The 40,892-nt window shown below is 65.9% G+C and carries 36 protein-coding genes, 1 pseudogene and 1 riboswitch; of the genes and pseudogenes, 17 read left to right on the forward strand and 20 right to left on the reverse strand.

Annotation, left to right across the window (positions count from 1 at the left end; genetic code table 11):
* The 7 genes from E4L98_RS18110 to E4L98_RS18140 all read left to right on the forward strand — a co-directional run.
* A partial coding sequence (locus E4L98_RS18110) for an efflux RND transporter permease subunit (RefSeq protein WP_205746769.1) occupies nucleotides 1–924 on the forward strand: 924 nt, incomplete at its 5' end.
* Entirely contained in the window at nucleotides 921–2,351 is a 1,431-nt protein-coding gene (locus E4L98_RS18115) for an efflux transporter outer membrane subunit (RefSeq protein WP_135202950.1), read from the forward strand. The genes E4L98_RS18110 and E4L98_RS18115, both read left to right, overlap by 4 nt.
* Before the next feature lie 61 nt (nucleotides 2,352–2,412).
* Nucleotides 2,413–4,977, forward strand: a complete 2,565-nt coding sequence (locus tag E4L98_RS18120; protein ID WP_135202951.1) for a chemotaxis protein CheB — start codon at nucleotides 2,413–2,415, stop codon at nucleotides 4,975–4,977.
* Entirely contained in the window at nucleotides 4,974–6,638 is a 1,665-nt protein-coding gene (locus E4L98_RS18125; protein WP_135202952.1) for a PAS domain-containing sensor histidine kinase, read from the forward strand. Before E4L98_RS18120 ends, E4L98_RS18125 begins: the two co-directional genes overlap by 4 nt.
* 33 nt (nucleotides 6,639–6,671) lie before the next feature.
* Nucleotides 6,672–8,807: a S46 family peptidase gene (locus tag E4L98_RS18130; protein WP_135202953.1), complete on the forward strand. Its 2,136-nt coding sequence runs from the start codon at nucleotides 6,672–6,674 to the stop codon at nucleotides 8,805–8,807.
* Between the two features lie 20 nt (nucleotides 8,808–8,827).
* A complete protein-coding gene (gene pnuC, locus E4L98_RS18135) occupies nucleotides 8,828–9,451 on the forward strand; it encodes a nicotinamide riboside transporter PnuC (protein WP_229257445.1) in 624 nt (207 codons plus the stop codon).
* Nucleotides 9,448–9,972, forward strand: a complete 525-nt coding sequence (locus tag E4L98_RS18140) for an AAA family ATPase (protein ID WP_135202954.1) — start codon at nucleotides 9,448–9,450, stop codon at nucleotides 9,970–9,972. The genes pnuC and E4L98_RS18140 overlap by 4 nt, the downstream gene beginning before the upstream one ends.
* Here E4L98_RS18140 and E4L98_RS18145 read toward each other — a convergent pair.
* Together E4L98_RS18145 and E4L98_RS18150 are read right to left on the reverse strand one after the other, a co-directional pair.
* A complete protein-coding gene (locus E4L98_RS18145; RefSeq protein WP_135202955.1) occupies nucleotides 9,969–12,104 on the reverse strand; it encodes a TonB-dependent siderophore receptor in 2,136 nt (711 codons plus the stop codon). The genes E4L98_RS18140 and E4L98_RS18145 overlap by 4 nt on opposite strands.
* 56 nt (nucleotides 12,105–12,160) lie before the next feature.
* A riboswitch (TPP riboswitch) is annotated at nucleotides 12,161–12,260 on the reverse strand.
* Nucleotides 12,261–12,287: 27 nt separating this feature from the next.
* Entirely contained in the window at nucleotides 12,288–13,448 is a 1,161-nt protein-coding gene (locus E4L98_RS18150) for an iron-containing alcohol dehydrogenase (protein WP_135202956.1), read from the reverse strand.
* 136 nt (nucleotides 13,449–13,584) lie between these two features.
* On the opposite strand from E4L98_RS18150, the gene E4L98_RS18155 reads away from it, so the two are divergent.
* Nucleotides 13,585–14,073 carry an Imm26 family immunity protein gene (locus E4L98_RS18155; protein ID WP_135202957.1) on the forward strand — a complete coding sequence of 163 codons (489 nt, stop codon included), beginning with the start codon at nucleotides 13,585–13,587 and terminating at the stop codon, nucleotides 14,071–14,073.
* Here E4L98_RS18155 and E4L98_RS18160 read toward each other — a convergent pair.
* Genes E4L98_RS18160 through ompR form a run of 3 tightly spaced genes read right to left on the reverse strand, consistent with a single transcriptional unit; the run spans nucleotide 14,057 to nucleotide 16,887 of the window.
* Complete coding sequence (locus tag E4L98_RS18160; RefSeq protein WP_229257446.1) at nucleotides 14,057–14,752, reverse strand: hypothetical protein; 696 nt, start codon at nucleotides 14,750–14,752, stop codon at nucleotides 14,057–14,059. The genes E4L98_RS18155 and E4L98_RS18160 overlap by 17 nt on opposite strands.
* Nucleotides 14,752–16,113, reverse strand: a complete 1,362-nt coding sequence (locus E4L98_RS18165; RefSeq protein ID WP_135202958.1) for an ATP-binding protein — start codon at nucleotides 16,111–16,113, stop codon at nucleotides 14,752–14,754. Before E4L98_RS18165 ends, E4L98_RS18160 begins: the two co-directional genes overlap by 1 nt.
* Nucleotides 16,114–16,122: 9 nt before the next feature.
* The gene (ompR, locus tag E4L98_RS18170) at nucleotides 16,123–16,887 is read right to left on the reverse strand and encodes an osmolarity response regulator transcription factor OmpR (RefSeq protein ID WP_135202959.1); all 765 of its coding nucleotides are present in this window, start codon (nucleotides 16,885–16,887) and stop codon (nucleotides 16,123–16,125) included.
* A gap of 231 nt (nucleotides 16,888–17,118) precedes the next feature.
* On the opposite strand from ompR, the gene E4L98_RS18175 reads away from it, so the two are divergent.
* From E4L98_RS18175 to E4L98_RS18185, 3 genes are all read left to right on the forward strand, one after another.
* Nucleotides 17,119–17,457, forward strand: coding sequence for a hypothetical protein (locus tag E4L98_RS18175; RefSeq protein WP_229257447.1), 339 nt, complete (start codon nucleotides 17,119–17,121; stop codon nucleotides 17,455–17,457).
* Between the two features lie 164 nt (nucleotides 17,458–17,621).
* Nucleotides 17,622–19,499: a flagellar assembly protein A gene (locus E4L98_RS18180; RefSeq protein WP_229257448.1), complete on the forward strand. Its 1,878-nt coding sequence runs from the start codon at nucleotides 17,622–17,624 to the stop codon at nucleotides 19,497–19,499.
* 97 nt (nucleotides 19,500–19,596) lie between these two features.
* Nucleotides 19,597–21,465 (forward strand): flagellar assembly protein A, encoded by a 1,869-nt coding sequence (locus E4L98_RS18185; RefSeq protein ID WP_135202961.1) that lies wholly within the window; start codon nucleotides 19,597–19,599, stop codon nucleotides 21,463–21,465.
* Here E4L98_RS18185 and E4L98_RS18190 read toward each other — a convergent pair.
* Nucleotides 21,434–22,342, reverse strand: coding sequence for a LysR family transcriptional regulator (locus tag E4L98_RS18190; protein WP_135202962.1), 909 nt, complete (start codon nucleotides 22,340–22,342; stop codon nucleotides 21,434–21,436). The two genes, E4L98_RS18185 and E4L98_RS18190, sit on opposite strands and share 32 nt — an antisense overlap.
* A gap of 84 nt (nucleotides 22,343–22,426) precedes the next feature.
* Between E4L98_RS18190 and E4L98_RS18195 the strand changes: the two genes are divergently transcribed.
* Nucleotides 22,427–23,140 (forward strand): sulfite exporter TauE/SafE family protein, encoded by a 714-nt coding sequence (locus E4L98_RS18195; RefSeq protein ID WP_135202963.1) that lies wholly within the window; start codon nucleotides 22,427–22,429, stop codon nucleotides 23,138–23,140.
* Between the two features lie 39 nt (nucleotides 23,141–23,179).
* On the opposite strand, the gene arfB is transcribed toward E4L98_RS18195, so the two are convergent.
* Complete coding sequence (gene arfB / locus E4L98_RS18200; RefSeq protein WP_135202964.1) at nucleotides 23,180–23,572, reverse strand: alternative ribosome rescue aminoacyl-tRNA hydrolase ArfB; 393 nt, start codon at nucleotides 23,570–23,572, stop codon at nucleotides 23,180–23,182.
* 113 nt (nucleotides 23,573–23,685) lie between these two features.
* On the opposite strand from arfB, the gene E4L98_RS18205 reads away from it, so the two are divergent.
* The gene (locus E4L98_RS18205) at nucleotides 23,686–24,156 is read left to right on the forward strand and encodes a chemotaxis protein CheW (protein WP_135202965.1); all 471 of its coding nucleotides are present in this window, start codon (nucleotides 23,686–23,688) and stop codon (nucleotides 24,154–24,156) included.
* On the opposite strand, the gene E4L98_RS18210 is transcribed toward E4L98_RS18205, so the two are convergent.
* From E4L98_RS18210 to dapC, 7 genes are all read right to left on the reverse strand, one after another.
* Nucleotides 24,153–26,159, reverse strand: a complete 2,007-nt coding sequence (locus E4L98_RS18210; protein WP_135202966.1) for an ATP-binding cassette domain-containing protein — start codon at nucleotides 26,157–26,159, stop codon at nucleotides 24,153–24,155. The genes E4L98_RS18205 and E4L98_RS18210 overlap by 4 nt on opposite strands.
* Before the next feature lies 1 nt (nucleotide 26,160).
* Nucleotides 26,161–27,048, reverse strand: a complete 888-nt coding sequence (prmB, locus tag E4L98_RS18215) for a 50S ribosomal protein L3 N(5)-glutamine methyltransferase (protein WP_135202967.1) — start codon at nucleotides 27,046–27,048, stop codon at nucleotides 26,161–26,163.
* Nucleotides 27,049–27,054: 6 nt separating this feature from the next.
* A complete protein-coding gene (gene dapE, locus E4L98_RS18220) occupies nucleotides 27,055–28,188 on the reverse strand; it encodes a succinyl-diaminopimelate desuccinylase (RefSeq protein WP_135202968.1) in 1,134 nt (377 codons plus the stop codon).
* 3 nt (nucleotides 28,189–28,191) lie between these two features.
* Nucleotides 28,192–28,545: an ArsC family reductase gene (locus tag E4L98_RS18225; RefSeq protein ID WP_135202969.1), complete on the reverse strand. Its 354-nt coding sequence runs from the start codon at nucleotides 28,543–28,545 to the stop codon at nucleotides 28,192–28,194.
* 122 nt (nucleotides 28,546–28,667) lie between these two features.
* Nucleotides 28,668–29,810, reverse strand: coding sequence for a PilT/PilU family type 4a pilus ATPase (locus tag E4L98_RS18230; RefSeq protein ID WP_135202970.1), 1,143 nt, complete (start codon nucleotides 29,808–29,810; stop codon nucleotides 28,668–28,670).
* Between the two features lie 26 nt (nucleotides 29,811–29,836).
* Entirely contained in the window at nucleotides 29,837–30,664 is an 828-nt protein-coding gene (gene dapD, locus E4L98_RS18235; protein ID WP_135202971.1) for a 2,3,4,5-tetrahydropyridine-2,6-dicarboxylate N-succinyltransferase, read from the reverse strand.
* A 12-nt stretch (nucleotides 30,665–30,676) separates the two neighbouring features.
* Entirely contained in the window at nucleotides 30,677–31,891 is a 1,215-nt protein-coding gene (dapC, locus tag E4L98_RS18240; RefSeq protein ID WP_135202972.1) for a succinyldiaminopimelate transaminase, read from the reverse strand.
* A 113-nt stretch (nucleotides 31,892–32,004) separates the two neighbouring features.
* Between dapC and E4L98_RS18245 the strand changes: the two genes are divergently transcribed.
* Nucleotides 32,005–33,825, forward strand: a complete 1,821-nt coding sequence (locus tag E4L98_RS18245; RefSeq protein WP_135202973.1) for a DUF4153 domain-containing protein — start codon at nucleotides 32,005–32,007, stop codon at nucleotides 33,823–33,825.
* Nucleotides 33,826–33,880: 55 nt separating this feature from the next.
* On the opposite strand, the gene E4L98_RS18250 is transcribed toward E4L98_RS18245, so the two are convergent.
* Nucleotides 33,881–34,438, reverse strand: coding sequence for an isochorismatase family protein (locus E4L98_RS18250; RefSeq protein ID WP_135202974.1), 558 nt, complete (start codon nucleotides 34,436–34,438; stop codon nucleotides 33,881–33,883).
* 54 nt (nucleotides 34,439–34,492) lie between these two features.
* On the opposite strand from E4L98_RS18250, the gene E4L98_RS18255 reads away from it, so the two are divergent.
* The gene (locus tag E4L98_RS18255; RefSeq protein WP_229257449.1) at nucleotides 34,493–35,104 is read left to right on the forward strand and encodes a TetR/AcrR family transcriptional regulator; all 612 of its coding nucleotides are present in this window, start codon (nucleotides 34,493–34,495) and stop codon (nucleotides 35,102–35,104) included.
* On the opposite strand, the gene E4L98_RS18260 is transcribed toward E4L98_RS18255, so the two are convergent.
* Nucleotides 35,105–36,094: a dipeptidase gene (locus E4L98_RS18260; RefSeq protein WP_135202975.1), complete on the reverse strand. Its 990-nt coding sequence runs from the start codon at nucleotides 36,092–36,094 to the stop codon at nucleotides 35,105–35,107. It lies immediately after the preceding gene.
* A 140-nt stretch (nucleotides 36,095–36,234) separates the two neighbouring features.
* Between E4L98_RS18260 and E4L98_RS18265 the strand changes: the two genes are divergently transcribed.
* Nucleotides 36,235–37,497: a DEAD/DEAH box helicase gene (locus E4L98_RS18265; protein WP_135202976.1), complete on the forward strand. Its 1,263-nt coding sequence runs from the start codon at nucleotides 36,235–36,237 to the stop codon at nucleotides 37,495–37,497.
* A 1-nt stretch (nucleotide 37,498) separates the two neighbouring features.
* Here E4L98_RS18265 and E4L98_RS18270 read toward each other — a convergent pair whose 3' ends face one another.
* Nucleotides 37,499–38,440, reverse strand: coding sequence for a GlxA family transcriptional regulator (locus E4L98_RS18270; protein WP_205746770.1), 942 nt, complete (start codon nucleotides 38,438–38,440; stop codon nucleotides 37,499–37,501).
* Nucleotides 38,441–38,538: 98 nt separating this feature from the next.
* Here E4L98_RS18270 and E4L98_RS18275 point away from each other — a divergent pair, with 98 nt between their 5' ends.
* Nucleotides 38,539–39,153, forward strand: coding sequence for an isochorismatase family protein (locus E4L98_RS18275; protein WP_229257450.1), 615 nt, complete (start codon nucleotides 38,539–38,541; stop codon nucleotides 39,151–39,153).
* A gap of 6 nt (nucleotides 39,154–39,159) precedes the next feature.
* On the opposite strand, the gene E4L98_RS18280 is transcribed toward E4L98_RS18275, so the two are convergent.
* The 3 genes and pseudogenes from E4L98_RS18280 to E4L98_RS18290 all read right to left on the reverse strand — a co-directional run.
* On the reverse strand, nucleotides 39,160–39,504 hold the full coding sequence (locus tag E4L98_RS18280) for a translation initiation factor Sui1 (RefSeq protein ID WP_135202979.1): 345 nt from the start codon (nucleotides 39,502–39,504) through the stop codon (nucleotides 39,160–39,162).
* A 3-nt stretch (nucleotides 39,505–39,507) separates the two neighbouring features.
* Complete coding sequence (locus E4L98_RS18285) at nucleotides 39,508–40,470, reverse strand: nucleoside hydrolase (protein WP_135202980.1); 963 nt, start codon at nucleotides 40,468–40,470, stop codon at nucleotides 39,508–39,510.
* Between the two features lie 137 nt (nucleotides 40,471–40,607).
* Nucleotides 40,608–40,892: pseudogene (locus E4L98_RS18290) on the reverse strand (hypothetical protein); the annotation flags it as partial.

Here is a 40,892-nt window from a genome sequence, read left to right on the forward strand (position 1 = left end):
GGCTCGGGCGGCGCGGCCACCAGCGCAACCAGCGGCGGTGCCAGCGGCACCAGCGGCACCGGCACGGCGCTGGCGGCCAACGTGGCCGCACCGGCGGTGAGGGATGCGTCGTCCGGTTCGGCGCTGAGCACCACGGCCACCACCATGGTGCCGCTGTCGACCATCGCCAGGTTTGCCGAATCGTCGGCCGCGACCTCGATCAATCACCAGGACGGCGAACTGGCCACCACCATCGCCTTCAACCTGGCCGAGGGCTACAGCCTGTCCGACGCGGCGGAGCAGATCAAGGCCGCGGAGGCGGACATCGCCATGCCGAACAACGTGCGCGGCAGCTTCCAGGGCTCGGCCAAGGCGGCGCAGGACAGCAACAAGTCGCTGCCGCTGCTGATCCTGGCCGCGATCGTGGTGATCTACATCGTGCTGGGCATCCTGTACGAAAGCCTGGTGCACCCGGTGACGGTGCTGACCACGCTGCCGTCGGCCGGCGTCGGCGCGGTCCTGGCGCTGCTGATCTTCAGGATGGAATTCTCGACCATTTCGCTGATCGGCATCTTCCTGCTGATCGGTATCGTCAAGAAGAACGCCATTCTGATCATCGACTTCGCGCTGGAAGCGGAGCGCTCGCGCGGGCTGTCGCCGATGGAGGCGGTGCGCGAAGCCTGCCTGCTGCGCTTCCGCCCGATCCTGATGACCACCCTGGCCGCCGCGCTGGGCGCGCTGCCGCTGGCCATCGGCTTCGGCGAAGGCTCGGAGCTGCGCCAGCCGCTGGGCGTGGCCATCATCGGTGGCCTGATCGCCAGCCAGTGTCTGACGCTGCTCACCACGCCCGTGGTCTACATCCTGATGGACAAGCTGCGCCGCCGCGGCCCGTCCGAACACCAATTAAGCCGCATTCATAGCGACGAATCGCCAATTACACCATGAGCAAACACGCACCAACCCTACGTTTCCCCCTGATCGCGCTGGCCGCGGCGCTGCTGGCCTCCGGCTGCTCGGTCTCGCCGACCTACAAGGTGCCGGAGACGGCGCAGCCGGCCGCGTTCAAGGAAACGCCGAGCGACGCCGACAAGGCCGCCGCCGGCTGGACCGCCGCCGCCCCGGCCGACACGCTGGAACGCGGCCCGTGGTGGGAGCTGTTCGGCGATCCCGTGCTGAACCAGATGGCGCAGAGCATAGAGGTCAGCAACCAGAACGTGGCCGCCGCCATCGCCGCGTATCAGCAGGCGCGCGCGCTGGTGGCCGAGCAGCGCGCCACGCTGTTCCCCACCGTGGACCTGAACGGCAGCGCCACCCGCTCCGGTGGCGGCGGCAATACGCCGACGGCCAACCAGTATCGCGTCAACATCGGCGGCAGCTGGGAGCCGGACATCTGGGGCAGGCTGCGCGCCGGCGTCACCGGCGCCAACGCCAGCCTGCAGGCCAGCGCCGCCGACCTGGCCGCCGCGCGCCTGTCGGCGCAGGGCGAACTGGCCTCCAACTACTTCTCGCTGCGTCAGACCGACGCCGAAAAGGCGCTGCTGGACGCCACCGTGCAAGGCTACGAGCGCGTGCTGCAGATCACCCAAAACCGCTTCGACGCCGGCATCGCCGCCAAGTCCGACGTGCTGCAGGCGCAGACGCAGCTGGCCAGCGCGCGCATCGACCAGATTTCGCTGGTGCGCCAGCGCGCCGCGCTGGAACATGCGATCGCGGTCTTGCTGGGCAAACCGGCCAGCGATTTTTCGCTGCCTGCCGCGCCGTGGCAGGTCAACGTGCCGGACGTGCCGGCCGGCGTGCCATCGACGCTGCTGCAGCGCCGTCCCGACATCGCCGCCGCCGAGCGCCGCGTGGCGGCCGCCAATGAGCAGATCGGCATCGCCCGCAGCGCGTATTTCCCGAGCCTGAATTTGTCCGGCTCCTACGGTTACGGCGCCACTTCCACCGGCGGCTTGTTCAACGCGTCCAACAACTTGTGGTCGCTGGGCCTGACGGCTGCGCAGACGCTGTTCGACGCCGGCGCCATCAAGGCGCGCGTGGCCAGCGCCGAGGCGGGACGCGATCAGGCCATCGCCAGCTATCGCCAGACGGTGCTGACCGCGTTCGCCGATGTCGAGAACCAGCTGGCCGCCACGCGCACCCTGGCGCAGCAGCAGGAGCTGCGCAAGACCGCGTCCGAGGCGGCCGACCAGGTCGAGGTGCAGATGGTAAACCGCTACCGTGCCGGCCAGGTCAGCTACAGCGACGTGGTGACCGCGCAGCAGACCGCGCTGACCGCGCGCCGTTCGCTGGTGCAGGCCCAGGCCGACCGCCAGACCACCGCCATCGCCCTGATCCAGTCGCTGGGCGGCGGCTGGCATACGTCGACCGACTAGCGGTTTCCCTCGGGCGTTGCGGTATAATCATCTGACAAGATGTATTTAATAACACGCCACGATGATCAGGACCAGCGCCATTGCCCAATCCACCGCCGACACGCCGTTGCCCATCGTTGGCATCGGCGCCTCGGCCGGCGGGCTGGATCCGATCTGTGAGTTCCTGGTCAGCGTGGCGCCGGACAGCGGCCTGGCCTACGTGGTGGTGCAGCACCTGGACCCGCTGCATAAATGCCTGCTCCCCGAGCTGTTGCAGCGCATGACCAGCATGAAGGTGGCGGAGATCGAGGACGGCATGATGGTGCTGGCCGACCATGTGTACGTGATTCCGCCGAATCAGGACCTGGACCTGGTGCAGCGCCGTTTCTGCCTGCGCGCGGTGACCGCGCGGCGTGGCCAGCACCGGCCGATCGACGCGTTTTTCAAGGCGCTGGCGGAGCACAACCGCGATACGGCGGTCGGCGTGCTGTTGTCCGGCATGGGGGCCGACGGCACCGCCGGCCTGAAGGCGATCCGCGAAGGCGGCGGATTGACGCTGGCGCAGCAACCGTCGACGGCGCGTTTCGACGCCATGCCGTCCAGCGCGATTCACGCGCGCGTGGTGGACCTGATCGAACAGCCGGCGCAGATGGCGGCGCGCATCCGCGACTGGTGGAGCACCCAGGAGTCCGGCCTGCCGGAGCACGCCGTGGCCCAGCGCGAGGGCCTGCAGCAGCTGTTTCACCTGCTGCTCAAGCAGACCGGCGCCAACTTCTCCGACTATAAACTGAGCACGGTGCTGCGCCGCATCGACCGCCGCATGAAGCTGCGCCAGTGCGGCGAGCTGGCCGCATACGTGGCCTTCATGCGTGACAACCCGGCCGAGGTGGAGCTGCTGTTCAAGGAACTGCTGATCGGCGTCACCAACTTCTTCCGCGACGCCCGGCTGTGGGAGTACCTGATGCAGACCGCGCTGCCGCAGCTGATGGCCGAGCATCCGGACGGCGCCGCGTTCAAGGCCTGGGTGGCCGCCTGCTCGACCGGCGAGGAAGCCTACACGCTGGCGATCGCTTTCAACGAAGTGCTGGAGCGGCTGCGGCCCGAGGCCCGCTACACGCTGCAGATCTTCGCCACCGACCTCGATGACGACGCGGTCGACCAGGCGCGCCAGGGCCTGTTCGGCGCCGACATCGCGTCCGACCTGCCGGCCGACCTGCTGCAGCGCTACTTCATGCCGGCCGAGAAGGGCTACCGGGTCCGCAAGGATGTGCGCAACATGATCATCTTCGCGCGCCAGAACGTGATCTCGGATCCGCCGTTCACCAAGCTGGATATCCTGTCGTGCCGCAATCTGCTGATCTACTTCACCGCCAAGCTGCAGGAGCAACTGATCCCGCTGTTCCATTATGCGCTGAAGACCGGCGGCCTGCTGATGCTGGGCAGCGCCGACACCCCGGGCCACTTCAATGAACTGTTCACGCCCATGCCCGGCGCGGGGCGTATCTACCGGCGGCTGGATGCCTCCATCCACCGCGTGGCCAATTACTTTCCGACCCGCGTCAGCGGGCTTTCGGCTCCCATCGTCAGCGAACCTAGCAACTCATCCATGAACGGCAACTTACAAACCCTGGTCGAGCAGCAGCTGCTCAAGAAGCATGTGCCGGCCGCCGTGCTGCTGAACGCGCACGGCGACATCCTGTACATCCACGGCCGCACCGGCGCTTACCTGGAGCCGGCGGCGGGCAAGGCCAACTGGAATATCCACGCCATGGCGCGCGAAAGCCTGCGTCACGAGATGGCCGAGCTGCTCAAGCGGGCGACCCAGGAGCACGGCATGATTTCCGCCAGCGGCCTGCTGCAGCGCGACGAATCGGGCAAGCCGGCGCGGGCGCTCGACCTGACGGCCGAGGCGATGCCCGACAACGGGCCACTGCACGGCACCGTGATGCTGACCTTCGCCAGTCAGCCGCTGCCGCCGGAGCGGCGCCGCACGCGCTCCAGCAACCCGTACGTGCTGGAACTGGAACAGCAGCTGGCGCAGGCGCGGCTGGAAATCCAGGCGGTGCGCGACGAGATGCAGGCCTCGCGCGAGGAACTGAAGTCGGCCAACGAGGAACTGCAGTCCACCAACGAGGAGCTGCAGTCCACCAACGAGGAACTGACCACATCCAAGGAGGAAATGCAGTCGCTGAACGAGGAACTGTACACCGTCAACGCCGAACTGCAGTCCAAGGTCGATGACCTGTCGCTGGTGAACGGCGACATGAAGAATCTGCTCAACAGCACCGACGTCGCCACCATCTTCCTCGACAGCGAGCTGCGCATCCGCCGCTTCACCGACCAGACCACGCAGATCTACAAGCTGATCCCCAGCGACGTCAACCGCCCGCTCAGCGACATCGTCAACGACCTGCTGTACCACGACCTGGAACAGGATGCGCAGAACGTGCTGCGCACGCTGGCGTTCTGCGAAAGGCAGATCGAGACGCGCGGCGGCGGCTGGTACACCATGCGCATCCGGCCCTACCGCACGGTGGACAATGTGATCGATGGCGTGGTGGTCACCTTCATCAACATCACTGAACTGAAGCAGATGGAGGCGCGGCTGCGCGCGCTGCTGAACGAGAAAGAGACTGGTCGCGCATGAAAAAGCCGCCGCGTTCCGACTTCGATGCAGATCAGCTGCGGGTGGTGGCGGAACAGACGGCGGCATCGCTGCAGCCGCCGGCGCATGCCGACAGCGACCAGCTGCGCCAGTGGCACGAGTTGCAGGTCAGCCAGATCGAGCTCGATATGCAGCAGCAGGCGCTGGCGCAGCTGCAGCGCGAGCGCGACGCCGCCGAGGAGATGCGCGAGCGTTACGCGCTGCTGTACGATCAGGCGCCGGCGGGCTACCTGTCGGTGAACGCGGACGGCGCGATCATCCGCGCCAACCTGGCGGCGTCCGAGCTGCTGCACTGCCGTCGCACGGCGCTGATCGGCAAACGTTTCGAGCAGTTCGTGGCGCCGCAGGCACAGGCCGGCCTGCGCCGCTTCCTGGAGCGGCTGTTCGCCGGCGGCGCGCGTGAAGTGATGGAGGCGCCGCTGTTCGATGCCGGCAGCGCCGACGGCACGTCGGCCTCGCGCCGGGTGCGCATCGAAGCCAATTTCGACGCCGGCGCCGGCAAGTGCCGCATGATCCTGACCGACATTGGCAGTCCGGGGCTGCGCGAGAGCGAGCGCCAGCGCGCGCTGCAGGTGCTGGACAGCCTGCGCGAGGGCGTGCTGGTGTGCGATGCCCGCCAGCAGATCGTGTCGGTCAATGCCGCCTTCACCGAGATCACCGGCTATCCGGTGGAGGAGGCGCTGGGCCGCAACCCGCGCTTCCTCGGCCGCCAGCAGGCGCACGCGCCCGGCTACCACGCGGAAGCCATGCACCAGCTGCGCGCCGCCGGCAAATGGCAAGGCGATGTCTATAACCGTCGTCGCGACGGTACGCCCTACACGGCGCACTTCTCGATGACCGTAATGCGCGGCGAGGATGGCGCGATCAGTCATTTCATCGGCGTGTTTTCCGACGTCACGGCGCAGCGCCAGGCCGAGGCCGAGCTGCGCCAGCTGTCGCGCGAGCTCGATGCGCGCGTGGCGCAGCGCACCGCCGAACTGACCACCTCGCGCGCGCAGCTGGAGCGGCTGGCCGCCCACCTGGAGCACGTCAAGGAACAGGAGCGCCAGCGCCTGGCGCGCGACCTGCACGATGAGCTGGGACAGAATCTGCTGGCGCTGCGCATCGACCTGTCGATGCTGAGCGGCCGCACGGGCGCGCGGCATCCGCGCCTGCACCAGCGCGTGAACGCGGCGCTGGAGAATGTCGACCTGAGCATCCGTAGCGTGCGCGGCATCATGAACGAGTTGCGGCCGGCGGTGCTGGACCTGGGCCTGCAGGCGGCGTTCGAATGGCAGGTGGACGAGTTCCGCAAGCGCAGCGGCCTGGATTGCGAGCTGACGCTGCCGGACGAAGCGGCGCTGGCGTCGGTGCCGGCCGCGATCTCGCTGGCGCTGTTCCGCAGCCTGCAGGAGGCACTCAGCAATGTGCGTCGCCACGCGCAGGCCAGCCGGGTCGAGGTGGGGTTGGCGCTGGAACCGGGCCGGCTGTGGCTCAGCGTCAGCGACGACGGCGTCGGCCTCGGACCGGCGCCGCGCGGCGCGTCCGATTCGTTTGGCCTGATCGGCATGGCGCAGCGGGTGGCGGCACTGGGCGGGCACCTCGACATCGGCAGCCCGGCCGGCCGCGGCGGCTGTAGGCTGACCCTGAGCTTCGATCTATAATACGGGCGCTGAATTCATCAGAGGCCCCTTATCTTGTTAAAATACCTAGTTCTTCCCGCCGCAGTGCTGTGCGCCACCAGCGCATCCGCCGACGAAGGCCAATGGCAGCCGTACCAGCTGCCGCAATTGAAATCCGAACTGAAACGCATCGGCATCGCCATCCCGGCGGAGAAGCTGGCCGATTTGTCGAAGCATCCGATGAGCGCCATCGTGTCGCTGGGCGGCTGCTCGGCGTCGTTCGTGTCGGACGCCGGTCTGGTGGTCACCAACCACCATTGCGCATATGGCGCCATCCAGCGCAACTCGACCACGGAGCACAATTACATCGCCAACGGCTTCCTGGCCAAGACCCGCGCCGAGGAGCTGCCTGGCGGTCCGAACACGCTGGTGTACGTGACCGACAAGGTGGAAAACGTCACCGGCCGCGTGCTGAAGGACATCACGCCGGCCATGAGCGGCAGGCAGCGCAGCGAGACGGTGGAAAAGAACATCAAGGCCCTGATCGCCGAATGCGAAAGCGACAAGTTCTACCGCTGTTCGGTGCCGGCCTTCCATCGCGGGCTGGAATACTACCGCATCCGCCAGATGATGATACGCGACGTGCGCCTGGTGTACGCGCCGGCCAATGCGATCGGCGACTTCGGCGGCGATATCGACAACTACGAATGGCCGCGCCATGTCGGCGATTACTCGTTCCTGCGCGCCTATGTCGGCAAGGATGGCCGTCCGGCCGAGCCGTCGCCGGACAACGTGCCTTACCATTCGAAAGACTTCCTGGTGGTGTCGGCCGAAGGCTTGAAGAACGGCGACCCGGTACTGCTGGCCGGCTACCCCGGCCGCACCAGCCGTTACAAGCTGCCGTCCGAAATCCGCTACGCGCGCGACGCGGCTTATCCGGCCAAGGCGGCTGAGATCCAGTCCGACCTGGACGTGATCGCCGCCGCCACCAAGGGCAGCGAAGCCGATGCGGTGCGCTACGCCAGCGTGGTCAAGGGCCTCAACAACGTGATGAAGAAAACGCGCGGCCTGATGGACGGCTTCGCGCGCAAGGATATCGCCGCCATCAAGGATGTGCAGGACGCCGAGTTCCGCGCCTGGTACGGCAAGCAGGCCGGCGCCGACAGCAATCTGCTGCCGGAACTGGACAAGCTGATCGCCGCCGACATCGGCCTCAGCGACGAGGAATTCGGCCACAGCGTGGCCACCACCAGCGATCTGCTGAAATCGGCCAGCACCCTTTACCGCCTGGCGCAGGAAAGCGCCAAGCCGGACGCCGAGCGCGAAACCGGCTACCAGCAGCGTGACCTGAGCTTCATCAAGGCGCGTCTGAACCGCCTCGAACAGTCGTATGTGGCCGGCGTCGATCAGGCCCGCTTCAGCGCGGCGCTGCAGCGTTATGCGCAGCTGCCCAGGTCCATGCACGTGACCGGCCTGGATGCGCTGCTGCCATCGGTGGACGCGGTGCCGGCGCTGTACACGCAATCGCAGCTGGGCGACACCGCCACCCGCCTGTCGTGGGTGGGCAAGGATGCCGGCGCCATCGCCACCTCGAACGATGCCTTCCTCAAACTGGCGGTGCGCATCGACGGCGTGACGCGGTCGCTGAAGGAGCGCCGCAAGGAACTGGACGGCAATCTGGAACGCGCGATTCCGCAATACATGGCGGCCGTGATCGCGTGGAAGAAGTCGCAGGGCAAGCCGGTCTATCCTGACGCGAATTCGACCCTGCGCGTGACCTACGGCACCGTGTCGCCGTACTCGCCGAAGGACGGCATCACCAAGGGACCGTTCACCACCATCGAGGGCATCGTCGAGAAAAACACCGGCAAGGAGCCGTTCAACGCGCCGGAGCGTCTGCTGAACGCCATCAAGGCCAAACAGTACGGCAAGTTCAAGGATCCGGTGCTGGGCACCGTGCCGGTCGATTTCCTGACCAGCGCCGATACCACCGGCGGCAACTCGGGGTCGGCGGTGATGAACAGGAACGGTGAGCTGATTGGCCTGAACTTCGATTCGACTTACGAGTCCATCACCAAGGACTGGTACTTCGACCGCGACATCACCCGCGCCATCCATCTGGATATCCGGTATATGCTGTGGGTGATGTCGGAGGTGGATCATGCCGACAACCTGCTCACAGAAATGACCGTCAAGTATCCGAAGAAGTGATGAACGCACTGCAGCTCTTTATGGGGTACGCCAACATGCCGTTGCAACTGGCAGGCTTCCCCACGACCCCGCTGGAGCTGCTGTCGTTCCTGCTGTCGGTGGCGACGGTGTGGCTGAACATTCGTCAGAGCCACTGGGGCTGGCTGTTCGCCATCATTTCCTCGGCCACCTACGGGCTGGTGTTCTATGGTTCGCGGCTGTATGGCGACATGGGGCTGCAGCTGGTGTTCATTACGGTGTCGTTCTTCGGCTGGTATCAGTGGCTGCGTGGCGACGACAGCCACCATCAGCTGCCGGTGACGACGCTGACGTCGCGCGGGCGCTGGCTGATGGCCGTGGCCTGGCTGATCGGTTTCGCGTTGCTGGCCTGGTTCCTGAAATCCTGTACCGATACCGATGTGCCCAACTCGGACGGCTTCCTGACGGCCGGCTCTCTGGTCGGCCAGCTGCTACTGTCGCGTAAGAAGATCGAGAACTGGCACGTGTGGATCATCGTCGATGTGCTGTATGTGGCCCTGTACCTGCACAAGCATCTGGTGCTGACGGCGGTGCTGTACGCGGTGTTCGTCGGCATGGCGGTGATCGGCCTGCGCGCCTGGAGCGGGGACGCTCACACGGGCGGCCGCCGGCTGGCACTGGAATGACGCCGCCGCTGCGCGTCGCCATCCTCGGCGCCGAATCGTCCGGCAAATCGACCCTGGCGCAGGCACTGGCCGAGCGCCACGGCACCTTGTGGGTGCCCGAGTATCTGCGCGAATTCGTCGACACGCGGCAGCGGGTGCCGGTGTCGGACGATCAGTTCTTCATCGCTTCCATGCAGGTGCGGCGCGAAGATGCCGCCGCCGCGCTGGCGCGCGGCTATCTGTTCTGCGACACCACGCCGTTGATGACGGCGGTCTACAGCAATCATTACTTCGGCGGCATGGACCGCGAACTGGCCGCGCTGACGGCCATGCGGCGCTACGACATGACCATCGTCACCGCGCCGGACAGCCCGTGGGTTGCGGATGGCCTGATGCGCGATTCGGACCAGGTACGCCAGTCCATTCACCGACAACTGCTGGACGAACTGCGTGCACGGCAGATAGCGTGGCTGGAGGTCGGCGGCAGCCTGGAACAGCGGCTGGCGCGCGTGGAAGCGCACCTGCCGCCGCTGCGCGCTTAAAGGTCGAACTGCGCCGACACGCGGAAGGTGCGCGGCGCGCCCGGCATCAGGTAGCCGCCCAGTTCCGGCGTCACGTCGCGCCAGTAGAACTTGTCGAACGCGTTGTCGATGCCGGCGCGGAAGGTGGTGCCGACATTGCCGATGCGCGTCGCATACGAACCGCTCAGGTTCACCACGTGATAGGACGGTACGAACACCGTGTTGGCCGCATCGAACGCCTTCTTGCCCGAATATTGCCAGTTGGCGCCGACCTTCAGGCCCGGCACTTGCGGCACCGCGTAATCCGCATACACCGATGACTTGAACGCCGCGACGTCGGTCACGCGCTTGCCGTCGAGGTCCGCCTGGCCGGTGCCGCTCTGTTTCGTATTCAGCGCGGTGGCCGAGACGCCCACCGTCAGGTCGCGCGTGGCGCGGCCGTTCAGCGAGACTTCCAGGCCGCGATTTTCCGCCTCACCGTTGCGCACGTAGTAGTTGCTGATGGTGTCGGTGTATTCCAGCCCTTTGCGGATCTGGAACAGCGACACGGCGGCGCTCAGGTCAGGGCGGATGTCGGCTTTGATGCCCAGCTCCACCTGCTTCGACTTGCCCGGCTCCAGCGCGCGGTGCTGATTTTCGGTGCCGATCGGCGCCACGCCGCCGTGCTCCAGCCCCTGCGCGTAGGACACGTAGGTCGCCACGTTCGGACGCACGTTGTACACCAGCGCCGCATTCGGCAGCCAGAAGCCGATGTCGGTGTGCGCGTAGGGCAGCAGGTTGCCGTCGTCGTCCGTGCCGACGTATTCGTCGCGCTTCAGCTTGACGTAGCGCGCGCCGGCGTGCAGTTTGAGTTGCGCGGTCAGGCTGACGATGTCCTGCGCGAACACGGCGCGCTCGTTGTCGCGGCGGCGTTCCGAGGTCGGGCCGCTGTCGCCGGGCGCCGGCGCCACCGCCACCGGATGGTAGATATTGCTGACGCCCGAGTAGTCGTACAGGTAATCGCCCCATTTTTCGCTGTTCTTGAACAGCGAGATGCCACCGCTGACCTCATGCCGGATCGCGCCGGTGGCGAATTTGCCCTGCACCAGCGCCTGCACCGTCAGCGGCGATTTCTTCTCGCCGCGGCTGATGTAGTTGTAGACGTCGTAGTCGCCATTGCCACAATAGCCGGGGTACAGTTCCTGCGCCGTGCATCCGTACGGGAAGGCGGTGTAGTCGTCGCGCTTGAACTGGTGCTGGTTGGCGCTGATGCTGGCCTGCCAGTCCGGCGTGAATTTGTACTCGAAGCGGGCGCCGATATTGGTGCTGGTGGTTTCCACCGGACGGCTCCACGGCTGGTCGTTCAGCAGCGTGTCCGGATCGACGCGCGGCAGGGTGACGCCGTTCAGCAACTGGTAACCGGGCGCGGTGACCTGCGCCTTGCGCTGGTAATCGCCATCGATCTGCAGCAGGGCCTGCGGCGAGATGCGCCAGTCGAAGGCGGCCGAGATGAAGCGGCGGTTGCCGTCGGCGCCGTCGATGTAGGAGCGCAGGCGCTCGGCGGCGGCGTTGATGCGGTAGCCGAAACGCGTGTCCTCGAAGCGGCCGCCCAGGTCGACCGCGCCGTACAGCGTGCCGCGCTCGCGCGTTTCCAGCACCACGGTGCGCAGCGGCGTGTCGGTCGGTCGCTTGGTGACGAAGTTGACGATGCCGCCCGGCGCCGACACGCCGGCCTGCAGGCCGGACAAGCCTTTCAGCACTTCCAGCCGTTCCTTGTTCTCCAGCGGGATCTGGGTGTCGCCGGTGATGCTCATGCCGTCCTTGCGGTAGCTCGATTCGTTATCGAGCTTGAAGCCGCGGATCGAGAACTGCTCGGCGTAGCCGACCGCGTTGTAGGCGTCGCTCAGGCTGGCGTCGAATTTGGCGGCGTCGGTGACGGAGCGGATTTGCAGGTCCAGCATCTGCTGGGCGCTCAGCACGCTGACCGAGGCCGGGGTTTCCAGCAGCGGCGTGTCGGCGAAGCCGGCGACCGAAGCGGTGGGGCGCGTCTTGACGCCGTTGACGACGACTTCGGGCAAGGATTGATCGGCGGCGGCTTCCGCGCGCGCGGCGCCGCTGACCAGCTGTAAAACCGCCAATGCGATGGCGGACACTGCAAAGTTTGGTGTGGACATATCTGCTCTCTACATGTTCGGCTGGATGCCGGCGAAGAGAGCCATCAAAGGAGGGAGTTCCGACTTTTGCGCTTTCCTTCGCTGGCATTATCCAGATCAGGTACGAAGGGTATCTCTCACCCGGAAGCAGCACTCCCAGGACCCCTAGCGAATCAGCAGTGTAACACAGATGTCATCGACGGCTTACAAAGCCTGCTCCAATATGGTGCGGCTGAGTTCCGCCGTGACGTCGCGGTGCTCGCCCAGCTGCACCAGCTGGTGCTTGATCAGCGCCTCGACCACGGCATCGACCGCGCCACGGTCCAGGCCATAGCCGGACAGGGTGGTCTTCACGCCCATCTGTTCGAAGAAAGCCTGCATGCGGGCGATGGCGGCTTCGATGCGGCTGTCCTCGTCGCCGTCGCGCAGGTTCCATACGCGCTCGGCGAACTGCAGCAGCTTGGCGCGCTTGCTGTCCTTGCGCACGCGCAGCATCGACGGCAACACCACCGCCAGCGTCTGCGCGTGATCGAGGTTGTACAGTGCGGTCAGTTCGTGGCCGACCATGTGGGTGGCCCAATCCTGTGGCACGCCGACGCCGATCAGGCCATTCAGCGCCAGGGTGGCGCTCCACATGACGTTGGCGCGCACGGCGTAATTGTCCGGTTGGGCCAGCGCTTTCGGGCCTTCTTCGATCAGCGTCAGCAGCAGCCCCTCGGCAAAGCGGTCCTGCAGCGGCGCGTCGGCCGGGTAGGTCATGTATTGCTCCATCACGTGGACGAAAGCGTCCACCACGCCATTGCCGACCTGGCGCGCCGGCAGTGTGTAGGTCACGGCGGGGTCGAGGATGGAGAATTTGGGATATACCAGGCGGCTGGCGAAGGCCAGCTTGTCCTGGGTGGCGCTGCGCGTGATGACCGAGGCGCTGTTCATTTCCGAGCCGGTGGCCGGCAGCGTCAGCACGCTGCCGAAGGGCAGGGCGGCTTTTACCAGCTTGCCGCCTTTTTCCAGGATTTGCCACGGATCGCCATCCTCGAACACGGCCGCCGCGGCGATGAATTTGGTGCCGTCGATGACCGAGCCGCCGCCCACCGCCAGCAGGAAATCGACGTTTTCCTGCTTGATCAGCGCGACCGCGCGCATCAGGGTCTCGTAGCTGGGATTCGGTTCGATGCCGCCGAATTCCCGCACGGTGTGGCCGCTCAGCGCCTGTTTGACCTGGTCGTACACGCCGTTCTGCTTGATGCTGCCGCCGCCGTACAGCATCAGCACGCGCGCCTGCGCCGGCACGACTTTCGCCAGCTGGGCGATCTGGCCCTGGCCAAACAGGATGTGGGTGGGATTGTAGAAATCGAAGTTGTGCACGCGTGGCTCCAGATGGCTGCGGATGAGAGACCGCCACTATAGCCGAACGGCGCCGATCGCGTTGGCGTGCGCCGCGTTTTGCCCGCCGCCGCTACACTCCCGAATTGCGCCGCCGGGCGCATATGAAAGGGTGTGCATGAAGCAGTCGTATCAAGAGGGCAGCTGGTTTGCCGTGCCGCTGCTGGATGGCGGTTATGGCTGGGGTCTGGTCGCGCGCCTGTCACCGGGCAGCAAGATCATGCTGACCTATCTGTTCGGTCCCAAGCTGAACCGGTTGCCGTCGCTGGAAGAGTTGAACACCTTGCGGCCGCAGGATGCGGTCAAGGTGCTGCGCTGCGGCGACATGGCGCTGGCCAGCGGCCACTGGCGCGTGCTGGGCGACATCGAAGACTGGCAGCCGGCGCAATGGCCGGTGCCGCAGTTCCTGCGCCGTGCCGATGCGCTCAAGCGCGCCTGGCGCGTGACGTATTCCGACGCTGATCCGAGCCGCTCCGAGCGCGAGGAGTCGGTCCCGTACGAAACCCAGGGCCTGGAGGCCGATTCGCTGTATGGCTATGGTTCGACCGAGCTATTGCTGACCAAGCTGCTGGAGCCGCCCGAGCACCCGATCAATCGCGGCAGCTGACGTTCCAGGCCGCGTACTCGCCGCGGCTCTTGCGCACCGCGACCTTGACGGTGGTATCGCGGTCGCTGTCGAACACCATGCCGACCATGGCCGGCGCGCCGTTGGCTGGCGGTGCCGGCTCGATGGCGCTGAGCCGGAAGTTGAGCGCGCGCTGGCGCGCACATTGCGAGTTCCCGGCAAACAGCAGGCGCGCGCGCCGCAGCAGCTCGTTCTGCTGGCGCAGCAGGGCGGTGACGTCGTCCGGATGCACGGCGGGGTCCATGCGCACGGTGCGCTGGGCGGCGGTGCAGATCACCCTGGGCGTGGCCAGCCAGACGTACCATCCCGGCGCGGCGGCCGAGGGCGTCCAGCGCTGCTCCCTGGCGTCGTAGATATAGCTGGTGCGGATCTGGCGGCACAGTTCCACCGTGTGGTGGCGCGGCGCCGAATCCACGCGCGCGATCACCTGCCACGGCTGGCCGGGACGGCGCTGGATGTCGAAGGCCGGGGCGAACAGCGAGGGACCGCCACTGAGCCTGGGCGGCACCTGCTGGCGATAATATTCCTCGAATGATGCGCGTTCCCCGGCGCTGGGCTCGCGCTGTTGCGGGGCGGTCGTCGTCGCCGCGATGGCGCCGCCCGCCGGCTGGACCGCGCACAGCGCCGCCAGCGCGGCGGCCCGAATCAAGCGCTGCGCCATCACAGCGCCTTCATGGTGATCTGGATCAGCAGGCCGCCGCCGTCGCGGTTGCGCACCTGCAGTTCGGCGCCGTGGCGCTGAACCACGCGTTCGACGATCGCCAGGCCCAGGCCCGCGCCATTGGCCTGGCTGCGCGCCACATCCAGTCGCGTGAAGGGCTTGAGCAGTTGTTCGATCTGGTCCGGCGGTACGCCGACGCCATGGTCCTGCACTTCGATCACCACCCGCTTGGCCGCGTGCATGCCCTTGACGCTGCACTTGATGTCGATCTCGGTGACGTCGCTGTCCGGCGTCTTGCCATAGCGGCGCGCGTTCTCGATCAGATTGTTGATGACGCGCTTGATGTCGGTGGCGTTGCCCATGGCCTGGGCGCCGTCGGCGATGTCGGTGTGGATGCGCACGTCCGGCAGGCGCGCCGCCTCGTGCGCGGTGTCGCGCAGCAGTTCACTGAGGTCGACGTTGATGAAGCTGGACGCCTCGGTCGGCTTGGCGTAATCGAGGAACTGGCCGATGATGGCGTCCATCTGGTGGATGTCCGAATGGATGCCTTCGCGCGCCTCGTCCGACAGGTTGGCCATTTCCACCTCCAGCTGCATGCGCGCCAGCGGCGTGCGCAGGTCGTGCGAGATGCCGGCCATGATCACGGCGCGGTCGGATTCGACCTGCTGCAGCTCGTCCACCATCTGGTTGAAGCTGCGGTTGGCCTCGATGATTTCGATCGGTCCTTTTTCCGGCAGCGGTTCCGGGCGTTTGCCCTGGGCGAAGTCGCGCGTGGCCTTGGTCAGCATGCGCAGCGGACGGTTGACCAGGCTGGAAATCACGGCCGCGCCCAGCAGCGAGAGGATCGACACCACGCTGGCCCAGCCCAGCCACTGGATGCCGGTCAGGCCGCGGATGCGTTCACGCTCCAGCATCAGCCAGTACTGGTCGTCGTCGATGTTGAAGCTGACCCAGAAGCCGGCCACGCCGTTGACCTTGGACGAGAAGCGCGTGTCGGCGCCCAGCTTGGCGCGCACCAGCTTTTCGATGTCGGGCATCAGCGCGTTGTCGGCCGGCGGCTCGACCTTGTCGTCTTCCTCCAGCGGGAACACGCGGATGCCCTCGTTGGACACCAGGTCGAACAACAACTCGCGCCGCAGCTCGGGCGCCGAGTGGGTGAGGGCGGCGTGGGTGATGGTGACCACCGAGATCACCTGGGCCGATAGCTGCTGCACCTGCGGCTCGTGCTGCACCACGCTGATCATGCCGACCCAGGCGGTCATGCTGGTGGTGGTCAGTGCGCCCAGCAGGAAGAAGGTGCGCCAGAATAAGCCGCTTTTCAGGCTGGCCAGGCTCAGGGAAAACGGCAACTTCATACGCATACGCGTCGATTAACGCGGCTGGCCCTCCGGGATGAACACATAGCCCAGGCCCCACACGGTCTGGATGTACAGCGGGCTGGAAGGATCCGGCTCGATCAGCTTGCGCAGGCGCGAGATCTGCACGTCCAGGCTGCGGTCGAACACCTCGTATTCGCGGCCGCGCGCCAGTTCCATCAGCTTTTCGCGCGAAAGCGGCTGGCGCGCGTGGCGCGCGAACACTTTCAGCACCGAGAATTCGCCGGTGGTCAGCGGCACCGTCTCGCCGTTTTTCTTCAGCGTGCGCGTGCCCAGGTCCAGCACGAACTGGCCGAACTCGAAGGTCTGCGGGGTTTCCGACGGCGCGCCGGGGATTTCGTCCGGGCCGCGGCGGCGCAGCACCGCGCCGATGCGGGCCACCAGCTCGCGCGGGTTGAAGGGCTTGGGCAGGTAGTCGTCGGCGCCCATTTCCAGGCCGACGATGCGGTCCACGTCCTCGCCCTTGGCGGTCAGCATGATGATCGGGGTCTGGTCGCCGGCGCCGCGCAGGCGGCGGCAGATCGACAGGCCGTCCTCGCCGGGCAGCATCAGGTCCAGCACCAGCAGGTCGTAGCGCTCGCGCAGCCACAGCTTGTTCATGGCGGTGGCGTTTTCCGCCGTGAAGACGTTGTAACCCTGTTCGGTCAGGTAACGGCGCAGCAGGTCGCGCAGGCGGACGTCGTCGTCCACCACCATAATCTTCGCGGCGTGGCCCTGGTTGCTGGAAGTGTTGTTGGATTCGGTCGTTGTGCTTGTCATATCGCTGCCAGAATTGTCATATTCATGTTGCTATGGTAACGTCATAATCGTCTCGCGAAAACGCACACGGGAGACCCATTACAAAGTGTTACAAACTTTACCCAAATCGCCTTACCCCCTCAGGCAAAGCATCATACACTGCGGGCATAGATTCAGCTTTTTAGGAACGCCATGTTCATCGACCACAAAAAAATATTCGCGGCTGCCAGCGCTTCTTTTTGCGTGCGATCGATGCTGGCTTGCGCGTTGCTGGCGGTGGGAGTGATGGGCGGCGCCGTGGCGCGCGCCGACGGCGGCGACGGGCCGCAGCGTCGCGATCCGCCGCAGCATCAGCAGGGCGGCCGCGGCGAGCCGCGTCAGCAGGGGCAGGGACAGGCCGACCCGCGCCAGTTCGATACCCGCAATTACGAGGCGCGTGCCGAGGAGCAGCGCCGCGCCATGCAGGAAGCCGCGCGCAACGCGGAGATGAACCGCCGCGCCGGCCGCATGACGCCCGATGAACGCCGCGATCTGCGCCGCCAGATCAACGAAGTCGGACAAGACCTGTACGCCAATCCGCCGCGCCGTTAATAAAACGCTACAATTATTATTTGAGTATTATTGATCTGTATCAATATCCTCACACCCGTGCGTTTTTCGGCATCAAAATCCCTGTTCTTTCCATGGTCTGCGTGTAAGATTAATTAATTACACGCAACGCCTTCCGGCTGGCGCGTGCCGTTTGGAGGAAGACCGTGGTTCAAGACCTTGCGTCCGCAGGGTTCGCCTTGCCTATCGGCTTGGGGCAGCAGGCGGACGGAATTTACATCGATCTGACGATGAGTCAGGCGGCGCTGACCGCCGCGATCACGCACGTGTTCCAGTCGGGCCGGTATTTGGCCGGGCTGAACTATGCGGCGCTGATCAAGGCGCTGTACGGCGTGGGGCCGGACACCGGCAGCGCCGAGGCGCTGCGGCTGGCCGACTCGGTACGGGTGTTCGACGGCAACCGCCTGCGTTTCTACAAGCATCCCAAGATGAGCCTGTCCTATGCCGAATACTACTTCGAGCAGCTGTACCTGGACGAGGAGACCCTGCCCGACGGCACCGTGATCCCCGAGCGGCCGGTGGCGCTCGACATCGACGAATTCATCGCCGACATGTGGAACAAGGGCATTCAATTCGGCATCGACGTGGCGGCGGTGCAGGCGGCCATGGCGTCGACGCGGCCGGAGCGCATCACCTTTGCCACCGACCTGGCGCCCGAACCGGGCCAGGACGCCACCGTGATCGAGGTCTCGCAGGACCTGCACCGCAGCGACGCGCCCAAGGCGCGGCCCGACGGCCGCATCGACCTGCAAAGCTTCCAGAACCGTTTCCCGCAGATCAAGGCCGAGGCGCGGCTGCTGAAAAAACTGCCGCCCGTGCCGGGACTGCCGGGCTTCGACCTGGCTGGGCGCAAGACGGAACCGCCGCCGCCCAAGGATCTGACGCTGCGCTTCCTGGCCGGCGAGGGCACCGAGGCGCGCATGTTCGAGGACGGCGAATACCTGGTCTCCACGCGCGAGGGCTTTCTCAGCGTCGACGCCAAGTCCAACCGCATCTCCATCACCGACAAGATCGTCAGCCTGGAGGGCGTGAGCGGCCGCACCACCGGCAATCTGCAACTGGCCGGCGCCTATGAGGAATATGGCGACGTGCAGGAACAGCGCGAAGTCACCGGCAGCGACATCACGGTGCACGGCAACGTCTACGGCAATATCACCTCGCGCGGCGGCACGGTGGTGCTGGACCAGAATCTGGTCAGCGGCAGCGTGCACAACGCGGCCGGCGACATCCGCATCGCCGGCGTGGCCTCCAACGCCGTGATCTGCGCGGCCGACGGTGCGATCAACATCCAGCGCGCCGAGAACTGCGTGATCTCGGCGCAGCGCGTGACGGTGGCCGAGGCGTCCAACTGCGAGATCATCGCCGACGAGGTGCGCATCGAAATGGCGGAAGGCTGCGCGGTCGCCGGCCGCAACGTCGAGATGGAGAGCGCCGGCCCGCGCCGCCGCACCGAGATGATCATCTACGTGCTGGTCAAGGACGTGGCATCGTTCGACCAGGAGATCGCCGCGCTGGGGGCGCGCATCGCCGCCTTCGAACAGGCCAACCAGGCCAGCGAGGCGGAGGCCGAGCGCCTGGCCGCGCTGCCGGACGTGCGACGCTATCTGGCGCTGTCGGCCAAGCTGCGCACCCAGGAGCTGATGCTGACGCCCGAGCAGGGCCAGATCCTGCGCAAGATCGCCGGCGCGGTGGCGGAAGAGATGACGGCGCTGCAGAAGGCGCGCCACGAGCTGCAGGTGGGCCAGACGCAGCACAAGCTGCTGCAGGACCGGCTGGCGCGCGTGATCGAACAAAAGATCGAGGCGGCCGGCATCGCCCGCTGCGGCCTGCATCTGGTCAGCGGCGAGACCATGGTGCGCACCATGCCGTTCGCGGGCGACACCGCGGCGCTGCTGCAGCTGGCGCCGAAAGACCTGAAACAGCGCCTGCGCGGCACCCCCAGCGGCGGCGAGGTGTTGTTCGCCGACAGCGCCGGTTCGCTGGACTGGCACCTGACGGCGCATCCGCGGCCCGCCCAGTCCTGAGCGGCTGGCGCAAGGCCGGCGGAAATGCTAATCTTGGGTTCATCAAAAAAGTAAAGGAGCACCGCTCCGACGTACATTCTTCCTTGGGGATAGCACTGTGTCAGACGACGCGACGGCGCAGCAACAAAATGCGGAAGGCGATGCGTCTTCAGCGCTCGTCAGGCGGGCCGACGGCGTGTATTTCGCCGCCGACGCCAGTCCCGCGGCCTGTCTCGCCGCCGTCAGCCAGACCTTTCTCGCCAGCGCCTATTTCGCCGGTCTCGATTACGCGGTATTCAGCAAGATGCTGTACAACGTCGGCCCCGATTTGCCGGAAAAGCTGCGCGCGCTGCCGCTGCTGCGCTTTGCCGACAGCATCGAGCCGTTCCAGCCGGCGCGGCGCGCGCTGTACAAGACCGTCAAGGTGATCAACGGCGAGGCCGAGTACTATTTCGAGCCGGTGTTCTTCGAGGTGCCGGACCTGCCGCCGCAGCCGGCGCAACTGAAGTTCGACGAGTTCGTGGCCGACATGTGGGTCAAGGGCATACGCTTCGGCATCGACGCGCCGGTGGTGCGCGACGTGATCGCCAACGGGCGCCTGGCGCGCATCACGGTGGCGCGGCGGCTCAACGCCATGCCGGGCAAGGACGCCGCGATCGTGGAGGTGTCGCAGGACCTGCACCGCAACAACGCGCCCAAGGACAAGGGCGACGGCCGGCTGGACTGGCAGCAGTTCCAGAACCGCTTCCCGCAGGTGAAGCCCAACGTCAAGCTGTTGCGCAAGGTGCCGGCGGCGCCGGGCGTGCGGGGCTACGAGTTGTCCGGGCTGGTGCTGGAACCGCCGCTGCCGCGCGATCTGGAACTGACCAGCGTGGCCGGCGAGGGCACGGTGATCGAACATCTGCGCGGCGGCGAGTTCCTGGTGTCGGCGGTGGAGGGCTTCCTCAGCATCGACCCAGGCAGCAAGCGTGTCTCGATCGGCCCCAAGATCATCAGCCGCGAGGGCGTCAGCGCGCGCACCACCGGGAACCTGCAGCTGACCGGCGAGTACGAGGAATTCGGCGACGTGCAGGAACAGCGCACGGTCGAAGGCGGCAACATCACCATTCACGGCGACGTGTTCGGCAATATCGTTTCGCGCGGCGGCGACATCGTCCTGAACAAAAACCTGATGGGCGGCAGCGCGCTGAATGCCGACGGCGCGATCCGGGTGAAAGCCGTGGCGTCGGGCGCGGTGCTGCAGACACGGCGCGGCGAGGTGGTGCTGGCGCGCGCCGAGAGCTGCATCATCTCGGCCAGCCGGGTGGTGATCGGGGAGGCCAGCAACTGCGAGATCATGGCCGACGAGGTGGTGATCAAGGTGGCCGAGGGCTGCGCCATCGCCGCGCGCAAGATCGAGATCCAGCACGCCGGCCCGCGCCGCCAGAGCGAGATGCTGTTGCACGTGCTGGTGCCGGACACCGCCAAGTACGACAAAAAGATCGTCGATCTGCAGATCCGGGTGACGGCGGCCGCGCGCGAGGCCGATGTGCGCAAGGCCGAGATGGATGCCATCACCAGCCAGACCGAGGTACGCAACTACCTGACCCTGGCCAACCGCGTGCGCAAGCGCGAGGTGACGCTGACGCCGGAACAGGTGACGCTGTTCCAGAAGATGGCGGAAGCGGTGGGGCCGTCGCTGCGCCAGGTGGCCAAGATCTCGCTGGCCTTGAAGGCGGCGCAGGTGCAGCAGGAGCAGGTGCAGGAAGAAGCCGGCCAGGTGGCCCGGCAGAAGCAGGCGCTGATACGCGGCTCGCGCTGCGTGGTGGAGCTGCTGACCGGCGACGTGCTGTTGCGCAGCATGACCTTCGTGCCGGGCGAACCGCCGCCTTACGACCGGCCGGCAAAGGAAGTGAAGACCAGGGTGCGCACGGCGGCGCCGGGCACCAGGGTGCTGCACGCCGGTCCGATCGGACCTATCCGCTGGACGCCGGAGCTGGACCTGTAAGCGCGGCGGCCAGCTCGCGCGCGTAAGCCGGCAGCTCGGCGGCGTCGCGCATGCAGATCAGCAGATGGCGGTCGGCCCAGTCGTCGGCCAGCCTGACGATGCGCAGCGCGTCCGGGCTGCGGCGCGCGGCCGTCTCCGGCAGGATCGCCAGGCCGGCGCCGCCGGCGGCCATGCGGCAGATCGCCTCGAAGCTGCGCAGCTTGATCTTGACGTGCAGATGGCGGCCCAGCCGCGCGGCCTGTTCCGTCACGTGCTGCTGCAGCGCGCTGGCGCCGGCCAGGCCGATGAAATCATGCTCCAGCGCGCGTATAAACGGCATGCTGCGTTTCCCCTTGAGCTGCCGCGCCAGCGGATGGCCGCGCGCCATCGCCAGCACCAGCGGATCGCGGCGGAACGGCAGCGTATGCAGGTTGCCGTGATCGACCGAATCGGAAATGATGCCGATGTCGGCGGCGCCGTCGGCGATGATCCGCACGATCTCGCGGCTCACGCGTTCCTCCAGATTGATGCTCAGCTGCGGATGCGCGGCCATGAACGCGGCCAGCGCATCGGGCAGGAATTCGGTCATGGCCGAGGTGTTGCACAGCAGGCGCACCTGGCCTTTGAGGCCGGAGGCGAACGGGGCCAGATCGGCGTGCATGTCCTCCACCTGGCGCAAGATGGTGCGCGCATGCTGCAGCAGCGTGCGGCCCGCTTCGGTGGGCTCGGCGCCGCGCCGGCTGCGCTGCAGCAGCGCCACATCGAGCGCTTCCTCCATGCCGCGGATGCGGGCGCTGGCCGAGGGCAGCGCCAGATGCGCGCGCTGCGCGCCGGCCGTGATGCTGCCGCTTTCGGCCACGTGGATGAACAACTGCAGGTCGGTGAGATCGAAGCGCATGATGGTTTAGCCTACGGATAATCCGAAGTCTGACTCAGTATATTCCAGATTTTCGAGGACCGCGCGAGCGGGCAGAATAGCCACATGACCATCCTGTTTATCGCCTGCGTTTTGATCCTGGCCGGCCTGGTGAAAGGCGTGACCGGCATGGGCCTGCCGACCGTGGCCATCGCCCTGCTGAGTTTGCGCATGCCGCCCTTGCAGGCGGCGGCGCTGCTGATCGTGCCTTCGTCCGTCACGAACATCTGGCAACTGGCTGCCGGGCCGGCGCTGTATCCGCTGTTCCAGCGTTTCCGGCCGCTGCTGCTGGCCGTGTGCATCGGCACCTGCGGCGCCGGCCTGCTGGGCGGCGCGCCATGGAGCGGTGTCGTGCTGGGCGTGGCGCTGGCCGGCTATGGCCTGCTCGGCCTGACCGGCTGGCGCATGCGGGTGGCGCCGTCCGCCGAACCCTGGGCCGGACCGGTGGCGGGAGCCATCACCGGCCTGCTGGCCGGCGTCACGGGCGTGTTCGTGATGCCGGTCGCGCCCTATCTGCAGGCGCTCAATCTGAGCAAGGATGATCTGATCCAGGCGCTGGGCATGGCGTTCACTGTCGGCACCCTGGCGCTGGCCGTGACGCTCACGCTGCGTGGCGAATGGCATGCCACGGCGGCCGGCGGCTCGCTGCTGGCACTGATACCGTCGATCGTCGGCATGCAGCTGGGCCAGTGGCTGCGTGACCGCATGGCGCCGGCCGTCTTTCGCCGCTGCTTCTTCCTCGCCCTGCTGGCGCTGGGCCTCCACCAGTTGCTCCGCTAACATCGGGGTCAGAGCCGACATTCGGACACGAGCCCGACCTTAAACGGTGACTTTGCCGCGCAGCAGTTTGCGGGCGCTGTCCTTGGCTTTGCCGTCCAGGCGGCGGCGCTGCGAGCTGCGCGTCGGTTTGGTCGGGCGGCGCACGGCCGGCAGTACCGCCACGCTGTCGATCAGCTCCTGCAGGCGGCGCAGGGCGTCTTCCTTGTTGGCTTCCAGGCTGCGCGCCTGCTGCGCTTTCAGCACCACCACGCCGGCCGCGGTGATGCGGCTGTCGCGCAGGGCCAGCAGCCTTGCCTTGATGTGCTCCGGCAGCGATGAGGCGACGATGTCGAAACGCGCATGCACGGCATTGGAGACTTTGTTCACGTTCTGCCCGCCCGGCCCCTGGGCGCGGATGGCGCTGAATTCCACCTGGTTCGGATCGATTATCATCGGCCGATTGTAGCAAACTCGCCCAGGCACGGGGTTGGTTGATGCTGGTCAATGCCTGTGGGAAAGGCCGCGGTTACGATGGGTCCTGCTGTTCTCCGAACGAAAGGATCATCATGTCTTCATCGAAAACGCAGGTCAACGGTCCGCGCCAGTTCCTGGCTTTTCGGCTCGGCGGACTCGATTACGCGCTGGACTTCGACAAGGTGCAGGAGCTGCGTCCCCTGCAGGCGCTGGAGCGCTTTTCGTCGGAAGGGGAAATCATCAGCGGGGTGGTGGTGTCGCGTGGCGTGATCATGCCGATCGTCGACATGCGCATCGCGTTCGGCCCGCGCCCGCCGCAGCACGATCCGCTGACCGATGTGATCATCCTCAAGCTGTCCAGCTGCGTGATGGGGATGGTGGTGGATGGCGTGACCGATATCGTGTCGCTGACGCTGGAGCAGATCGAACCGATCGCCGGCGCCGGCGCGGTCGATTATCTGGTGGGACTGGGTGAGGTGGACGGGCGCCGGCTGATCGTGGTCGATATCGATAAGCTGATGTCGATCCGCAAAATCCAGTTCGGCGCCCGCCAGGCCGCCTAGTTCACCGCCTCCAGCTGTTCATTCAGTTCCAGCCACTGTTCTTCCAGCTCGCCCAGGTCCTTGCTGTAGTAGGCCTGGTCGGCCAGCAGCTGTTTCAGCTTGGCCTTGTTGGCGGCGTCGTAGATGGATTCCTCGCCCAGTTGGGCATCCACATCGGCCTTCTGCGCCGTGCGCTTGGCGATCTGTTCGTCCAGGCGCTTGATCTTCTGTTCGATCGGCTTGCGCAGCGCGGACAGGCGCTGGCGTTCTTCCGCATCCTTGCGTTTCTGTTCCTTGCTGTTGACCGCCGGCGCGGCCGCCGCGGCTTTCGGCGGCGCCACCGGCGACGACGATGGATACGCGGTTTTGTTGTCCTTGCCCGCCGCCGGCAGCACGTCGGTGCCTTTCCCCAGCTTGGTCTGCAACAGCCAGTCCTTGTAGTCATCGAGGTCGCCGTCGAACGGCTGCAGCTTGCCGTCGGCGACGATGATGAACTGGTCGGTGGTGGCGCGCAGCAGGTGACGGTCGTGCGATACCACCACCAGCGTGCCTTCGAACTGGGCCAGCGCTTCGGTCAGCGCTTCGCGGGTTTCCAGGTCCAGGTGGTTGGTCGGTTCGTCCAGCAGCAGCAGGTTGGGGCGCTGCCAGACGATCAGGGCCAGCGCCAGGCGCGCCTTTTCGCCGCCGGAGAACGGCGCGATCTTTTCGGTGACCATGGTGCCGGGGAAGTTGAAGCCGCCCAGGAAGTTGCGCAGTTCCTGTTCGCGCGTGGTCGGCGCGATCTTGGCCAGGTGCCACAGGGGCGATTCGTCGTGACGCAGCATTTCCACCTGGTGCTGGGCGAAGTAGCCGATGTTCAGGCCCTTGCCGGTGGTCGATTCGCCGGTCAGCGGCGCCAGCTCGCCGGCGATGGTCTTGATCAGCGTCGACTTGCCGGCGCCGTTGACGCCCAGCAGGCCGATACGCTGGCCGATCTGCAGCGAGAAGTTGACGCCGTGGACGATGGTCTTTTCGGTGACTTCGCCGGTCCTTTCGTTTTCGCTGCGGTAGCCGGCGTCGACATCTTCCATCACCAGCAGCGGGTTCGGTGCGCTCAGCGGCTCGCGGAATTCAAACGAGAATTCGGCGGCGGCGCGCAGCGGCGCCAGTTCTTCCATCTTGGCCAGCGCCTTCATGCGGCTCTGCGCCTGGCGCGCCTTGGAAGCCTTGGCCTTGAAGCGCTCGATGAACGATTCCAGGTGGGCGCGCTTGCGCTGCTGCTTTTCCAGAGCGCCGGCGGCCAGTGCCATCTGCGCCGCGCGCTGGCGCTCGAAGGCCGAGTAGTTGCCCGAGTAGCGTTTCAGCTTGCGCTCGTCGATGTGGACGATGACGTTGACGATTTCGTCGAGGAAGTCGCGGTCGTGCGAGATGATGATCAGCGTGCCGGCGTAGCGTTTCAGCCAGTCTTCCAGCCAGATGATGGCGTCCAAATCCAGGTGGTTGGTCGGTTCGTCCAGCAGCAGCAGGTCGGAAGGGCACATCAGCGCCTGCGCCAGATTCAGGCGCATGCGCCAGCCGCCGGAGAAGCTGGCCACCGGCTGCTGCATCTGGTCCAGCGAGAAGCCCAGGCCGAGCAGCAGCTGCTCGCCGCGCGACTGCACGGTGTAGGCGTCGGCGTCGGCCAGGGCGCTGTAGATTTCACCGATGGCGAGGCCGTTTTCGGTCGATTCCGGCAGCGATTCCAGGCGCGCCAGCTCGTCCTGCAGCTTGCGCAGGTTGACGTCGCCGTCGATGGCATAATCGAGGGCGGCGCGCTCCAGCGGCGGGGTTTCCTGCGCCACGTAGGCGACGCGCCATTTGGCCGGGAAGTCGATGTCGCCCTGGTCGGGGTGCAACTCGCCGCGCATCATGGCGAACAGGCTGGATTTGCCGGCGCCGTTGGCGCCGATCAGGCCGATCTTGTCGCCGGGGTTGAGCGTGACGTCGGTCTGCTCCAGCAGCGGCTTCACGCCGCGCATCAGGCTTACTTGGTTAAAACGGATCATATTAAATCTTCAGCTGGTCGGCGGTCAGCAGGAACACCATATCGTCGCCGGCGCTGGTGGTGAGCCAGGTCAGGCCCAGATGGCCGAAGGCTGCTTCGGCAAATTCCTTTTCATTGCCGATTTCGACGATCAGCAGACCGTCATCGGTCAGCCGCTTTGCGGCGCCGGCGACGATGCGGCGCACGATGTCCATGCCGTCCTTGCCGCCGTCCAGCGCCAGTTCCGGCTCGGCGCGATACTCCATCGGCAGCTTGCTCATCGACGACGAGTTCACGTACGGCGGGTTGGTGATGATCAGGTCATACTTCTTGTCCGGCACGTTGGCGTACAGGTCGGACTGGATCAGCGTCAGGCGCTCGCCCAGTTCGTAGTCGGCGACATTGCGCCGGGCGACTTCCAGCGCGTCGGCTGAGATGTCCACCGCGTCCACCGCCGCGTCGGGGAAGGCGTCCGCCATCATGATGGCCAGGCAGCCGGAGCCCGTGCACAGTTCCAGGATGTTGGCCACATTCTCAGGCTCGTTGACCCACGGCGCGAAGTATTCCGGTATCAGTTCGGCGATGAAGGAGCGCGGCACGATGGTGCGCTCGTCGACGTAGAACTTGTAGCTACCCAGCCACGCCTCGTTGGTGATGTAGGCGGCCGGCACGCGCTGGTTGATGCGGCGGTCCAGTACCGCCATCACCGCCGCGATCTCCTCGGGCAGCAGTTTGGCGTCCAGGAACGGGTCCAGGCGGTCCAGCGGCAGCTTGAGCGTATGCAGGATCAGGTAGGCCGCTTCGTCGAACGCTTCCGCGCTGCCGTGGCCGAAGAACAGCTGGGCGGTGTTGAAGCGGGTGACGGCATGGCGCAGCAGGTCGCGCGGCGTGGTGAAGGGAGTCGTGTTCATGGCGCTTTAGGTCAGCAGGTTTTCCAGCGTACGGCGGTAGATGTTCTTCAGCGGATCGATGAAGCGCAGTTCGATGTGCTCGTCGATCTTGTGGATGCTGGCGTTAGGGGGACCGAATTCTATCACCTGCGGGCAGATCTGCGCGATAAAGCGGCCGTCCGAGGTGCCGCCGGTGGTCGACAGTTCGGTCTCGACGCCGGTCTCGCTCTTGATCGCCGCCGACAGCGCGTCGCTCAGCGTGCCGCGCGGAGTCAGGAACGGCAGCCCGCTCAGCGCCCACTTCAGGTCGTAGGGAAGGTTGTGCTTGTCGAGGATGGCGTGCACGCGGCGCTTCAGGTCTTCGTGGGTGCTGGCGGTGGAGAAGCGGAAGTTAAAGTCGATCACCATCTCGCCGGGGATGACGTTGTTGGCGCCGGTGCCGGCGTGGATGTTGGACATCTGCCAGGAGGTCGGCAGGTAGTATTCGTTGCCGTGGTCCCAGACCTCGGCCGCCAGTTCCGCCAGCGCCGGCGCGCCCAGGTGGATCGGGTTTTTGGCCAGCTGCGGGTAGGCGATGTGGCCCTGCACGCCCTTGATGGTCAGTTTGCCGGACAGCGAGCCGCGGCGGCCGTTCTTGATCATGTCGCCCAGGGTCTCGTCGGAGGTCGGTTCGCCGACGATGCAGTAGTCCAGCGTCTCGCCGCGTTCCTTCAGCAGATTGCAGACCACCACGGTGCCGTCGGTGGCAGGGCCTTCCTCGTCGCTGGTGATCAGGAAGGCGATCGAGCCTTTGTGATCCGCGTGTCTGGCGATGAACTCCTCGCAGGCCACGACGAAAGCGGCGATCGAGGTTTTCATGTCGGCCGCGCCGCGGCCATACAGCTTGCCGTCGCGGTGAGTCGGGGTGAAGGGCTGCGAGCGCCATTGCTCGACCGGCCCGGTCGGCACCACGTCGGTGTGGCCGGCAAACACCATCACCGGCGCGGTGGTGCCGCGGCGCGCCCACAGGTTGGTGACGCCGTTCGATACGATGGTCTCGCAGGCGAAGCCCAGCGGAGTCAGGATGTCGATCAGGTGCTGCTGGCAGCCCTTGTCGTCGGGCGTGACGGAGGAGAGGGCGATCAGCTTTTCGGTCAGGGCCAGGGTTTTGGATGGGGTCATGTCTCAGCCCTTGAAGATTTGTTGGTACTGCGCGTCGGAGAAGCCGACCGCGTACTGATCATCCTTGACCAGCACCGGGCGCTTGATCACGGACGGATTTTCCAGCATCAGCGCGATGGCCGCCTCGTCGTCGGTGATGGACGCCTTGCGCTCGTCGGACAGGGCGCGCCAGGTGGTGCCCTTGCGGTTCACCAGCACGTCGCGCGACAGGTGTTTGAGCCAGTCGGCCACGGTGTCGCGGGTCAGACCCTGCTTTTTGAAATCGTGGAATTCGAATGCATGCTGATGCTCGGCCAGCCAGGTGCGAGCTTTTTTGACGGTATCGCAGTTCGGGATGCCGTAGACGGTAATGGTCATGATAAATCGCTGAAGTTATGCGGGCGGCACAGCGCCCCGTGGAACCCGTTAGCATACCATGGCCGGGAAGGTGCCGATAGTTACCGCGCCTGCGGCGGCACGCCTGCACGCCGGCAGGAGGCTCAAGTGTTCAATGTGAATTCGGTGAAGGAAGCTTCACCGGGAGTGGCCTTGGCTTCCGGCTCGGGCTGGGCGGCCTTGCTGGCCGGGCCATTATTCAGGAGCCAGAGGAGATTGGTGGCGGAATCGGCGTTGGCCAGCGCTTCGTCCTGGCTGACGATGCCGTCCCGCACCAGCTGCAGCAAGGCTTGCTCGAACGACTGCGAGCCGGGTGACAGGCTTTTCTCGATGGCTTCCTTGATCTGGCCGATCTCGCCTTTTTCGATCAGGTCCGCCACGTAGCGGGTGTTGACCATGACCTCCACCGCCGCCGAGCGCGTGCCGCCGTTGAGCGAGCGCACCAGGCGCTGCGAGACGATGGCCTTGATGGTGGTCGACAAATCCTGCAGCAGCGCCGCGCGGTTCTCGATCGGGTAGAAACTGATGATGCGGTTGAGCGCGTTGTAGCTGTTGTTGGCGTGGAGCGTCGCCAGCACCAGGTGGCCCGATTGCGCGTAGGCCAGCGCGGCGGCCATGGTTTCCTTGTCGCGGATTTCGCCGATCAGGATGCAGTCCGGTGCCTGGCGCATGGAATTGCGCAGGGCGGTGGCGAAGTCTTTCGCGTCGCTGCCGATCTCGCGCTGGTTGACGATGGATTTCTTGTTGCGGAACAGGTACTCGATCGGGTCTTCCAGCGTCAGGATGTGGCCGGAGCGCAGTTCGTTGCGGTGGTCCAGCATGGAGGCGATGGTGGTCGATTTGCCCGAGCCGGTGGAGCCGACCAACAGCAGCAGGCCGCGCTTTTCCATGATCAGGTCCGCCAGTACAGCCGGCAGCTGCAAATCGGCCAGTACCGGGATCGTGGCCGGCACGAAGCGGAACACGGCGGAGATGCTGCCGCGCTGCCGGAACGCGGACAAACGGAAGCGCCCCAGGTTGGGCACCGACACGCCCATGTTCAGTTCATTGGTGTCGGCCAGTTCGTCCAACTGCGCCGGGGTGCAGATTTCCGCCAGCAGGGCCTGGATATTGTCCGGCTCCAGCTTCTGCTGGTTGATCGGAATCAGGTTGCCGTTGATCTTGATGTGCACCGGAGAATTCACCGCGAAGAACATGTCCGACGCGTTTTTTTCCTTCATGAGCTGGAACAGGCGGTCCATGGCCATGGCAAATCCTCCGGTGGGTCTTACATTTATACGCCGCGCAGCAGTTCGTTGATGCCGGTCTTGGCGCGGGTCTGGGCGTCCACGCGCTTGACGATCACGGCGCAGTACAGCGAGTACTTGCCGTCGGCCGAAGGCAGCGAGCCGGAAACCACCACCGAACCCGAAGGGATGCGGCCGTAGCTCACTTCACCGGTGGCGCGGTCGTAGATCTTGGTCGACTGGCCGATGTACACGCCCATCGAGATCACCGAGTTCTCTTCGACGATCACGCCTTCGACGATTTCCGAACGCGCGCCGATGAAGCAGTTGTCTTCGATGATGGTCGGATTGGCCTGCATCGGTTCCAGCACGCCGCCGATGCCGACGCCGCCCGACAGGTGCACGTTCTTGCCGATCTGCGCGCAGGAGCCGACGGTGGCCCAGGTGTCGACCATGGTGCCTTCGTCGACGTGGGCGCCGATGTTGACGTAGGAAGGCATCAGCACCACGTTCTTGCCGATGAAGGAGCCGCGGCGGGCGACGGCCGGCGGCACCACGCGGAAGCCGCCCTTGGCGAAATCGTCGGCGCTATAGTTGGCGAACTTGGTCGGCACCTTGTCGTAGAACTGCATGGTGCCGTCCGACGGCAGGGCGACGTTGTTCTCCAGGCGGAACGACAGCAGCACGGCCTTCTTGACCCACTGGTTGACCACCCAGCTGCCGGTGGCCTTGTCGGCCACGCGGATGGTGCCCGCGTCCAGGCCGGCCAGCACGTGCGAGACGGCGTCGCGCAGTTCGGCCGAACCGGTGGCCGGGGTGATGTTCGCGCGGTCTTCCCAGGCGGTTTCGATGATGTTCTGGAGTTGTTGGCTCATGATGTTCGACTCTTATGGATGGAGGGTTTTGCAGAATTGGACGATGCGCCGGGCCGCTTCCAGGCCTTCCGCCGTCTCGGCGACCAGCGCCATGCGGATGCGGTTGGCGCCCGGATTGACGCCGTGCGCCTCGCGCGCCAGGTAGCTGCCCGGCAGTACCGTGACATTATATTCGGCGTACAGGCGCTGGGCGAATTCGGTGTCCGACAGGCCGGTGCGGCTGACGTCGGCCCACAGGTAGAAGCCGGCGTCCGGCAGTTCCACGTCCAGCACTTCCTTCAGCAGCGGCGTGATGGCGTTGAACTTGGCGCGATATTGCGCGCGGTTCTGTTCGACGTGGGTCTCGTCGTTCCAGGCCGCGACCGATGCAGCCTGCACGGTGGCGCTCATGGCGCCGCCGTGGTAGGTGCGGTACAACAGGAATTTCTTCAGCACGTCGGCATCGCCGGCGACGAAGCCGGAGCGCATGCCCGGCACGTTGGAGCGCTTGGACAGGCTGCTGAACACGATCAGGCGCGCATACGGATGGTCGACGGTGGCCAGGCCCAGTTGATGGGCCGCCTCCATCGCGCCCAGCGGCGGCTGCTCGCCGTGGTAGATCTCGGAATAGCACTCGTCGGCGGCGATGATGAAGTTGTAGCGTTCCGACAGGGCGAACAGGTTCTCCCATTCGGTCAGCGACAGCACGGCGCCGGTCGGGTTGCCGGGCGAGCAGACAAACAGCAGGGCCACGCGCTGCCAGACTTCCGGCGGGATGCTGTCGTAATCGCAGCCGAAGTTGCGCGCCGGGTCGGAGTTGACGAAGTACGGCTCGGCGCCGGCCAGATAGGCCGCGCCTTCGTAGATCTGGTAAAACGGATTCGGGCTGACCACCACCGATTTCGCGTCCTTGTCGATCACCGCCTGCGCCAGCGCGAACAGCGCCTCGCGCGAGCCGTTCACCGGCAGCACCTGGGTGGCCGGATTCACTTTCGGCAGGTTGTAGCGGCGCTCCAGCCAGTTGGCGATGGCGCCGCGCAGTTCCGGCGTGCCGATGGTGGTCGGGTAGACGGCCAGGCCATCCAGATTGTCGACCAGCGCCTGCTGGATGAATTTGGGCGTAGGATGCTTGGGTTCACCCATGCCGAGGCTGATCGCCTTGTATTCCGGGTTGGGCTTGACCTGCTCAAATAACAGGCGCAGTTTTTCGAACGGGTAGGAGTGCAGCTTGTCGAGATATGGATTCACTGGCGGACCGGATGCGGATCGTTGAACGTGGCCGGTCATTATAGCGCCTCGCAGGGGCACGGTCATCCATGCTAAATTAGCAAACTAAATAAAGAGACAAGGCAGGCGTAGCGATGGAACAACACGAAATAACGCTGGGGCAGGAAGTCAGCCGCCGGGTGATGGCGGCGCGGCTGGCCGTGGGGCTGGCGCAGGGGCTGCTGTTGTACTGGCTGTACAGCGCGAGCCGCGATGTGCTGTGGCCCGCCACCGCGCCGTACGCCATGGTGCCGCTGACGCTGGTGATGCTGGTGCTGCCGGTGCTGCTGATTTCCAGCCTGGGACACCTGAAGCCGCGCCAGGCGGCCATCTGGTTGGGGAGCGCGCTGCTGGTGCTGCTGGCGCTGGCCTGCCACGATGTCTGGCGCGACGCCCAGGGACGCACGCTGATGAGTAACTGGGAACACAAGGCGGTGTATTCGCCGTCGGAGATGGTGGCGCTGTTCAGCGTCGTGTTCTTCTTCATTGCGCACGCGCTGGTGATGGCCGGGGCGCAGGACCGGCGCCTGGTCGCGGCCTACGATACCTATTTCGAGGCGGCGTGGAAGCTGGGCATACAGCTGCTGTTTTCCGCCTTCTTTGTCGGCGCGCTGTTCTTCGTGCTGAACATGGGCGCGCAGCTGTTCATGCTGGTGCGGCTGGACTTCCTGCACAAACTGCTGCGCGAGTCGTGGTTCAACGTGCCGGTGATCTGCGCGGCGTTTTCCTGCGCCATGCACGTCACCGACGTGCGGCCGGCCATCGTGCGCGGCATCCGCACCCTGCTGCTGGTGCTGATGTCATGGATATTGCCGGTGGCGGTGGTGATCGTCACCGGCTTCCTGTGCACCTTGCCGTTCACCGGGCTGGAGGCGCTGTGGGGCACGCGCCACGCCACCTCGGTGCTGCTGGGGACCACGGCGCTGCTGCTGGTGCTGGTCAATGCCGCCTTCCAGAACGGCGATGCGAAAGTGGCCCTGCCGCTGCGGGTGAGCGCGCGCATGGCGGCGATCCTGATGCTGCCGGTAACGCTGGTTGCCATCTATGCGCTGGCGCTGCGGGTACAGCAGTATGGCTGGAGCGCGGACCGCGTCAGCGCCGCGGCGTGCCTGGTGGTGGCGTTCTGCTACGCCGCCGGCTATGTGTGGGCAGCCTATCAATACGAGACTTGGCTGCGGCCCATCAGCATCGTCAATGTGATCGCCGCCTTCCTGATGTTGGCAGTGCTGTTGGCCTTGTTTACGCCGATCGCCGATCCGGCGCGGATTGGCGTCAACAGCCAGCTGGCGCGGCTGGCCAAGGGGAGGGTCAGCGCCGACAAATTCGATTTTCAGTATCTGCGCTTTGACGGTGCGCGCTATGGCCGCGCGGCGTTGGAGCAGCTGAAGCAGCGCAGCACCGGCGCCGATGCCGCGCAACTGCGCAGCGGCGCCACGGCGGCGCTGGCGATGGCGGACAAGGACCGCTGGCAGTTGCGCAAGCAGTTCACGGCGCCGGCATCGCTGGCGCAAAACCTGACGGTGTGGCCGGCCGGGGCTCAACTGCCGGCCAGCTTCCTGGCGCAGAAATGGGAGTCGCTGCCGGATCAGCAAAAGCCGGATTGCCTGACCGGCAAGAACGGCAAATGCGACGCCTTCATCATCGACGCGGACGGCGACGGCAAGCCGGAAGTACTGCTGATCGACACGCCCCAGCCGGGCAGCGGCCAGCTGTTCGCGGAGGGCGCCATGGGAGGCTGGGCCGTGATCGGCACCATCGGCTATGAGAACACGGCCTGCAAGCCGTTGTTGGAGAAGCTGCGCCGGGGCGAATTCACCCTGGCCGCACCACGCCTGAAGGAACTGGAGGCAGGTGGCCGCCGTATCCCTTTCAAGCCGCCGTTCGCACCGAACGAGGAGTGCGACCAGATCAAATAAGATCGGGGTCAGAGCCGACATTCGGACACGAACTCAGCCATATGGTGCGGGTGGCTCAGAGTTCGGCCAGCAGCTCGGCGGTGCTGCGCACATAACCCATGATGGGGAAGATGTTTTGCACCGAAAACTGGTGCATCTCGGCCTTCAGGCTGGACATGGCATCTTCCGCGAACACCAGCGCGTAGCCCAGGTCGTGCGCTGCGCGCGCCGTCGATTCGACGCCGATGTTGGTGGCGATGCCGGCCATGATCAGGGTCTTGATGCCGCGACGGCGCAGCTGCTGGTCCAGCCCCGTGTCGTAAAAGGCGCCCCATTGGCGCTTGTCGATCACGATGTCGCCGTCCTGATAGCCGGCTTCCGCCACGATTTGCCAGGCTTGCGGCGGCGCCGGCGGGGCGGAGGGATCGCGCGAAACGGAAATCTGCGATGGCAGACGCAGTATCTCATTGACCAGCACGCGCACGTACACCACCGTGCCGCCGGCCTGGCGCATGGCGGCGGCCAGCCTGGCGCCGTTGCCCACCACCTGTTGGGCGGAATGCGGCGCCAGCTCTCGCGCCACGTTGCTGTTCTGTAAATCGATCAATATCAATGCGGTGCTGTTGGCTTCCATCGTTTTCTCCTGAATGTGAGGGTATCCTCAGATATTGTAACGTATAATCTGAGGATGTCCTCAGATATCGCAAAAACGCCCAGAAGAAAGCCGCAGCAACTACGCGGCGAGCAGCGCGTGGCCACCATGCTGGATGCCGCCGCCGCCGTGTTCGCGGAAGCCGGCTACGATGCCGCTACCATGACAGTGATCGCCGAGCGTTCCGGTTCGTCGATAGGCGCGGTGTACCAATATTTCCCTAACAAGCTGGCGCTGGCCCGTGCGCTGCGAGAGCGCTATGGCGAGGAGATGGCGCAACGCTGGAGCGGTGTAATTGCCGATGCCGGGCAGGTGAGCGTGGCGGCGCTGGGCGAACGGGTGATCGATCTGATGGTCGGGTTCTTTGACGAGCATCCAGCCTATTTCGCCCTGATGAACGCCACGCCGGGCTTTCGCCGCAGCGAGGAATCGCGCTACCGTCTGCGCGCGCAGCTAGGCGCGGCGCTGCGCGAGAAGAAGCCGGAATTGGGGCAAGAGGAAGCGCTACGCATCGCCAACGTGGCGCTGCAAATCGTAAAGTCGCTGAATCCCTTGTATGCGCAGGCGTCCACGGGCGAGCGCCGCGAGCTGGTGGCGGAGTACAAGCTGGCGCTGGCGGCCTATCTGAAAAGCCGCCTGCACAAGTAATCAGGCGGCTTGCGCCAGTTGCGCGGGCGCGCTCCATACCTGCTGGGCGACGCGCATCATGTTGCGGCCGAGGACCATGGCGGCGTCGGTCTCGTTCATGCCGACGCGGCGCAGCGCGGCCGGCAGTTCGCGCCAGACGTCCGGCGGCGTAAAGCTGGGCGGCTTGTCCGCAATATAGCCGGCGGACGCGGGCCACCAGTACGTTGGGTCGAAGGCGCCGGGCGGAGTGTCGTCCAGGTCCGGTTGCTGGAAGCAGATGTCCAGGCCGATGCCGGCGTGTTTGACGCCCACCAGATCGGCGATATAGGCCACGTGGCGCGCGACGTCGTCGGCATCGGGCCGCTCGGCGCCCAGGAAGAACGACAGGCCGGAGACGCACACCACGCCGCCGGTCGCCGCGCAGGCGCGTATCTGTTCGTCGGTGACGTTGCGCCCGTGCTGCACCAGCGTGTAGGGATTGGCGTGGCTGAAGATCACCGGCTGCGACGAGGCGTTCATGATATCGAGGCTGCACAGGCGGCCGGTGTGCGAGCAGTCCATCAGCATGCCGGCGCGGTTGACCGCCTCCACCATACGCTGGCCCAGGGGCGTCAGACCCTGCGGTTCGTCGTGGCAGCCGCCGGCGACGCGGTTGTTGCGGTTATAGGCGAAGTGGATCTGGCGCACGCCCAACTGGGCGTACAGGTCGACCATGTCCGGCTGCTCCATCAGCGGCAGCGCGCCTTCGAGGTCGAAGCCGACCGCCATGCGGCCTTCGGCGGCGGCCAGGATGATGTCGTCCACGCTGGAGACCAGCACATAGCGCTCGGGATCGGCGGCGATGGTGGCGCGGTAGCCGGCGATCACCGACATCACCTGCGAGACCGGGTTCATATCGGCGCCCACGTTCAGCGACACATAATTGACCCCGGCCGCATGCAGGCGGCGGACAGGCGTGAAGTCGGCCAGCGGATGCTGCGGCAGACAGGCATGGGCGTCCCAATTGATCATGGCATGGTCTTTATCAAATAAGCCAGCTTGCATGATAAACCAGAACGGAAGGGTGGTGACCACCTGAATGTTCGAGGGCTGGCCTGGCGCGATGATTTATACTGGCGGCTTTTCACCGGTATAACAAAATAAAGGCCGACATGTCTTTTTCCTCGCTGGGCCTTGCTCCCTCGCTGCTGAACGCCATCACCGAAATCGGTTATCAGGAACCGACCGCCATCCAGCGCGAGGCGATTCCTGTCATTCTGCGCGGCGGCGACGTGCTGGGCGCGGCGCAGACCGGTTCCGGCAAGACGGCCGCCTTCGCGCTGCCGCTACTGCAGTCGTTGCTGCAGGCGTCGCAGGATCGTCGTAGTCCGCGCCAGCTGCATGGCCTGGTATTGGTGCCCACGCGTGAACTGGCGGCGCAGGTGGGGGAGGCGATCCGCAAGCTGGCCGCGCATCTGCCACAGCCGGTGAAGACGGCCATCGTCTTTGGCGGCGTCTCGATCAACCCGCAGATGCTGGCGCTGCGCGGCGGCGCGGATATCGTGGTGGCCACGCCGGGCCGTCTGCTCGACCTGATCGATCACAACGCGATCAAGCTGTCGCAGACTTCCGTGCTGGTGCTGGACGAAGCCGACCGCCTGCTGGACCTGGGCTTCAGCGAAGAACTGAACCGCATCCTGGAACTCCTGCCGGCCCGGCGCCAGAACCTGTTCTTCTCCGCGACCTTCCCGCCGGCGGTGCAGAGGCTGGCGGACGGCATGCTGCACCAACCGACGCGCATCGGGGTGTTGTCGGAGGCGGTCAGCCAGCCCGATATCCGGCAGCGCGCGATCAGGATCGATACGCCGCGCCGCACCATGCTGCTCAAGCACCTGATCCAGGAACACAAGTGGTCCGGGACGATGGTGTTCGTGGCGACCAAGTATGCGGCCGAACACGTGGCCGAAAAACTGCGGCGCAACGGCATCCACGCCACCGCCTTCCACGGTGAATTGAGCCAGGGCGCGCGCACGCAGGCGTTAACCGATTTCAGGGTCGGCTATTTGCAGGTATTGGTCGCCACTGACGTGGCGGCGCGCGGCATCGATATCGCCGGTCTGCCGGCCGTGGTCAACTACGACCTGCCGCGTTCCGCCGTCGATTACACCCACCGCATCGGCCGCACGGGACGCGCGGGACAGGGCGGCGTGGCGGTCAGCTTCATCACCGCCGACGCCGAACAGCATTTCCGCCTGATCGAGAAGCGCCAGAACCAGCGCGTGGAGCGCGAGACGATCGCCGGCTTCGAGCCGACCGAGGCCGCCCCGCAGCCAGCCAGCGGTGTCACCGATACCGTCAATGGCGGCATCAAGGGCAAGCGCAAGAGCAAGAAGGACAAGCTGCGCGAAGCGGCGACGCGCGCCGCCGGCGAATAAGCTAGCTTCCCCGGAACTGTTTGCGGTAGGCGGACGGCGAGGTCCGCAGCGTGGTCCGGAAATGCTGACGCAGCGACAGCGCCGAACCGAAGCCCGCCTCCTGCGCCACCATTTCGATGGAAGCATCACTGCGCTCCAGCATGCGCTGGGCGTGCGTCAGCCGCTGGTTCAGCAGCCACTGCTTGAATGAAGTGCCGGTCGCCAGCCGGAAGTGGCGGGTGAAATGGCGCCGGCTCATGGCGGCGCGTGCGGCCAGCGCATCGATGCTGTGCTCCTCCTGCAGATGCCGTGTGACCCAGTCCAGCACATCGTTGAAGCGGCAATCGCTGGGGCTGACCGGCAGCGGACGCTCGATAAACTGCGCCTGCCCGCCCTGGCGGTGCGGCGCCACCACCAGCTGGCGCGACACGCGATTGGCCACCTCCGCGCCGCACAACTGGCGCAGGAGATAAAGGCAGCAATCCAGTCCCGCCGCCACCCCGGCCGAGGTGAGGATATCGCCATCGTCCACGTACAGCACCTCGCGATCCACCGTCACCGTCGGATGGCGTTCGATCAGCGTATGGGCAAAGGCCCAGTGTGTGGTGGCGGTGCGCCCGTCCAGCAGCCCCGCCTCGGCCAGCGGAAAGGATCCCAGGCACAGGCCGACCAGACGCGCGCCGCGTCGGTGCGCGCGGCGCAGCGCGTTCAGTAGCGCCGGCGCGGCGGGGCGGCAGTCGTCATGCCAGGTCGGCACGATGACGATGTCGGCGCTGCTCAGCGCGCGCAGCGTATGCGTGGTGGCGATGTCGAAACCGCCGGTGGTACGCAGCGGCGGCGGATCGGCGGAGCAGACGCGCAGGTCGAATTGCTCCAGGTCCCGGAACACCAGGCTGGGAACGGACAGGTGAAACGGCGTGATGCCGTCGAAGGCGATCACCGCTATTTTGCGTTTTGCGGACATGGCCCGATTATATCGAATGTTTGCCTTCGGGCCGCTGTCGGATGCGCCGCGTCGGGCGCACAATGTCTCCATCAACACATTCATCCAGGGAGAACAGCATGCGCAGAGCTTTGATCGTGATCGACGTACAGAACGAATATGTCACCGGCCAGATGCCGATCGAATACCCGCCGCTGGACGTCTCGCTGCCGAACATCGCGCTGGCGATGGACGCGGCGCAGGCGGCCGGCATCCCGGTGGTGGTGGTGCAGCACGATCTGCCGCCGGCGGCGCCGGTGTTCGCCATCGGCTCGAAGAACTGGGAACTGCACCCGGTGGTGGCGGAACGTCCCGCGACGCACCGCATCAACAAGAACATGGCCAGCGTCTTCACCGGCACCGATCTGGCGGACTGGCTGGCGGCGAACCGGATCGACACGCTGACCATCGTGGGCTACATGACCCACAACTGCAACGCCGCCACCATTTACGAGGCCGCGCATCGCGGTTTCAACGTCGAAGTGCTGTCCGACGCCACCGGTGCGCTGCCGTATCAGAACGCGGCCGGCAAGGTCACGGCGGAAGAGATGCACCGCGTGTTCAGCACCGTGTTCCACTCGAACTTTGCCGCGGTGGTCGGCACGCGGGACTGGATCGCCGCAGCAGAGGCGGGCCGTGAGATCGGCCGCGACAACCTGTTCCTGTCCAACCAGCGCGCCCGTGGGTTGGCCTGACGGCGATCAGCCGCCGACGCGTTTGGGCTTGTAGCCCTGCTTGACCAGTTCGGCCATCACGCGTTCGCAATGGTCGCCCTGGATTTCCACGACGCCGTCCTTGACGGTGCCGCCGGAGCCGCAGGCGCTGCGCAACTGCTTGCCCAGCGCCGCCAGCGCGTCGGCGTCCAGCGGCAGGCCGCGCACCAGCGTGACCGTCTTGCCGCCGCGTCCCTTGGATTCGCGCGAAACCTTGATATTGCCGTCGCCGGCCGGCTTGGCCTTGGCGGTGCTTTTGCAGACGCAATCGGCCAGCGGCTTGCGGCAGTCCGGGCACATGCGGCCGGTTTCGGTGGAGTAGACCAGGGCCATGGCTCAATCCTTCAGCAAACGTGGCATCAATACATCGAAAAAGCGCTGCTGGTCCGAGGACAAACAGACCTTGGCGTTGGCGGCGCCGGGCTGCTCGCGCGTGTAGCCATCGTCGCTGACGGCGATGCGCAGCGGCGTGGTTGCGCACACCGACGGGTCGAGCATCCACACCACCGGCACCACGTCGAACAGCGACGGCATATTGCTGGACCATGGCTGATAAGCGTCGATCCACTGGTGATAGAGCAAGGCCAGCGCGTCGGTCACGGGCGAGCCGTGGCCGAGCAGGGCGTTGCGCTCCACCTCATCGAGACGGATCTGGGTCGAATCGACCGGGAACATCACAATCGGCACACCGGCGCCGAACAGCCTTTGCGCGGCGCCGATGTCGGACACGATATTGTATTCCTTGTCGGCCGGGCGCGCGGGCACATACTGCGACTTGCGGTAGCCGCTGCGCACCGAGCCGCCCATCATCACCACTTGTTTGAACTTGCCGAAGCCGGCCGCGTCGCGCGCGATGGCGGCGCCGACATTGGTCAGTGGGCCCAGCGCCAGCAAGGTAATCTCGCCGGGCTGGCGCCTGGCCTGCTCCAGCATGAAATTGACGGCGTCTATCTTTGCCGGCAGCTGGCCGCGGCGGGCGTAGCGCGCCTGCGTGAACGGCTGCGGATTGCCGCTGCTGGCGATGCCCTGGGCGACCGGAATGCGGCTGTGGCCAGTCTCGCGCAGCATGCGCTCCAGCAGTTGCGCGCGCAGGGCCGTATCGCCCCAGGCGGTGGTGATGCCGACGATCTCGATCTCGGGACTCTGCAACAGCAGGCCCAGGGCGAAAGCATCATCGATATCGTCGCCGATATCCATATCGACGATCACCTTCTGCGGCGCCGCCTGAGCGGCCATGGCGCAGGACAACGCCAATACGGAAAGCAGCCCGCGCAGCGGCCGGGCAAAAGCGTAAGTCATGTAAATCCCCGAAGCATGGAAGCGCGAATTTTACACCGGGGTCAGGTCTTCCATTGCGTCACGAGCTCTGCTGTAGCCGTGGCTACAGCAGAGCTCGTGACGCAATGGAAGACCTGACCCCGGATTATGCCCCTGGATTAGTTGGCGACGAGGGCGATGCGGCGCTTGATGCGCTCGGCTTCGGCGCTGTCGCCGGCTTGCTCGGCGCGCATGGCCTGGACGCCCAGCCACGCCAGCAGCGGGCGGCGCCAGCCTTGCGCGGAGGCGGTATCGACTGCGCCAGCCAGCACTTGCGGATTGGCGCGGTGGGCGCGCAGCAGGACGCCGCTGGCCACCAGCTTCGATAGCGGATCGCTGATGGCCTGGACGGCGGCCGCCGCCGCGGCGTCGCTGGGCGCGGCGGCTACGGCCTGGTGCTGGGG

It is taken from the genome of Duganella callida (genome assembly GCF_004614165.1).
In the GTDB taxonomy this organism is placed as follows: domain Bacteria; phylum Pseudomonadota; class Gammaproteobacteria; order Burkholderiales; family Burkholderiaceae_D; genus Rugamonas; species Rugamonas callida.

Coding starts and splice junctions, on each gene's coding strand:
- E4L98_RS18115 (WP_135202950.1), top strand. CDS start 921: ATGAGCAAACACGCACCAACCCTACGTTTCCCCCTGATCGCGCTGGCC.
- E4L98_RS18120 (WP_135202951.1), top strand. CDS start 2,413: ATGATCAGGACCAGCGCCATTGCCCAATCCACCGCCGACACGCCGTTG.
- E4L98_RS18125 (WP_135202952.1), top strand. CDS start 4,974: ATGAAAAAGCCGCCGCGTTCCGACTTCGATGCAGATCAGCTGCGGGTG.
- pnuC (WP_229257445.1), top strand. CDS start 8,828: ATGGGGTACGCCAACATGCCGTTGCAACTGGCAGGCTTCCCCACGACC.
- E4L98_RS18140 (WP_135202954.1), top strand. CDS start 9,448: ATGACGCCGCCGCTGCGCGTCGCCATCCTCGGCGCCGAATCGTCCGGC.
- E4L98_RS18145 (WP_135202955.1), bottom strand. CDS start 12,104: ATGTCCACACCAAACTTTGCAGTGTCCGCCATCGCATTGGCGGTTTTA.
- E4L98_RS18155 (WP_135202957.1), top strand. CDS start 13,585: ATGAAGCAGTCGTATCAAGAGGGCAGCTGGTTTGCCGTGCCGCTGCTG.
- E4L98_RS18160 (WP_229257446.1), bottom strand. CDS start 14,752: ATGGCGCAGCGCTTGATTCGGGCCGCCGCGCTGGCGGCGCTGTGCGCG.
- E4L98_RS18165 (WP_135202958.1), bottom strand. CDS start 16,113: ATGCGTATGAAGTTGCCGTTTTCCCTGAGCCTGGCCAGCCTGAAAAGC.
- ompR (WP_135202959.1), bottom strand. CDS start 16,887: ATGACAAGCACAACGACCGAATCCAACAACACTTCCAGCAACCAGGGC.
- E4L98_RS18175 (WP_229257447.1), top strand. CDS start 17,119: ATGCTGGCTTGCGCGTTGCTGGCGGTGGGAGTGATGGGCGGCGCCGTG.
- E4L98_RS18190 (WP_135202962.1), bottom strand. CDS start 22,342: ATGCGCTTCGATCTCACCGACCTGCAGTTGTTCATCCACGTGGCCGAA.
- E4L98_RS18195 (WP_135202963.1), top strand. CDS start 22,427: ATGACCATCCTGTTTATCGCCTGCGTTTTGATCCTGGCCGGCCTGGTG.
- arfB (WP_135202964.1), bottom strand. CDS start 23,572: ATGATAATCGATCCGAACCAGGTGGAATTCAGCGCCATCCGCGCCCAG.
- E4L98_RS18205 (WP_135202965.1), top strand. CDS start 23,686: ATGTCTTCATCGAAAACGCAGGTCAACGGTCCGCGCCAGTTCCTGGCT.
- E4L98_RS18210 (WP_135202966.1), bottom strand. CDS start 26,159: ATGATCCGTTTTAACCAAGTAAGCCTGATGCGCGGCGTGAAGCCGCTG.
- prmB (WP_135202967.1), bottom strand. CDS start 27,048: ATGAACACGACTCCCTTCACCACGCCGCGCGACCTGCTGCGCCATGCC.
- dapE (WP_135202968.1), bottom strand. CDS start 28,188: ATGACCCCATCCAAAACCCTGGCCCTGACCGAAAAGCTGATCGCCCTC.
- E4L98_RS18225 (WP_135202969.1), bottom strand. CDS start 28,545: ATGACCATTACCGTCTACGGCATCCCGAACTGCGATACCGTCAAAAAA.
- E4L98_RS18230 (WP_135202970.1), bottom strand. CDS start 29,810: ATGGCCATGGACCGCCTGTTCCAGCTCATGAAGGAAAAAAACGCGTCG.
- dapD (WP_135202971.1), bottom strand. CDS start 30,664: ATGAGCCAACAACTCCAGAACATCATCGAAACCGCCTGGGAAGACCGC.
- E4L98_RS18245 (WP_135202973.1), top strand. CDS start 32,005: ATGGAACAACACGAAATAACGCTGGGGCAGGAAGTCAGCCGCCGGGTG.
- E4L98_RS18250 (WP_135202974.1), bottom strand. CDS start 34,438: ATGGAAGCCAACAGCACCGCATTGATATTGATCGATTTACAGAACAGC.
- E4L98_RS18255 (WP_229257449.1), top strand. CDS start 34,493: ATGTCCTCAGATATCGCAAAAACGCCCAGAAGAAAGCCGCAGCAACTA.
- E4L98_RS18260 (WP_135202975.1), bottom strand. CDS start 36,094: ATGATCAATTGGGACGCCCATGCCTGTCTGCCGCAGCATCCGCTGGCC.
- E4L98_RS18265 (WP_135202976.1), top strand. CDS start 36,235: ATGTCTTTTTCCTCGCTGGGCCTTGCTCCCTCGCTGCTGAACGCCATC.
- E4L98_RS18270 (WP_205746770.1), bottom strand. CDS start 38,440: ATGTCCGCAAAACGCAAAATAGCGGTGATCGCCTTCGACGGCATCACG.
- E4L98_RS18275 (WP_229257450.1), top strand. CDS start 38,539: ATGCGCAGAGCTTTGATCGTGATCGACGTACAGAACGAATATGTCACC.
- E4L98_RS18280 (WP_135202979.1), bottom strand. CDS start 39,504: ATGGCCCTGGTCTACTCCACCGAAACCGGCCGCATGTGCCCGGACTGC.
- E4L98_RS18285 (WP_135202980.1), bottom strand. CDS start 40,470: ATGACTTACGCTTTTGCCCGGCCGCTGCGCGGGCTGCTTTCCGTATTG.